The following is a 57671-nucleotide window of genomic DNA, read 5'->3' on the forward strand; positions in this document are numbered from 1 at the left end:
AACTGCCCTTCGATCACCCCATTTACCACTGTTTTTACGATTTTCCCGGCGGGCCTCCGAAGGTACACGAGCACGACGGCAAGCCGCCGCGCGGGCACGCCGTGATTCTGAACGGGCGGGTAGTGCTGTATTTCCTCGTGGAGTCCGATATTGGTGATGGGTGGGAGGATCCGCAGGTACACAACGACCCGCCTGAGAAGCGGACCGAGGCGCTGAAGATGGGACTAAACGTTCTTACATACGCTCTGTTATATTAGTACCGACGCATGTGTTCCTGCCATGGCCGGTGAGCAATAGCACGGGTTTGCAAAGCTGAAGTTTTCTCATGAGGTGAGCGACATGGCTCAAGTCAGATCAACCGCCGAACTGGTCGACCGGCTCCGGTCGATCCTGCGCCGACAGCGGCTCGTCTTTTTTGGTGCCGGTCTGCTGGCCACGATCGCGGCCGGGCTGGCTGCGGGGATAATCCTGTCCCTGCTGGCCAATCTGATGGTGCTCCCGGTCTGGCTCAAGATATCTCTGGTTGTGCTGGCGGCTCTGACGGCGCTGTACGTCTTTGCGCGTTTCGCGCTGGCGCTGCTGTTCCGGGGCGACATAGAACGCGTCGCCGTCCGGCTGGAGGAACGTCACCCGGAATTTAAAGGTCGTCTGATAGCCGCCGTGCAGTTTGCGCGCGCTCGACCATATCGGGCCTACTCGAGTCAACTGGTGGCCCTGACCGAGCAGCAGGCGCTTGAGCGCGCGGCCGCCATAGACTTCGGTGAGGTCGTCTCATTTCACGCCGTGCTGCGCGCCGGGCGCGTCTTTTTCGGATCCGTTCTTGTCGCCGTTGCCCTGCTGGTGCTGTTCCCCGGGCTGTTCACGTACTCGTACGAAGTGTACTCCAACGTGACGACCGAAGTGGCCCCGCCTCTGGCGTACGAGGTGGTGCCGATTCCCGGCTCCACGGAATGGGTGAAGTATCGGGATATCAACATTGGAGCCGCGGTTGTTGGCCGGCGCCTGCCCGAACGCGCCTACATCTACCACCGCCTGGCCGGCGGCAACTGGCAGAAGACACGGGTTGACCTGGGAGCCATTCCGCCGCTGGCGACCGAGCGCGGCGATTCGGTTCAGTTCGGTATCCTGCTGCGGCAGATCAGCAGGTCGTTCGACTACTACGTCGAAGCCGGTCGATTGAGGACCGAGGTGCAATCGGTGGACGTGGTCGACCGCCCCCGCGTCACCGGAATCACGCTGACCATCTTCTACCCGGATTACACGGGCTTGGCGCCGCTGACTATCGACGAGAACAACGGTTCGTTTTCGGCGGTCGTGGGAAGCCGTGTCACCATGAAGTTGACCACGAACCTTTCCGTTGAAACGGCAGCCCTGGTCTTTGAGGATTCCAGCCGGACACCGCTTGCGCTCGACGGCAAGACGGGGACGGTTGCGCTGCAGGTGGACAGGTCGCGCTCGTACTCGGTCGAGCTTGTCGACCGTCTCGGCGAGTACAACCCGGATCCGATTGAGTATTACGTGACGGCGGTGCCCGATGAATTCCCGACGGTCGACGTTGTCCGCCCCGGTTTCGACGCCAATCTCAGCGAGGAGATGATCCTGCCGTTCAAGGTGAGGATTTTCGATGACTACGGTTTTTCGTCGCTGGTGCTGAAGTACACGGTTGTCACGCGGGGCAGGTCGTCGGAAGAGCACGTCGCCGTCATTCACTTCCCGGACTGGATCAAGACCGAGGGAGAGATCGAGTTCAACTGGGACATGGAACCGCTCAACCTGTTTCCGGGTGACTGGGCGGAGTACTACTTCGAAGTCGCCGACAACGACAGGATTTCCGGCCCGAAAATCTCCCGATCCCGCCGGTATATCGCCCGCCTGCCGTCTCTCGATGAGTTGATCGCGCAGACCGAGGCCGAGAGCGAGGGGCGAATCGTCGACACGGAAGAGCTGATCAAGTCCGGCAGGGAAGCGATTCAGCGGCTGCGAAACGTCGCCCGCAAGCTCGACGCTGAGCGCGAAACAAGCCGGCAGGCCGACTGGCAGGAGAAAAAGGAGTTGCAGTCTATCGCCGAGAAGAACGCCGAGATGACTGACCGGATCGAGGAGGTTGCCGAGCAGATGCAGAGCTCTCTGGAGCAGATGCAGAACAGTTCACTGCTGAGCCGACAGATTTTAGAGAGGCTGGCGGAGATACAGAAGCTCTTCGAGGAGGTGGCCACGGAGGAAATGCGGGAAGCCCGCCAGAAGCTCATGGAGGCCCTGCAAAAGATGGATCGCCAGCAGATTCAGGACGCCTTGAAGGATTTTGAGCTTTCTCAGGAGGAACTGCTTCAGCGTCTCGAGAGGACCCTGGCGCTGCTCAAGCGGCTCCAGTTGGAGCAGAAGATGGAGGCCATGATTCGGCAGACGGAGCAGCTTGTCGAACAGCAGAAGAATCTCAACGACGACGCGGCGGCGGCTGAAGAGAAGGCCCTGCCGGGCATGAGTGAAAGCGAGGACGAGATCCGGCAAGGCCTGGACGAGCTGAAAAAGGACGCCGGAGAATTCCGGCAGTGGATGGCCGAGGCGGGCATGGCCGAATCCCCGGAAGCACAGAAGTTCGCCCAGGCCGTTGAGACTACCGATGCCGACCAGAACATGGACAGGATGTCGCAGTCATTAAGGGAGCAACAACGGGCGGAGGCTGTCGAGCAGGGGAAGGAAGCGCACGGCAAGCTGACGGAGATGCTCGGCCAGATGCAGCAGCAGCAACTGGCCATGCAGGGCGGCAGCGCCGAGGAAATTCAGAAAGCCATGCGCAAAGCCATTGACGACGCCAACTACCTGTCACAGCGGCAGGAGGAGCTTATTCGCGAGGCGGCGGCGCTTGACCAGCGTTCTCTGCGCCTGCAGGAGATGGCCAGAGCCCAGCAGGATCTGTCGGCCGCGTGCAACGGACTGAAAAACACGATCGCCGACCTCGGTAAAGAGACGCCCTTCATTGCCGCAGAGCTGCAGAGCCTGGTCAACAATGCCGTCCAGAGCATGGACCTGGCCACCCAGCAGTGTGAGAACCGTGACGGTCCGGCGGCCTGGAATAGTCAGCGAGACGCCATGGTCAACCTGAACCGCGCCGCTATCCGCCTGATGGAATCTCTCGACCAGCAGAGTCAATGCAACAGTGGCAAGGGCTGCAACAACCAGGGGATCGCGAAGCTGGAGTCCCTGTGCAACAAGCAGAACCAACTGAACCAGCAGACGCAAAACCAGTGCAACAACCCTACGCCGGGATCAGGCCGGGAGGCACAGGAGCAACGGGCGGCTCTTCAGCGGCTCGCGGCGGAGCAGGGCTCGATTCGCAAGTCTCTCGAGCAACTGGCCACGGAGTTCGGCGATTCCCGTCAGGTTCTCGGTCGCCTGAGCGATATCGCGCGCGAAATGTCTGACGTGGAGGAAGGGTTGGTGTCAGGAGAGGTCGGTGACCAGGTGACGCAGCGTCAACTCAAGGTACTGTCGCGGATGCTCGAGGCGAGCCGGTCGCTTCAGCGGCGGGACTTCTCCGAACAGCGCAAGGCAACCACCGCCGGCGAGCAGCCGGTCTACCTTCCGCCGGCACTGTCGACCGACCTCCTTAACGACAGAGTTCAACTTGAGGACCGTCTGCGGCAGTTCCTCGGCAGCGGCTATCCTCCGCAGTACGAGGAGCAGATCAAGGCGTATTTTCGGGCCCTTCTGAAGGCGCAGACACAGCTGAACGCGCAGCCGCAATCCGGTGAGGCCCGGCAGCGATGAACAGCCGTGTTGTCCTTGCCCTGCTTGTTCTCCTGGTGAGCGCCGGACCTGCGGTCGGCCAGGACGGTGGCCCGGCCCGGCCGAGCGGCGTGCTCAGGCCGGCTGACCGAGGCTCCCAGGAGACGGAGGTCAAGTTGACGGTGGCGCGACAGCTTCTCCGAGCAAAGAACTACGCGGGGGCATCGGCGATCCTGGAAGGGCTGTACGAATCCGACCCGGCGGACGAAATGGTCCAAAACCTGCTGCTGAACTGCTACCTGCAGATGCAGCTTTACACCAAGGCGGAAACGCTCACGCGGCGGCGGGTTGAGCAGCGGCCCAACAGTTTGGCGCATCGGCTTACCCTGGCCGAAGTGGTGGCCAGGCTGGGCAGGATGCAGGAGGCTTTGGCCGCCTACGACACGGCCATGACGCTGGTTCAGCCGGGCGACACGGGCCGGCATCTGCTCCTGATACGCAGTCTTATCTCCCACAGCTTCGAGAACAGGGCCCTGGAGTTGATCGATTCGGTTCGGGCATGGGCTTTGGATTCGATGGTTTTCGCCCTTGAGCGCGGTTCGATTCTTGAGAGTCAGAAGGAATACGCCCGGGCTGCCGCCGAGTACGTGCCGTTGCTGGCCGCAGATACGGCCGCCGCCGCGCGCGCGGCGGAACGGCGGCTGCTGGCGCTTTTGTCCTTCGCCGAATCATCCCCCGCCGTCGAGCAGGTTCTCCTGGTTGAAGCAGGCAGAACCGATAACGTCCGCACCTTGAGGTTGCTGTCCCTGCACTACCTGAACGGCGGCCGTTTCGAGGATGCGTTCGGGACGGCGCTGCGGCTGGATTCGATGGAGAACCGTGACGGCCTGGCTCTGGTTCAGTACCTGCGGCAGTGCCGGGAGCACAAATCCTGGTCGCAGGTTGTGATGATGGGCGAGTATATAGGGCAGCGATATCCCGAGAGCCCCTTTGTTTCGGAGGTACTTTTCCAGTATGCTGACGGGCTGACCCGCACCGGAAACGTCCGGCAGGCGATTGCGACGTACCGGCGGATCATCGGGTCCTACCCGGATACCGAAAGGGTGACCCAGGCCCTTTACGCCATCGGTGCCATCTACTTCGACTATCTCAACGAATGCGATACGGCGCTGGACTATTTCGACTCAATCGTGGCCGGGCCGGTCCGCGATATCAGCTTCCTGAAGGCGCTGCAGGCAATGCCCCGTTGCCATGTAAGGCTCGGCCGGCTCGACCGGGCAAAGGAGGGATTCGAAGAACTGCTGCGGCTCAACGTCAACGACGACATTTCCGAGGAGGCCGACTACCACCTGGCCCTGATCGGGTTCTACGAGAAGCAATATGATTCGGCCGAGGTGGCCCTTCGCAGGCTGATGGTCGACTACCCGAGGGGTTTCTTCGTGAACGACGCCCTGCACCTGCTGCTGGTGCTGGATGCGGCAGAGGGGTCGGAGGACGTCCTGTACGACTACTCGAACGCGCTGTACTTCGAGGAACGGCTGATGAACGATTCGGCGCGCGTGCGCCTGGAGAGGCTCTCGGGTATGGAAGGCGGGGTCCTGGCGGACCTTGCCCTGTTCCGGCTGGCAGAACTGGACCTCGCCCGGAGCGACACGGCGGTCGCAGTTCAGAACATCGACCTGCTGGCCGAGCGGTTTCCCGACTCGTACTACCTGCCGTACGGGATGAAGATCAAGGCTGACATACTGGCGTTGGATCCTGAAACGCTGGATGAGGCCAGGGCGCTGTACGCGCTCCTGCTGGAAAATTACCCCGACTGTCCGTTCGTGTCCGACGTCCGTCGCCGCCTGCGGGAACTGGACGTCGATCGGAAGATCGGCTAATACTCCGCCAGTTTTTTCTGTCCCTGCTTCAGGGTATTGACTTCCTGCTCCAGGGAGAATATGCGTTTTTCGTAGTTCTCGAACTTCTGTTGCTTCATCTTGGTAGTCGTCCTGATCAGCAAGCCGAGCGAAATCAACATGAACACGACCGAGTTCACCTTGCGGAAGATTTCACCCATGCTGACAAGGGAGTCCACGAAGGCCAGTATTCCCAGGGCCAGCAATACTGCGCACCAGATAAGCATAGGTAGCGCCTCCGTTTTTTTGAGCCGGTGGCACGGCCCGCCGGTAAAATTATCACTGGTCTTGCCGTACCATTTGTTATATCTTCCGCTTCGCTGTCGCGGAAGGTTTATCCAGGGTATCGGAAGGGTGTGGCACTTGCTTTAGGAGGAGACGTTGCCCAACAGTATGCCGGTTGTCAGCAGGAGCTTCGATAGGACGAATGCCGTCCTGGCGGGCCTGGTGTTCGTGGCCGCCTTTGTCGTCTATTCGCTCACCGTGCAGCGGTCCCTCTCGTTCTGGGATTGCGGCGAATTTATAGCGTGTTCCTATACTCTCGGTATCCCTCACCCCCCCGGGACGCCGCTGTACATTCTGCTGGGGCGGGTTTTTTCGCTGATACCGATTGTCGGGGACATATCCTGGCGGGTAAACTACCTGTCGGTGCTCTCGTCGTCGTTCACGGCCATGTTCAGTTACCTGCTGGCAGTGCGATTGACCAGGCATTTCTCTGACCAGCGCGAGGACCACCGGCTTGGCCGGTACATCGCATACATCGGCGGCGTTGCCGGCGGTCTGTTTGTCGCCTTTTCCTACACCAACTGGACCAACTCGGTGGAGGCCGAGCCGCGCGCCGTGGCCGTGGCCTTCGCCGTGGCGATTGTCTGGATGGCGCTCCGCTACTTCGATCAGCGGGGAACCCTGAGGGCCACTCGGACCATGGTGCTGGCCATGTATCTGGCCCTGCTGGCCATCGGCGTGCACATGACCGTCTTTCTGGTGGTGCCGGTGTGCGCGATTTTCTTTGTCCTGAAACGGGAGGCTGAAGGCAAGCACTACCTGGCCATCTGCGGCTTTGCGATTCTGGAACTGTTGATGGTCACGCTGTTTGCCAACGGTCGCGGCGGTTTCCCGGTATTCCTGTCGCTGACGGCCCTGCTGACGGTTGTGCTCCTGGTCCTGCTTTACCGCAAGATCAACTGGGGCATTCTGATCGCCATCGGCTCAGCCTTCCCCATCATGCTGTCGTATAATCAGTACCTGAAACTGGGCCTCCCGCTCGGATTGGCAGCCATGATCGCACTGGCCTTCCTCTGCCGGTGGAAGGGGTGGAAGCTGCAGTGGAAGACGGGCCTGGTTATCATACTGCTCAGCTTTATCGGTCTGTCGGTGCACCTGTATGTCCCCATTCGCTCCGCGCATAATCCCCGTATCGACGAGAACAACCCCTCCCGCGACTTTCGGACCCTGATCGACTTCTTTGACCGTCGGCAGTACGGGCAGCAGTCGATGGCGGAGCGCATGTTCCATCGGCGCGGTGCCTGGGAGAACCAGTTGGGGCGGCACGCCAACATAGGCTTCTGGTCGTATTTTGAGATACAGTATTCGTCGGGTCGATGGGTCTTCGTGCCGTTTTTGCTGCTGGGGTTGATCGGGCTGTACGTGGCAATCAGCAAGCGGCTTGAGCTTGGCATGCCGTACCTGACGTTGTTTCTGCTGGCCTCGCTGGGGCTGGTGCTGTACATGAATTTCGCCGACGGCACCCGCTATGACGTAGCCACCAACGACGCCTACCTGGAGGTTCGCAACCGCGACTACTTCTTTACGCCGGCCTTCGTCTTTTTCGGCGTCGCCATGGGCATGGGCTTGTCGGCAGTGATTCGTTACCTCAGGGACCAGTTGGCGGGCCGGAACAGGAGTCGACAGAGAACGGTGGTGTACGCATGCGCGGTCCTGGCGCTGCTCCCGGCCATATCGCTGGCCAACAACTACCACTCGCGGGACCGGTCGAAAAACTTCATTCCGTACAACTACTCGTTCAACATTTTGAACTCCTGTCCGCCGAACGCGATTCTCTTTACGTCCGGTGACAATGACACTTTTCCCGTTTGGTGCGTCCAGGAGGTGTACAACTACCGCAAAGACGTTCGGGTCGTCAACCTGTCACTGCTGAACACCGACTGGTACGTCGAGCAGATGAAGAACCGGTACAATGTCCCGATGTCGCTGACCGATGAGCAGATCCTGTGGTACCCGGTGACGATCCGCGGCCGGGAGGTCAGCCTGCCCCGCAAGAGGTTCCACGATCGTCCTCGCGGACGGTACACCTACCTGCAGCGAATAGAGGGAGCGCGGGTGCAGGATATGATGGTCGATGAGATCGTCCTCGAGAATAAGTGGAAAGACCCGATCTGTTTCAGTTCTCTGCCCTACGCGGAGTCGCCGCTGAAGCTGAGGGATTATTCCGTGCTGCGCGGGCTGGTCTATATACTCAAACCGCCGCCCGTGGACACGCTGATAGACGCCGAAACGGGCTATGATCTGTACATGAACACGTACCGTTTTGACGGGTACGCGAACTCCGATGTCTATCGTGATGAGAACACGAGCGGTGTGTTCCAGGCGGTGGGTGTCAGCGCCGTGCGCATTCATGACGAGTTGTTGCTGCAGGGTGATACGACTCGCGCCGTCGCCGTTCTTGAACGCATGGTCGACGCCTACCCTGAGTACTGGCAAACGGGCATCACGCTGGCGGATTTCGCCTATGTCACGGGTGACACCGCCCGGGGCGACTCGCTTTTCTGGATGTTGCACGACACGCTGGAAGCGTTCCGGGCATCGAACCGTGAAAGCCTGTTTTACCTTCAGGATCTGGGCCTGGTGAAAGCCGAGCTTGGCCGCCGCAAGGGGGACGAACAGATGGTACAGGACGGGTTGCAACTGATGTGGGAGGCGTTTCGCGGCAATCTCAACAGTGCTATAGCCTTCCGGAAACTGGTTACTGCGCTGTCGCAGAACCGACGCTACGCGGAAATGCAGCAGGCCGCCCGGTTGTTCTCCGAATACAAAATCAACCTGACCGATCCGATATTGCGGCAACTGCTCGGGACAGCCGCGCCTCCGGGCAATCCGCGACCGGGCGGATAAGGGACAAGAGCCGCTCAACTGATTCAGCCCGCTTCACCGCATCCGGTGGGGCGGGTTTTTGCTGTAGCGTGGGTACACGTTCCGCGTGATTGTCGGCACGTCGTTGTAAGGCCGGCTCAGAGTCTTTGGCTTCAGTCGGAGAAGCGGTAGCCGGTGCGCCGGCGATACTTCCCGTCGAGGCGGTCCATCATCTTCTCAAGAACGAATTCCCTGCGCACGGTGCAGACGTCCGCATGGTGCCGGGTGACAATCCGGTTGACCTCGTCCTCGGTATAGACCCGGTTGGGTTCGAATTGCGCGAGAATGTATTCAAGCAGGTATTTGCGTTTGGAACGCTGGGCCGGGAGCCGCTCGACGTGGTCGTTCTTGACAAAGGCCGAAAGAACCTTGTCTTTCTTGCCCGCGGGCCGGGTGTTGGCGTGTTTCTGCAGCCATTGGAATACCGACTGTTCCGGTATCCGCCATTCTTTGCCCAGCTTGTAGGCGGATATCTCACCTGACTGAACCTTTCGGGCAATGACCTGCACGTTCATCTTGAGCTTTTGGGCCAGCTCCGCAGTCGTAAAGAACTCCGTCTCCTTGATCACACCTGCCGTGTATTCCATCCTGGATTCTCCCTGTTGTTACATGGATGACGGTCAATAAGCGGTCATTGGCCGTAGGATCAAGTATTTTTCAGTATTCTGTGGTAGTATGTTCACGGTTTTCGGAGTTCCGGCCTGGTTGCGTTGTTGGTGCCGGCCGGACCGAAGCATTGACACCGGCGCGTCCGTCGCCGTTATTCCCCGGTATGGCTGTCCTGATGTTCATCCTGCTGTGCCTGATCTGGGGTTCCACGTGGCTGGCCATCAAGATCGGTCTGACCGACGCTCCCCCTCTGGCCACGGCGGCGATTCGGTTTCTGGTCGCGCTCTTCATTCTCACCGGGCTGGTGGTGGTCCGAAGGCGGCCCTACCCTCGGCAGATCAGGACTATCGTGAGGCTGGGTTATCCAGGGGTTTACATGTACGGGTGCAGTTATGCGTTCGTGTACCTGGCCGAGCAGCACATAAGTTCGGCCCTGACAGCCGTGCTGTTCGGGTCGTTCCCGTTCTTTGTAGCGTTTCTATCGTGGGTAAGGTACCGGGCGGAACGATTGATTCCTGCGGCCTGGGTGGGGCTGGCCGTTGGCTTAGCGGGCGTAGTGTTGATCTCGTATGATTCGCTGCGGGTGTCCGGTGACCTTTTGCTCGGCACCGTTCTGGCCGTCGGAGGGGCCTTTGCGGCAGCCTACGGCGTGGTGATTCACAAGCGCTATCACGCCGGCCGCGACATCGTCGTGGCGGCTCACATCCAGATGATCTTCGGCGGGGTGCTGCTGATCCTGGCGTCGCTCCTGTTCGAGAACATAGGTGATTTCAGCCCCACACTCGCCACGGTCGGTTCGATTGTCTACCTCGCCGTAATTGGCACGGTGGTGGCCTTTCTGGCGTACTACTGGTTGCTGGCCCGTATCCGCGCCGTGAGCTTGTCGCTCATCGCGTTTGTCTCACCGCTTGTGGCCATCTTGCTGGGGGTTGTAGTCGCCGGTGAGACGCTGTCTCCGGTGATCGTTGTCGGCACCCTGTTCATTCTCTCAGGCATTATTCTGGTCGTGAGGAAATAACCGCAGCCGGCCCGACGGTGCCTGATGACGGTATCCGCCGGGCGGCGTTCAGCGGTCTATGCCGACACCGATTTCGAAGGTGCTGGGGTGGTCGGCGTCGGAAGCCGGACCGATCCAGCGCGTGCGGTTACCGGCATAGGCCTCCCGGTAGGTGTCGTTGCCGCCGCCGTCGACAAAGATACCCATCACGTGCAGGAACCGGCGCGCGCCGGCTGCCGAGGCGTTGGCCCGGCCAAGGGTGACTCCTGCCTGCGTGTTGTATACGTCATCGCCTGCATGATCCAGGAAGAGACCGATGCCGTTGGCGTTGCCGCCGCCGAGCGACAGATTGGGAACCGTGTACGTATCATCGCCCCCGCGCTCATTGAGGCATCCCACGGTGAAATCATGTCCGGCCCCTGCCGCCATGTTGTGAGTGGCCGTGTAAGAGTCGTTACCGCCGAAATCGTCAAGGTAACCCACACCGAAATGGGCGCCGGACCCCTGGACGTACCAGACACCCGAATAGTCGTCGTCGCCGCCCCCGTCAAGGAGCATGCCGACGGCAAACCAGTACGCGCATCCCTGGGCAAACAGCCCGGCGGAGTAACGGTCGTTGCCGGTTCCGTCGCAGAGAATGCCGACGCCGCCCGCCCAGCTGTGGCCGTCGATGTAATCGGCCCTCTTGCCGAACCCGACCCCCTGAGCCAGCGAGGCGTTATGCTCGGCTGTCTGCGGCGAGGGGTTGACAATGTCGGCGTCGTCCGCGACGTATCGGTCATCACCCTCGTAATTCACCAGCAGGCCGCACCCCCTGGTGTAGCCGAAGCCCTGTGACGACGAGAGGCAGAAAAGGGAATCGTTGCCGCTGCTGTCGGCCAGGATACCGATGCCGAACGCCGCCGCGCCCTGGCTGAACGTACGTGCCGCGTAGACGTCGTTGCCCTGAAGGTCCATGACGGCTCCGATACCGAACAGCCCGGCCCCCTGGGCCAGGTTTACCGCCTGGTAGTAATCATCTCCGGACAGATCAATCAGGACGGACATGCCGATGACGGCCCCGCCGATACCGGGTTTTGTGCTGTCGTTCGAGATATAGCGGTCGTTGCCGGCGACGTCGATGATGACCGTCAGCGGGTACTTGTCCGGGTAACCCGCCAGCCGGTAAACGTCGTTACCTCCGCCGTCGAAAATGATCAGCGGCGGGGCAAGGTAGTCGTATGTATCGTCGCCGGAGGTTCCGACCACGATCAGCCCCTTGCGGGTCTTGATCTCCACCTTGAAGGCCGGGAATGAGAGCAGTTCTACCGAATCCACCGCCCGCCGGGCAGCTTCGGCTATATCCTGAGCGCCCGCTATCATCCGGTTGAAATCAATCTTGTCGGCGAGTTCGTAGACGAGATCGTGGTACTCCGGCTCGTCCTCAACGAAGTACTCGTAGAGCCCCTGCCGGTACTTGCCCTTGTCGACCGGTTTCAATCCCCGTTTGAAGAAGGACTCGTCGTCGTCGGCGATCCGGTAGATCAGGTCGATGCGGCGGCGCAAAGCCCGGTACTGTGCGCCGACCAGGACGTTTTTGCTGCCGGTAATCGAGGGAACGGGAACCGAGTCCGGGTAGATAAGGTACGATGACAGTTGGTCCCCGATAAGGGAGCGAGAGATGGGGTGGTCTATCAGTCGGGCGGCGCGGGTAACCAGCGATGTGATATCGGTCACGTCATCGGTGAGCGCCTCGAGGTTGACTTCTCCGTGCCGCAGCAGCTTCAAGGGGTGCCGGTGGAACAGGGTGAAACAGGTAAGCCGCCACCGATCGCCTCCCCAGGTGGCCATCTCGTCCTGGTCGAACCGGATATCCTCGGCCGTTTTCCCTACCTGTTGCAGAGCACTGTCCAACAGGGGCAGGAGTGCATCCGAAGCTGAGGTTGTCGTCAGGTCACCGCTGTGAAGGCTGGCGGCGGCCAGAAGCAGAGCCAGGCCGGTCAATAAACGTCTCATGCCGATTCCCCCGGGTTTGAGTTTGCGGCCGCAAGATAGACGATCGGGCCGTCAGCCGGAAACACTTTTTGCGCACGGGGCGCCGTAACCCCTTGCCTTACCGGCGGGAAGTAGTACATTATGTGAAATCGTTCACTTGTACGTTTCTCCGGTGAGCGGCGGAATCGGCATGGGAGGATGAAATGAAACTGGATACACTTCGCAGGATGGTCAAAGACAGAGAGATCGAGTTTCTGGATCTGAAATTCTGTGACCTGCCCGGCCGCTGGCATCACCTGACGCTGCCGGCTTCGTCGTTAAAGGCCAGCCTGTTCTCGGACGGGGTGGGAGTCGACGGTTCCTCGGTGCCGGGCTGGGCCTCTATTGAGCGCGGCGACATGATTATGCGGCCGGACCCGGCGACCGCGTTCGTCGACCCGTTCTTCGAGCGTCCGACGCTGTCGATGATCGGCAACATCGTGGCCACGGGAAAGAAGATGGAACCCTATTCTCGCGATCCGCGACGAGTGGCAGCCGACGCCGAGAGATTCCTGGCGAAAACGCTGAAGGGAAGCACAATAGTTCTTGGGCCTGAGTTCGAGTTCTACGTTTTTGATCGGGTGAATTTCTTTCAGGGTTCGGCGGCGGGATTCTACGAACTGTACTCAGATGAAGCGCAGTGGCACCCGGGCGAGGACGAAGAGAATCTCGGATACAAGATTCCATACAAGAAAGGATACCACGCGGCTCCACCGAGGGACCGAACGTACAACCTCCGCTCAGAGATCTGTGCCCTTCTGGCCGACGTCGGTATTCCCATAAAATATCACCATCACGAGGTTGGCGGCGGCGGGCAGCATGAGATCGAGGTGGACTTTGACACCCTGCTGAGAATGGCAGACAAGTCGATGCTGGTCAAATACGTGGTGAAGAACTACACCTTCAGCCAGAACCAGTCGGCTACGTTCATGCCCAAACCGCTGTTCGACGAGCCGGGGTCCGGCCTGCACGTTCACCAGTACCTGGCCGGTGCCGGGGGTTCGCTTTTTTACGGGAAAACGGGCCCGGCGCAGCTATCCGAGCTTGGCCGGCACTACATCGGCGGCCTGCTCAAACACGTCGATTCCATGGTGGCGTTCTCAAATCCTTCCACCAATTCCTTCAAACGCCTGATCCCCGGTTTCGAAGCCCCGGTGGCCGGTACGTACTCGGTGGCCAACCGGACCGCCTGTGTTCGTATTCCGGGTTACCAGCGCGACCCTAAAACGATGCGCATCGAGTTTCGGACCGGCGACGGAACGATGAACGCCTACCTGGCCTATGCGGCTATGCTCATGGCCGGTCTGGATGGGATCCGCAACAAGATAGACCCCGGTCTGCCCCTGGACAAGAATCTCGATGCTATGTCTGCTGAAGCGCTGGCCCGGATTCATCACCTGCCCGCTTCACTTGAAGAGGCCCTGGACGCCCTGGAGGCCGACCACGATTACCTGCTAAAGGGAGGCGTGTTTACCGAGGATCTGGTTGAAAGCTGGGTGGCCATCAAGCGACGGGAGATTCTCGACATCAACAAACGGCCCACCCCGTACGAGTTCGAGAGATACTACGACGCCTGATCCGGTCGCCGGTGGACCACCCCGCACGAAGCCTGGGCTTTCGGCAGCACGATCACCTCGGCGATGTTGACGTGCGCGGGGCGACCGGCAACCCATAGTACCGCCTCGGCAATGTCGTCTCCGGACAAGGGAACCAGCCCGTCGTAGACCTTCCCGGCCCGGGCGGCATCACCACGGAACCTGACGAGCGAGAACTCCGTCTCGACCATGCCGGGATCGACGGTTGAAACACGGATGGGGGTATCGACGAGGTCAATCATCATTGCCTTGGTGAGCGCCGTCACCGCGTACTTGGTGGCGCAGTATACGTTGCCGCCGGGGTATACCTCGTGACCGGCGATCGATCCGATGTTGATGACGTGTCCCCTGCCCCTCCTGACCATGCCGGGGATAACGGCCCTGCTGACGTAAAGCAACCCCTTGACGTTGGTGTCAATCATTTCCTCCCAGCTCTCCGGGTTGCCTTCGTGCAGCTTCTCCAGGTCACGTGACAAGCCGGCGTTGTTCACGAGGACGTCGATGGCGGCCCAGGGTTCCGGCAGTTGCGCCACGGTTTTCTCCACCGTCGCCCGGTTCCGGACGTCGAGTTGCACCAGATGACTTTCGGTCGGCAGCCTGGAGGCCAGTGATTCAAGGCGGTCCATGCGCCGTGCCGCCAGAATAAGCCTGGCCCCTGCCTCGGCGAACTTGCGTGCCGTGGCCTCACCGATACCGGACGAAGCGCCTGTGATAAGAATAATCTTGTCGCGCAGTGCGGTCATCGCGTTTCCTTTCCACTTTGAACGTTGGCCGGAATGTATGAGCCGGGCGGCATGATGTCAATTCGCGAGACCGCGGTGATCAGCAAGCCGGCGCTGACGATGCGGACCCGGCTGCGCGCCGGTTAATCATCTGTTCAAACTTTGCACAACCGCCCAGTAGACCCTGCCCCAGTACCTGTAGAGGCGTAACCATATTCTGCACCGGATTTGCGTTTTTGGGTCCGGCGGACGTCGGCGCGTGCTTCGTAACACATTGTGAGAGAACAAAATAAGGTTAGTCAAAGATGCTGTCTACCGGTTCGGGTGACTGGCATACATTCTGCAATATGCAGCTCGGAGAACCTGTAAACATCCGGCCGTTTCTGCCCGATACATAGTCATGACGTCATGACCTTGATCATTGGCTGTCGGGCAACCGGGCCGGGAAAGGGACAGGCAATGACCAAGAGCAGGAAGAAGAAAAACGGGTTGCCCAAGAAGACGTACTGGCACCTGTACAGTCTGCAGGGTGTGGCCTCGGACAAGCTGGTACGAATTGTGAACAAGGTGCTCAGAAGGGAATATATCCTGATAAAGTAGCCGGGCACTTTTTCCTTGACAGTCGGTACGATGAGCCGGTACCATTGGCAACGATAGTCAACCGGTCCTTCAGGGTACCCGATGTTTTTGTCTCTTGGTGCCGCCTGTCGGATATAATAGTATGCGCAGTAAGAAGTTAACATTCATGGTCATCCCGGATTCCTCCGGGACATCCAGAGAACTCCAGGTCCCGGTCGTACTCCTGTACGCCGCCGGAGCCTTTGTCGCGGTTCTCCTCGTGGTGAGTTTCTTCCTGGCGGGCGAGTTTTTCGGAGATCGTGTCACTCAGGAAGAACTGGCCCAGTTGCGTACGGAGAACCGTCAACTGATGACCAAGTACGAACAACTGCGCTGGGATCTGGCCGAAACGGACGCGCGCTATGGCGAACTCGTGGAAAAGGAGATCATGATCAGAACGATGTTCGATCTCCCGGACATCAGCGTCGAGGAGCGGCAGCTGGGTATCGGCGGTCCAACCTCACCATCGTTTGCCGAGATGAGTGAGTCGCAGCAGGAGGCCTACGGCACCGAGGTGGAGGTAGATCGCCTGCTGCGCGTTTCCCGGTTTGAGTTGGAGAAATTCGGCGAAGTGGAGAAAGAACTCAGGGGTCTCAAGGATCGGCTTGACCATACTCCGTCCATTTGGCCCACAAAGGGCTGGAATTCCCGCGGGTACGGGATGAAGTACGACCCGTTCACCGGCTACAAGCAGTTCCACCGAGGTATAGATGTCGCCAACCGTACCGGCACCGCCATCATAGCAGCCGCCGACGGTAAGATTCGAAGCGCCGGCCGGGCGGGCGGCATGGGCAAGATGATTGTGGTCGATCACGGTTACGGTTTCGTGTCGAGGTATGCGCACCTTTCCGAGATCGCGACCCAACGGGGGACCAGAATCAAGCGCGGCGATGTCATCGGGTATATGGGCTCGACCGGATATTCCACCGGCCCCCACCTGCACTACGAGGTCTGGCGTAACGGTAAGGCGCTGAACCCCCGCGACTTCATCCTCAACGACATGTAGACCGCCGACGGTCGGTGGTTACTCTGCAACGCCCGATCGGGCGTTTTTTTTTGCCCCGGGGGCAATAATCGACTTGCCAACGCTCCCGGATATTACTACTTAATAGAGTAGTTTACTCCATTTTGTGTCGCCGGGGCGGACCGTGAGCGGAGGATAAGATTATGACAACGGGAAACGAGGCATTGGGCCGGGCCGAAGAGACGGGGCGGGTCGACGACGAGGTTTGTGTCCGGAGGCTGATCGCGCGCTTCAAGGAAGGTGACAAGGGAGCCTTCGACGAGATTGTCAAGCAGTATCGCAAGCAGGTGGCGGCGCTGGCGTACCGGGTCGTCGGTGATTACGATGAAGCGGCCGACGTCGTGCAGACCGTGTTTGTCAAGATGGCCCGCAATATCTCGCGATATGACGAGAGGAAGAAATTCTACACGTGGCTGTACCGGATCACGGTAAACGCGTCAATTGACCATATGCGTAAGCATCAGCGACATCGACACGAGTCGATCGAGAACCTGCACGACAGCCTGGAGAGCTCTGCGGCGGATCCGGAATGGTCCCATCGCCGCCGTCAGCTGAAGGCCCACATCGAGAGGGCCGCCGGCACTCTCAATGAGAAACAGCTCTCGGCCTTTATGCTCCGCGACGTGGAAGGCTGCACGGTGGACGACGTGGCCAGCATCATGGAAATGCCTGAGGCGACCGTCCGCTGGTATCTGCATCGCGCCAGGGCCAAGATCCGCAAGGAACTGCTGCGCCGCTGCCCCCAGTTGCTCATTCTGATGGGTATCAGATAGGCTGGTCTTTTGCTGAACCGGTTGCGACCGGAAGTGTTATATTGGCAATCATGACCAAGAGCGGTGAAGTGACTCTCAGAATTGAGGGTATGCATTGTGCCGGCTGCGTTCGCAGCATCGAGCACGGAATCTCCCAACTGCCCGGGGTAAGCGAGTGCCGTGTCAATCTGGCTATTGGTTCGGCAGCCGTGGTCTATGACGTCGACCGCTTGGATGAGAAGGCAATCATCGGGCGCGTCGCGGAGCTTGGGTACTCGGCCACCGCCGGCAAATTCGATCTTCTGCGTGCCAATGAGCAGGAGGCGGAATCCGCCCGGCGGAGCTTTGTGCTGGCGGCGGTTTTATCCGCGCCCCTGGTTGTATTGGCGATGTGGCCCATGTTTACCGGCGGGCCGGTTCACTCCCTGCCTGTAGATACGCTGGCCCAGGCGCTTCTGGCAGCCGTCGTTCTGCTGTACGCGGGGCGAGGCATCCTTGCCGACGCCATTCGCCAGGCGATCCGTTTCCGGGTAAACATGAATTCGCTCATTGCCATGGGGACTTTGGCGGCCTACGGGTGGTCGATTTACGCCTTCACACAGGTGTCCGCCGGCAGACCGGCACCGTTGTATTTCGAGTCGGCCGGGATGATCGTAACGCTGATTCTGCTGGGCCGTTACCTGGAAGCCCGGGCCAGGCGGAAAGCCGGTGCGGCAATCCAGTCTTTACTAAGGCTTCGCCCGGCGGCGACTACCGCGATCATTGACGGTGCTGAGGTCCAGATGGCTGCAGCCGACGTTGGGCCGGGCATGGTGCTGCTGGTCAGGCCGGGCGAGCGGCTGCCGGCCGATGGCTCGGTGCTCGAAGGCAATCCATCCGTTGACGAGTCGTTGTTGACCGGGGAATCTATGCCCGTGGAAAAGCGGGCTGGAGATGGAGTCCTTGGGGGAGCGCTTAACGGTAACAGCCCGTTTAAAATGACGGTAACCTCGGTCGGCGAGGACAGTTTCCTGGCGAACGTGATCCAGCTGGTCGCCGAGGCGCAGTCAAAAAAGGCCCCGGTGCAAAAGCTGGCTGACCGGGTGGCGGCGGTATTTGTGTTGGCCGTAATGGGCGTGGCTCTTATTACGCTCGCGCTCTGGCTCTGGCTGGCTCCGGGGCATCCGATGCTGGTGCAGTCGGTAATCTCGGTGCTGATCATCGCCTGTCCCTGCGCTCTCGGTCTGGCCACTCCGACGGCCGTGCTGGCCGGTACCGGCCGTGCCGCCCGCGAGGGAATTATTATCAAAGGCGGCGACGTCCTCGAAAGGCTGACCACGATTGACACCGTTGTGTTTGACAAGACCGGTACTCTCACTGACGGTCGGCCGGACGTCGTGGCGGTACGGACCTTTGGACACCTCTCGGAGCAAAGCATGATACGGGTCGCCGGTTCGCTGGAAGCAGGCTCGGAGCATCCGGTGGGAGCGGCGATTGCAAGGTACATGAGGGGGCGGCAGGTCGAGCCGTGCGTGATCAGGAACGCCTTAGCCAGACCGGGGTACGGCATGACCGGCGAGTTTGACGGACACCGGGTAGTCCTGGGCAGCCGCTCGCTGATGGACGCGGAAGGTGTCAATTTCGGACCATCGCTGCTTCCCGGCACCCGCGAAATGGAACTGGGGCGAACGGTGGTCTACGCTGCGATAGACGGCAACGTGGTGGGCACGATTTCGCTGGCTGACCGGCTCAGGGGGGACGCGCGGGAGCTGATCGCGCACCTCAAGGACGGCCGCAGGCGCGTGAGTATGATCACCGGCGATAACCGCCGGACGGCCGAGGGAATCGCCCGTTCGCTCGGTCTGGAAGAGTATGAGGCAGAGATCAAACCGGACCAGAAAAAGCTGATCGTGCAATCCTACCGCCGGGCCGGGTATCGGGTAGCGATGGTCGGAGACGGCATTAACGACGCTCCGGCCCTGGCCGAAGCCGACGTCGGGGTGGCCATCGGCAGCGGCGCCGACGTGGCCATGGAAACGGCCGACGTGGTTCTGGTAAGGGACGATCTGATGTCGATCCAGAAAATGTTCACCCTGGCCCGGCTGAGCCTTCGAGTAATCAAACAGAATCTGTTCTGGGCCTTCTTTTACAACTCCGTGGCTATCCCGGTGGCGGCGGGAGTGTTTTATCCCCTGATAGGCCTGACGCTCTCGCCGATGATCGCGGCGGCTGCGATGAGCCTGTCGTCGGTCTTTGTCGTCCTGAATTCAGTACGCCTCAACACGGTAGAGTTATGATCCCCGGGGTCGGCAAGCCACGCCCGTCCGACGGTACACTCAATACGCACCCGGGGCCTCCTGCGGAGCGGAATTGCCCCGGCATGGCATCAGCCCGGTTGCGCCGCGCCGCGCTGAATGGTACCATATCCTCGGCAAACTGAAGAAGAGACGTATTTTTTATGCCCTTTAAGTTATCGCCCAAGACGGCCCTCGGTCTGTTCATCGCCATGGTCGTTTTCCTGCTGGCCCAGGCTGTCTGGTGGGTGGTGTTCATGGCCCGCCTGGTCGACGAGAAGGTCCTTCTGGCCGAGGAACTCGGTGCGTCAGGGCAGTTCGTTGACAGCCTGCATCAGGAAGAGATTTCCAGGCAGGTCATGGTAGGCCTGGAGGGGGTTGTCTTTCTGCTTCTGATATTTGCCGGCATCTGGCTGATCTACCGGTCGCTGGTGAAAACCGAGGAGCTGAAGTTCCATCAACAGAATTTTCTCCTGGCCGTAACGCATGAACTGAAGACGCCCCTTTCGTCGATCAAGGTATATCTTGATACTCTCACGTCGCAGAAGATACCGGACGCCAAAAAGCAGGCGGTCATTCCGAAGATGAAAGAGGACGTCAGCCGGCTGGAGAAGCATGTGGAGAAGATTCTTGAGGCAGGACGGTTTGAGCGCGCGGGGTACACGCTCAATCTTGAATACTTCGACTTGACCCGTCTTGTTCAGGAACGCATTGCGGCCCTCGAGCGTATCACCACCCGGGTGCCCATTGCCGTCAAGCCGAACCTGGAAAAAGACGTGACGTTCCATGGTGATGAGATGGCGCTGGGACGCGCGATCGACGCGATTCTTGAAAACTCTCTGAAATACCACGTCGCCGGGGGAATCGAGATCGATGTCAGCCTTTCGGTGCGGGACTCTAGGATCGTGCTTGAAATCGCCGACCGTGGTATCGGGCTGGAAAGAAAAGAGCTGGAAACGATTTTCGAGCGCTTCTACCGCGTAGGCGACGAGCTGACGCGGGGCTCGGAAGGAACAGGGTTGGGGCTGTACCTTTGCCGGGAGATCGTCAGGGCGCTCGGTGGCGACGTCACCGCCCGCTCGGACGGTCCGGGCAAAGGTGCGAGGTTCACCATAACCCTGAAACAGAGCAAAGTACGTGAAAACGATATTGCTGGTTGAAGACGACCTGCACCTGGCCGACGGCCTGACTATGAACCTCGAGGCTGAAGGCTACCAGGTGGTGCACGCGGCCGACGGTCACCTGGTGCTCGAGGAGTTCGACAAGGGCATGTTTGATCTCGTTCTGCTGGACATCATGCTGCCCGGGACCGACGGTCTGACTATCTGCAAGGAGATCCGCAGTCGGGGGGATACTGTGCCGATCCTCTTTCTTACCGCTCGCGATCAGGCGGAGCAGAAGGTGGAGGGCCTTCTGGCCGGAGGGGACGATTACCTCACCAAGCCGTTCGACACGGCCGAATTGCTGGCGCGGATCCAGGGGATTTTTCGCAGGCAGGCCTGGCTGGCGGCCGAGGGATCGGTCGATGACGAGTATGAGTTTGACGGCCGGCGAGTCAATTTCCGTACGTTCGAAGCCGCGGGTCCGCGAGGCGGGTCCAGGCTTACCCGTAAAGAATGCATGGTAATCAAGTACCTGGTGGAACGTGAGGGGGAAGTCGTCAGCCGGGACCAGCTCCTCGATGCCGTTTGGGGGTATCACATCTACCCGACCAACCGGACTATCGACAATTTCGTCCTGAAGATCCGCAAGATATTCGAGGATGACCCGAAGAAACCGAGATATTTCGAGACAATCAGGGGGACCGGCTACCGGTTTTCACTCGACCGCTATGCGCCTGACCAGGAATAGGCGGGGCGGACCATTGCCGGGGCACTGCCGCTGTCGCCGAAATGTTCGGTGTGACTCTGTGCCGGCCGGCCTTACCGCGGTATCCTTGACTTTCCGGGACGAGACGTTACTTTCCGAAGCTTCTGCCCGTAAATGCAGTTGATGGAGCAACGTGATTTCTTTGATTGCAGGCCTGGGCAACCCGGGTGATCGGTACGCCGGTACACGGCATAATATCGGTTTCGAGGTGGTGGACCGGGTATGCCGGGAGTTGAATGCGTCGGCCGGGCCGGACGCTGATCTGTACCAGTGGTCGGTCGCCGAGTTGCCGGCCGGAAAGATCTACCTGGCCAAGCCCGGCACGTCTGTGAATCGCGCCGGGCTGGCCGTGCATCAGCTGCTCGCCGACAGCAGCCTTGAGATAAGCAGGCTGCTGGTTGTGCTCGATGACTTCCAACTGCCGCTGGGGGCGGTTCGCATTCGAGCTTTCGGTTCCGACGGCGGGCATAACGGGCTGGCGTCAATAATCGACGAATTGGGAACCCAGGATTTTGCGAGGCTCCGCCTGGGTATCGGCCCGCCTCAGGATACTTCGCCAGCCACAGACTTCGTCCTGGCGCGGTTTGAGCCGGAGGAAGAAGAAACCGTCGAAGAAATGGTTGCCATAGCGTCTCAGGCGGTTATATTTGCTGCCGGTCATCCCCTCGATGAGGTGATGTCAAAATACAACAAGAGCCCTGCTCCCCCGAACGGCACGAGGCAGTGAGTTTCAGGGGAGCCGTTGAACCTTTAACCAACGTCCGAAGGGAGGTCTGCACGTGAAGACCTACGAGACAACGTTCATTATCAATCCCCAGGTGGATGATGCCACGATTGACCGGCAGGTCAAGGCGGTGCTGGATATCATTACCGGCAACGGAGGCACGATTCTGCGCCAAAACCGGATGGGGACGCGCCGCCTGGCCTACGAGATCAAGGGACTTACCCAGGGCTACTACGCCGACGTCGTTTTTGAAGGCTCCCCCGAGGTCCTGTCGTTGCTGACTCGCCACTACAGGCTTGAAGAACCCTACGTCCGCTACCTGACCATCCTCTTTGAAGGCTCGCTCACGGAAGAGGGGGAGAGGCCGGAAACCGCAGGGGCAACCGAGAGAGAGTCGCGACGCCCGGCTGAGCCGGAAGTGACCGCGAAACCTGTAGAGAAACTCGAGCCAGTCGCCGAGGCCTCGACGACCGAGAGCCCGGCGGAAGAGGCCGTGACTGGTGAGGAAGCTCCGGTCGAGGAGCCGTCTGAGAAGCCGCTCACGCCTGAAGACCAGGCTGAGGCGGAGCCCGCCCCTGAACCGGAGCCGGTCGCTAAGCCGGTTGAGGAGGAGGAAGAGGAGCTTTAGGGCCGTGCCGCAAGGACGGATACCGGCTGATTGGGCCGGTCCGAAAGCGGGTCTCGTGAGGCGGCTGTGCCAGTGGGGTCGTTGCTCGTCATCGATTTGCGGCACTGCCTGCAACAGACGTCGTCAGGTACGGGCACCCTTTATTTCGGCGGACGGGGGGCAGTTAGCGGCTGGCAGGTCCGGCTTATAACGGGAACTCAAGACACAGGAATTATCATGTATCCAGATCGCAAACGCAGCATGTACGGAGGCCGACGGAGGAAAATCTGTCGCTTCTGTGAAAACCGCATCGATTACATTGACTTCAAAGAAGACCGCGTGTTAAGGCGGTTTGTGACGGAGCGCGGCAAGATCGTGCCCCGCCGGATCTCCGGCAACTGCGCCAGGCACCAGCGCAAACTGACCCGGGCCATCAAGCGGAGCCGCCATATGGCAATCACGCCCTATGTGAGCGAGTCGTTCCGCTAAAAGGAATGTCTCGCGGAATCGCAGGGTCCAGTGACTTCGAGGCCGAGCCCGACTGTCTGGCCCGTGCCGGCCGGTATGCTTGTGTATTCCGGGCTGAAGTACGGTGTCGGTGGCATGACGCGGGATCTTCTGCCCTCTGTCCTGGTGCTGGCAGCGGCATACGCGCTGGCCGTGTATCTGTACTACGGCATTGCCAGGCAGGCCCATAACCGACGGTTCTATCTGCTCTGGGCCGGTTTCCTGGGGGCGTTAGCGATCGGCTACTTGCTCTCGGGTCGGGTCGAGGGGTGGGACCTGCTATGTGACTTAGCCATGATTTTCGGTGCCGGGCTTGTGGTCGGAAGGCTTGCGGAGGCCCGGGCCGGGTACCGGACCTGCTATCTTGGCGGTCTTTTCGTGGTGGTTCTTTTCAGTCTTATGTGGATAATCCCACGCTGGCCCCAGATGCACGCGGCCGCTTCTGCGGCGGCCAGGGACGTTATAGCCGGGCTGCAACAGGGGGCGTCTCCGGGCCTGCTCGGCGGCGGCCTGGCCGCGAAGTACGGGGAATCGCTGGAGAGGATATTCAGGACCTTCGTCCGGCTTTTGCCGGCGTCGGTTGTGATGAGTGCCGTGGCTCAGTATTCGATCGGGTTTCTCTGGTTCGCCGAAATTAAGCAGCGCGAGACGGGCGAGGTTTCGTTGCTGAAGTCGTTCGTTCACTGGGGAATGCCGCGGGCACTGACGCTTCTGGTGCTTGCGGGCGTCGGCGCCAGGGTGTTTTTTGGGGGAACCGCACAGCTTGCGGCCGACAACGTCCTGGCGGCCCTTTCGGTTTTTTATTGCCTGGCAGGTCTGGCGGTAGTGGAGTTCTACCTGCGACGATTCAGGATCCATTGGGGCCTGAGACTGGTTATCTACCTGCTGCTTGCCCCGACCGGAGTCGCCGGGTACCTTGTGCTGGCCCTTGTGGGATTCCTGACCGGCCTGCATGACTGGCGGCCCCGGTTTGCCTCGGATTGACTTGGCAACGGGTTAAAATTGTGTATATTGATTGACGCGAGAGGTAACATATGAAAGTGATACTGCGTGAAGACGTGCCGGACGTGGGATCAGCCGGCGAGACGATTGAGGTTAAAGACGGATTTGGGCGCAACTACCTGATCCCGCGCAACCTTGCGATTCCGGCGACGAAGGCAACCCTGCAAGCCATCGCGGAGATCGAAAAGCAACGGCAGATACAGGAAAAGAAAAAGCGCCGGGGGGCGGAGATTATCAAGGACAAGATCGAGAAACTCTCCCTCTCGACCGAAGTCCTGGTCGGGGAGGAGGAGAGAGTGTTTGGCTCGGTGACGAGCCGGGAAATAGCAGGCCTTCTTGAAAAGGAAGGCATCACGATCGACCGGCGGGCGATTGAGCTGGAGCAGCCGATCAAGTCACTGGGTGTGTACACCGTCCCGATTAAGGTGGAGAAAGAAGTCGTCGCACAGTTGAAACTGTGGGTCATCAAGAAATCGTAATCCATGGCCATGATCGAAGTAAAACTCGAGGGGCTGGCTCTGGACATGACCACCAATACACCGGTGGTGATACTGGTCCCGAAAGAGCTGGAGAAGGTGTTGCCGATCTGGATCGGCCACGCGGAGGCCTGGGCCATCGCCATGGAGCTCTCCGGTGTCGGCCCCAAGCGGCCGCTGACTCACGATTTGATCAAGCACGTGATCGAGTCGCTGGGTGCCCAGGTGGATCGGGTTGAGATCACCGAGTTGCGTGAACAGACGTTCTATGCCCTGATCCATGTATCACGTGACGGCGAGTTATACAAGATCGATGCCCGGCCCTCCGACTCGATTGCACTGGCGCTCAAGTCCGGCAGCGCGATTTACGTCAATGAGGACCTGTTTACGATCGACGCCCAGGGGTCTGCCGGAAGCCCCTCGATGCCGACTGATCCGGAATCATTGCGCGAACGGCTGCGGAAGATCAATCCTGAAGATTTCGGAAAATACACGCTCTAGATGCGCCTCGCTACTGCCGCCATAGTGCTGCTGCTGATCTCGGGTAACGCGGCACATGTCGCCGGTGAATCTCTCGACGATGTTCCCGAGGCTGTCTCCCTGTACGCGCAGGGGAAGCGTATGCTTCGCCAGGGCGACTGGCTGCAAGCGGCGAGGATCTTCGAAGAACTGACCGGCAGGTTCCCTCGTTCCAGGAACATCGACCTGTTTCTGTTCAACCGCGCCAAGGCCGAGTACTACTTCGGTGAGTACGATGAAGCCCTGGCCGGCTTCAACAGCTTTGCGCTGCGGTTCATGGGTTCTCCTTACTGTGCCCACGCCCGGTTCTTTGCGGGGAATATATATCATCACCGGGGCAATCTCAGTCGTGCGCTGGCCAGCTACATCGACGCGTTCGGTCTGTCGGGTGACGCCGCCCTGGATGAGCTGGTGATCGGCTCCATTCGCGCGCTCCTGGATCGTGCCGGCACGGTGAGTGTCGGTCCGGCGGACTTTACCGAGCTTCAGGCGGAGAAACGGTGCCGCCTGATCAGGTCGGTGGCCGAGGTGCTGGTGAAGCGCAACGAAGTCTATTCGGCGAAGACGCTGCTTGCGATGTGCGGCGAGAAGCTCGATCCCGCGGTGGTTCAGCAGGCTCGGGACGACGACTTGAGCCGGGAGCTGGAAGTGGCCGTGGTGTTGCCGTTGTCCGGCGAGATGCAGGCGTTCGGAGACGAGATTTACAACGGGGCGGTCATCGCGGCGGAACTGTACCGTCGGGAGACCGGCAAGGCGGTCAAGCTGGTACCTTACGATACCAAGCGCGACCCGATCAACGCGGCTCGGATCATCCGGGAGCTGGCCAACTCGTCCACCGACGCGGTAATCGGCCCGCTGACGTCCGACGAGGCGGCCGTTGTCTCGGCCGTGCTCAGTTGCGAGAACCTTCCGTTGATCGCGCCGGCGGCAACCCAGGCCGGGTTGACGGGACTAAACCGAAGCGCCTTCCAGCTTTCGCCCAACATTGAACTGCAGGCGGTGCAGATGGCCGAGTACGCCGTCATGAATCTGCATGCCGACACGGCGGCGATCATTACTTCCACCTCCACCGATCATCTCCAGATGTCCCGGGCCTTTGCCAAGCGGTTCGCGGAGTCCGGCGGTACGATAATCGCGGTTGAGTACTACCGACCGAGGGACAAGGACTTCGGTCCGTACGTGCAGGACATCAAGACCGCGCTGCTGGGTGTGCCGTCTGATTCCGTGTACTTCGTGGACGTTTCGGGTGACACGCTGGAAGTTGACGGCATCCCGGCGCACGTGGATTGCCTGTATCTCCCGGGGACGGCCAGTCAGCTCAGGCTTCTGCTTCCCCAGATTCATTTTTACAACCTCAGCGCCGTATATCTTGGTTCCGACGGCTGGGGTGATGAGGCGATCTACCGGCTGGGAGACGACATCACCAAAGAGGCGGTATTCCCCTCGCCCTTTCTTCAGACGTCCGCCGGCCGGGAGTACACGAGTTTTTCAACGGCCTACGATACACGCTACGGCAAGCCGCCGCAACGGCTGGCGGCGCTTGGATACGACGCCGTTCGTTGCATCACGCGGGCGGTTCTTGACGGCGGCGTGACGCGCGAAAAGCTGATCGAAAAACTGCGGCAGGTTCGGGGCTACGACGGCGCCGCCGCCCGGGTGACTTTCGGCGAGAACCGTGAGAACATCGAAATGCCCATCTATCGCATCCAGGACGCCGCACCCGTCCAGGTGGGGATCGCGCTGCCCGCTTCAGACGCGCAGGCTCCATAGTGCGAGCGGGCGGACTTTTTCTGCGAGTCTCCTTTCCCGATACACCCCCGTTGCCTATATTGGTGTGGCGCTCAGATTGACTCCAGCAAAGACCGGAGATGGGAGAATGGTTGAAAAGAAAATCGCCCTGAAGATGGTGGTCAACGGCAAGGAGAGGGACATTACGTACGAGGAGCTTGCCCTGTCGAATAACCTTGCACAGGAAGCCTTGGTGCGGTTGTTGATCGAAAAGAAACTGATCGAGCCCGACGAACTCCTGAAAATGATGGAGCGGGTCAAGAAGGAGCGATACCGGCAGCCGGAATGAGTCGGGGCAGGTCGTGGCATACAACGAGACATCGAAACCCGGGCAGACGGACAGCCAGGCAACCGGCGGCGGCGAGTCTCTTCAGTGGACGAGCCATCCGCTCAAGCGGCGACCGGCGGTTTCCGCTGTGGTGAGCGGCTTTATTATCGTCGTGGCAATCCTGATCTACTATTCCACCGCGTCGACGGGTTTTGCCCTGCTCGGCCTGGTAATCCTGTTTGCCTCGCTGGCCAGGTTCTATTTTCCCACGTCATACCGGCTCAGCGACAGGGAAATCATGGTCAAGACGGTAACTCAGACGTTGCATAAGGACTGGTCGCTTTACCGGAGCTGTTACCCGGACGGCAACGGCATTCTCCTGTCTCCCTTCACGGGACCGTCCCGGCTCGAGAACTTCAGGGGTCTGTATATGCTGTTTTCCGACAATCGCGACGAGGTCACGGCCTTTGTTCGGCGGCGTCTGGGGCGGACGGTGCCCGTCGACGCTGAATCAGCGCCGGAGAGACCGCCGGCCGGCAGCGGCCAGAAGGGGAATCGAGAGTGAGTTTTCTCAAGGGCGGCATAAACCTGCCTGAGTCCGAGAAGAACCCGTTTCCTGAAGAGGAGCAGGCGGTTCTGGAGAAGCTGGCGCGGAAAACTATAGAGAAAGGCATGACCGTGCCGGCCATTCTGTTTCTGGAGTCCGTCAAGCCGCTCAACTTCATCGGTTCGCAAATACTGATCTTCTTCGAGCCGATCGTACAGACAATATTCAATTTCAAGGACTACAATACCTTCCGCTCCGCGCTGGAGAAGCGCGAGTCAATCGAGTTCCTGATTACCAGGATCGAGGCCTTCGACGCCGTCGCGGCCAGACGCGACAAAGCCGTCAAGAAGTGGTACAAGCAGGAAAAGAAGAACTGGAAGTGGTACCAGCGGTACATCGGTGTTTTCAGGCCGAAAGTCAGGATACCCGAGGAGATCCTGAATCCTCCGGCGGAAGAGTCCGGCGAGATTCCTTCCGGCCCCGGCCGCAGTGGCGACTGAGTCGGCCTGCACGGCACTTTCGCACGTCAGCCGCGAGCGAGCGTAACCTTCGGAACCGGATATCCCTCAAAGGTCGAGATTTCGGACGTACTGGGCGTTTTGCTGGATAAACTCCCGGCGGGGAGCGGTCTCGGAACCCATGAGAATGGTGAACAGTCGCTCAGTGTCGCCGTCCTCGAACTGTATTTGCGCCAGCGTACGGGTCTCCGGGTTCATGGTGGTGGACCAGAGCTGTTCGGGGTTCATTTCTCCGAGACCCTTGTACCGTTGCACGGAGATACCCGTGTCGGGTAGTTGCTTGAGGATCTGTTCCTTATCTTCCTCCGAGTAGGCATAGCGCATGGCCTTGCCGTGCCGGATGCCGTACAGCGGGGGCTGAGCGATATAGATATAGCCGCGGTCGATCAGGCCGCGCATGTAACGGAAGAAGAAGGTCAACAGGAGCGTGCGGATGTGCGATCCGTCGACGTCCGCGTCGGTCATAATGATGATCTTGTGATAGCGGACCTTGTCAGCGTCAAAATCCTCGCGAATGCCGCAGCCGAGTGCGGTGATCATGGCGCGGACTTCCGTATTCGACAGTATTTTGTCGATGCGGGCTTTCTCGACGTTGAGAATCTTACCCCTCAACGGCAGGATCGCCTGAGAGCGGCGGTCCCGTCCCTGTTTGGCCGAGCCTCCCGCTGAGTCACCCTCGACGATGTACAGTTCGGACAGCTCCGGCTCTTTTGAGCTGCAGTCGGCCAGCTTGCCGGGCAGAGCGGCGCTGTCCAGGGCCGTCTTGCGGCGTGTCAGTTCCTTGACCTTGCGCGCCGCCTCCCTGACCGTTGCGGCGGCGATCAGCTTTTCCACGACCTTCCTGCCGACGGGCGGATTCTCCTCGAAGAAGGCTCCGAGGTACTCGTTGGTAACCGACTCGACGGCCCCCCTGACTTCTGAGTTGCCGAGCTTGGTCTTGGTCTGACCCTCGAACTGAGGCTCTCTCAGTTTGACCGATACGACCGCCGTGAGCCCTTCGCGGCTGTCTTCGCCGACCAGGGTGAGGTTATCCTTCTTTAGGATCTTATTCTTGGCCGCGTAGTTGTTGATCGAGCGCGTCAGGGCGGTTCGGAAGCCGGTCAGGTGGGTTCCGCCCTCCAGCGTGTTGATGTTGTTGGCGTACGAGTAAACCGACTCAGCATATCCGTCGTTGTACTGAATGGCCACCTCGACATCCACGCCGTCCCGGACTTTGCGGAAGTGGATCGGCTTCTTGAAGAGCGGAGATTTCCCCTCGTTGAGGTACTCGGCGAAGGAGGACAGACCACCTCGGGACATGAAATCGATTTCCTTATCGGTGCGGTGATCGATCAGTTTGATGGCCAGGCCCTGGTTGAGGAAGGCCAGTTCGCGCATCCGCGACGCGATGATGTCGAACTTGAACTCCCTCTTGGCGAAGATCTGGGAATCGGGCAGGAAACAGGTTCTGGTGCCGCTCTTCTTGTGCGTGCCGATCTTCTTGACCCGCGCCCGGGCGGTACCGCGCTCGTATTCCTGGCGGTAGAGGTCTCCGTCGCGGCTGACTTCGACCCAGCACCATTCGGAGAGCGCATTGACCACCGAGACGCCGACACCGTGCAGACCGCCGGACACCTTGTAGCTCTCATGGGTAAACTTGCCGCCGGCATGCAGAGTCGTCATGACAACTTCCAGAGCCGACACTTTCTGCGTGGGATGTTTCTCAACGGGAATGCCGCGTCCGTTGTCGGTTACCGTCACCGCACCGTCCTTGCCGATCTCGACGGAGATCTTGTCGCAGAATCCGGCCATGGCCTCATCGACTGAATTGTCGACTACCTCGTAGACCATGTGGTGCAGGCCGCGCTGACTGACGTCACCGATATACATAGCCGGCCGACGGCGCACCGCCTCCAGCCCTTTAAGAACCTGGATGGTGGTGGCGTCGTACTTGTGACCAAGCGGTCTTTCGTCGGCGGATTTTCCTGTCTTGTCGCTGATATCGCTAACCTGAGTAGTCATCGTGTATCTTCCTTCTCTCACCCCTGACGAGCCGTACCTGTTTGACCGCGCGCCCGAACGGATACTTTCGGATAGTCTGCAGGATCTCGCCGATCTGCATCGCCAACTCCTGGCGCCAGACCGCGTCCTTGACGGCGACATAGAGGATACCCTCGGAATACCGCACGGCCTGTGCCCGGGCGGCAATCTGTTCGCCGACTATCTCCGGCCACCGGGTGACAACCTGCCAGCCGTTGTACGTCTGTGACAGGCCCAGCGACCCCATGACTTTATCCACGAGGCCGGAGATGGCCTGGGGCCCTTTGGCCTTGCGGTCGAACCGATTCGTGATCATAATCTTAGTCCAATTATCAGTATAAAATAATAACCATTTCTACATCTGTTCGCAAGCAAAAAACACATGCTATCTCTTTGAAAAATAGAAGGTTAGGATCACATTTCGAGATCAAAAACCAGCGATCATGCATGCCGGCAGCCACCTGCCGGCCGTTCGATCACAGGCCTCTCTCAGGGCAGGCAGAACTCGGGAATATGTGATAACGGGCAGGCCTGTGAACGCCCGCCCGTGTGACTTTACCCGCAATCATCGGCTTTATTCGGTTCGTTCCCCGCTGCAGCGAAGAAGCGATCACCTTTTGTGCCGGATATCCCCCGAGCCGTATACCTTCGTGTGGGCGGGATCAGGATTACCATAATAGTAAATGTCCCCACTGCCGTAGACGCGGGCATCGAGGCTTTCGCCGGCGTACACGTGCACGTCGCCCGATCCCCTGATCGTGACGCAGGCAACCTTGGCAATCAGATCGCGCGCGTCGACGTCGCCGGAGCCGGATACGTTGATCTCCACCTCGTCGACTTCACCCTCTGCTCGGAGGTCGCCTGATCCGGAGACCGAGTAGCTGAAATCGCCGCCCTCGAGGTGCTCGATTGTGACGTCCCCGGAACCCGACACCTTGACGGATTCAAGTATCGGTACGGTTATTTCCACGAGACAGCCGCGGTGCGAGGAGTATGAACCTTCGGAATAGACTTCCAGGGTACGTCCGTGAACCTCGGTGATTATATAGTCGATCAGGTTGTCGTCGAACGCGACCGTTACTTTCTTCCCGGAACCTACGGTTACGAGAAGGTCGCACGAGCCGCTGCTCTTGATGCGCGTGAAGTCGTCGACCCGGCGCTCTTCTTCTACCACCCGGCCTGATCCCCTTTCGCTTCTGTGGCCAAGGGGCCACCAGCCGCCCAGGGCCGGCCCGCTTGTCAACATAATCAGCGCCAGCGCGGCCGCGGCGCACGATACGCGTGATCCTCCCGTCATGATGCCCTCCAGTGAAATATAAACAAGCTATTCCTATAAGAGAATACGGGGGGTCGTCGCTGAAGTTGCACCGGCCATCTCAGCGCAGGCAGACCTCGTCAAGGAACACCGAGAGCGTGTCCGATAGGTCGGCGGCAAAAAGCGATACAGCCGCCAGTGACCGCATATCGAGCCGTCTGCCAACCGGGGCGTACTCGATTTCGTTCAACGAGATCGTTACGACGTTCTCGCCCGGGCTGAGAGACAGGGTTTTGTTGTAACGATCGTGGTACTGGTTGTTGTGCCGGCGGTCGTGGATGCGCAGATCAAGGGTAACTGCCGTGTCCCGGGGGTTGAACAGGGTCATGGCCAGGCTGCGGTAACCCGTCCAGTCGGGGTAGGGTTCCACCAGGGCAACCGTGGAGTAGGGCGCCGGCTTGAAGAGCACGTGAGCGGTCTTTGAGGTCTTCTCGCGCCGCCAGTAAGTCGGTGACGGGGTGATTTCCAGATCGGCGTGCGCGGCGGCCAGGAAACGGTTTTCCCAGAAGGACTCGAACCGGCACAGGCAGGGCAGGTTTGCGCTGCGATACGCATATGAGCCGAGCCACAGGCCGGTGGGAATGAATCCGGCCAGCACGAGCAACACCGCCGCCGCGCGGATGGCCCGGGCCGGTGCACGTCCCCACGGCCGGTCGCCTTCCGACAGGTGACGGTCAAACGTGGCAACGACGGCCAGGAATACCAGTGAGCCGACAGCGTCAAGGGCGAGATCCCAGAGGTCGGCATCACGCGGCCCGAAATACTGGACCAACTCCACCAGCCCGCCCGAGACTATCGAAGCCGCCAGCGCCAGGCGGTAATGGTTCAGTCTGGTGCGAAGTCCGGCACCGAGCAGGCGCCGGGACAGGTTCAGGAAGACCAGGGAAAGAAGGCCGAACAGCGGCAGGTGGCCGAAACTGCCCGCCTCCCTCCACAGGTTGGTATGCTCGGGCAGCTTTACAAGAAAGAGACTCCCCAGGATGATCAGCGCGAGAATGACCGGGGCGGCTAAGGAAATACGGGAATAGGCAGGCATCTCAACCCTGGCCGGTCCGGCCGGCGGCGTTCATGGTGATCATGCCGGTAATGTATGTGGCGGCGGCGAGGACTGCAATCACGTTTGCGCGTGACCCCGCCCGACAACGTCACAGGTAGTTGCGGTGGGTGACGGCCTTGAGCTTTTTCCGGCCGGGGTGTTTGTGTGAGGGGATGAAAAAATCCCGGCCTTCGGGCCTGAGCATCCGAATGGTATAATCCTGACAGCCCTGACAGCGGCGTATCTTGCCCAGCGCCTCGCGCCTGATCCTGCGTCTCCGCGCATGGGTAGGGGCGAACACCGGCTCCTTGATTATCCGGTATCCCTTGAGAGGGTCGTCCTCATCGAGAAACTCGACGCCGGCCGTCACCTTGCGCGTGCCCGGTTCGTAGAGGGTAGCGCCGGGGCATTCGATAAAGACGTACTCGTCCGAATCCGACGGTTCAAAGAACGGCTGGGCGTAGACGCCGGAGTCAGGGTTGCAGTTTTCGCACAACCAGACACCGTCTCTGCTGGCCAGCATATGTCCGCAGTTGATGCAGGTCTTCTTTTCGTGCATTAGAGTTGTTTTTGTTTCGCGTGTTTCTTCCCCGGTAAGAGCAAGGGGACTGCCGACGGCTCCGGCGGCATGTATGTCCGCCAAGCACAACCCGTTGCGGTGTTTCAGCGCAGAGTTGCGTTTTGAAAGAACGCCCGCCGGAAATGGGAGGCGCCCGACTGGTGTGGGATTCTATCCCCTGAACAGCAGAAACAACGAGCAGAAGGTCACCGTGACCGGCAAGGCCACCAGGAATGAACAATGAAGAAACAGGGTGGCCAGAAAAGCCAGGGCCAGGGCCGGAACCACCAGGTACTTGAGCGTCGAGAAGGTGAGCTTGGCCACCTTGGACAGGAGCAGGACGGCCACGATGAACAGGACGGCGTAAGTGGCAATCAGCCCGTTCTGGCCGAAGTGCTCGACAATGAACGCCTTGATCGAGCTGACGACGCCCGAGTATTCTTCGGCCTTGAGGGAGGCCTGATCAGCCGCCTGCTTGATCTGGCTGAGTAGCTCAATATTCGACATCATGGGCCTCTTCGAGTGGTTCGATGGTCAGCGAGGACTCCCCAACCCGGGTCAATCCGAGCATCCTGTTGGTGAGGAAGTTCTGGGTGGTAATCCACTTGTGGGAAACCTCCATAATCTCCTCCTGGTCGACTTCGCTGACCCAGTCGAGAACAATCTGGTCAATCCGCTTCTCTTCGACCGTGACGTCATCCATCGTCAGTACGAACTTTACTTTCATACCAGCGTGCCCTGCGGTTGTGTTGTTCGTTCCGGAGGCACAGACTGCAACGGCAGTGCCGCGTGGATGGGAGGGATTGCCGGGCCGCCTTAACACATTGCCTACCAATGAGTTAGTCTGTATTTTGTCGGCGTGTTGAACAACCGGGAAGTGTTTTCCGGGCGGTTTTTGGCCGGAGAGTATGGGGAGTTGCCCACTGGTTGTGGGTCAAGCAAAAGCCTGGCAGCCGGTTAGGCTGCCAGGCCGGTCGTATTGCGAAGTCTGCACCGGCGTCCAAAGGCACCGGTACTTCTCTTCCGGATCAGCGGTTTCTGCCGGGCGCCGTGCCCGCGAATAAGGCCGCGGGCTGATCTTGTCAGCCGGCCTGATCGACCGGAGGCGCCTCGTCCCTGAATGAATCCAAACCTACCCGGAAGAGGGCAAAGGATGCTCTCCTTTGCGTTGAGGTTTCTGCAAGTGGTTCTTTCCCGGTCATTCGCCGCCGACCCGTGCATCCGGGCAACAGAGTACCGGCGGACGACCGACTATCATACACGTTCCTCCACGTTAGTGTTTTCCCTCAGACGATGGAGGTGCGAGACGGGCTTTTTGCTACTGACCTTACTTAAGAAAAGATCAGCGCATGTGAGGTTTGCGCCGATTGATTACGAGGAAGTCGCCACTACCATTCCTCGTTAACAGTATAACCCCGGAACCCATCCGCGTCAAGACAAAATGGCTCCAATGTGACCCGGAGCGTTCCTCGTCGGGCGCAATTCGTGCGATTACGCGAGCGTCTGACGACAGGTCGGTCCGTTCGGACGTTTCGCAGTTCGGAGTCGGACGCTGCTCAGAACGCCAGTCCGGCGTTGAAGTGGAAACGGTCGGTGTCGCGGTTGACCACACCGTAACCGAATTCAAAGGGGCCGATCGGCGTGCTCAGCGCGACCGCGAAACCGTATCCGTGGCGAAGGTTGCGCAGTTTCATCTGGTCGGCGCTGCCGTAGACCTCGCCTATGTCGTACCGGGCGAACAGGTACAACCGCAGCGGCAGTCTGAGACGCACTTCCTGGTTAAGCAGCAACATCTTGTCGCCCGAAAGCTGGTCGCTGCGAAAACCCGAAAAGGAATCAGCGCCGCCGACATAGAACTTCTCCGAAGCGGGCAAGCCGGTACGGGAGATGCCCACTGACAACCGGGGGTGATAGTTCAGGCGCGAGCCGAGGGGCAGGTAGACCTCCAGAGATGAGAAGAGCCGTGTGAATTCGATGTCGCCGCCGAGCGCCTTACCGGCCATTCGTACCTCCAGGAGATGTTTGTTGCCGGTTTCGGGGAACGGTATTCGATTGAATGTCTCGAGGACCGACTGCAGACTGAGAGTGCGCAGTCCGAATCGGTTCCGGTTGCCGGTACGTTGGTCGGTGAGCCTGATCTCCTCGAATGACAGGGTGCCCGTCACGGTGCCGAGCCGGGCGATCTGCTGCCCCAGCCCTGCGGCGGCCCCGAACCGCTCCTCATTGCGGGTGCCGATCTCATCGTTGCCGCCGTCGAAGACAACACGGTCCCTTTGGTCGTAGTGCAGTCTCAGGTGAGTCGTCAGGTAGGTGGAGAAGATGCGGTGGGCCTGCAGTTCGGTAAAGTACCGTTGTCGTTCGTTGCCGTACTGAGCGTGGTTGAGGAATTCCATTCCGATTCCAAGGACGTTGTCGTCCAGCAGTTCGACAAACTGCTCGGAGTCGTATTCGTCGTGCCAGTGCCAGCCCAGACGGACCTGCGTATATTTCTTTTCCACCACGCCGATCCTGAGGATGACCCCGTCGTCCGTGGGTTCGAGGTGCAACGTCACCCGCTCGAACAGGTCGGTGGCGTAAACGTTGTCAATACCCCTGGAGGCCTTTTGCGTGGAGTACGGGTCGCCTCGTTGCAACGGGAAGTACGATCTGACGAGCCAGTCCTTGGTGCGCTCGTTCAGGTCGACGTCGGTACGCCGGATCCGCGCTTCGTCGATGACGATAGTGAAGTTGCTGCATTCCGGATCGATGCGGACGTCGCGGATGCGGGCCAGGTCGTAGCCTGCCGAGGCGTATACGTCGACGATCCGATTGAGGCCTTCCCTGAGTTCGTGCGCGGTGACGACCGAATCGGTAAAGCTCAGTTGCGCGGCGAGCGTGGAGTCATCGAATATGCTGTCTCCCTCGAAGCGGAATACCACGTCGGCGAGCCTGCACGCTTCACGCGGTATTACCGTGAGGGAGACCGGCCCCTCGGTGAGCTTTATGTCCGTTTCTTCGTCACTGGTCGGCCCGATGTCGACCACCGTCTCAAAGAGGTTGAGGTCAAGGCTAAGGCGTTTGAGTTCGTCGAGCAACTGGCGGCGGGTGAAGCGGCGGCCGAGCAGGCCGGCGGTGATCCGATCGGCCAGCCGGCGGTCGGCGGTCGCGACCTGGACCTCGTCTATCCGTCGCGACAGCGTGTCGCGGCGGCGGTGCAGCAGGATTGCAATGCTGTCCGCGGCCTCGAGGCCGGCCCGATACCCAAGCTCGATGAGGGAATCCCGATGCTTGAAGTCCATGGTCGTGAACTCGTCGGGGCAGGGCTCGATGACGATATCAGCGCGACTGAGCTGGTCGGCCAGTTTATCGGCGGTCATGATCGTCGTCACCTGGCCGGCGATATCGACCGGGGTCACGAGTTCTTCCCTGGCCACCAGCGGAGTGGTCGTGTTCACGGCCACGACCAGCGCCGATGTGTCACCCATGCGGCGGACGATGTCAACCGGCACCGGTGTCACCATGCCCCCATCCATCAGGAGACGCGGTCCCTGCTCGACGCCGGTGAAGGCCAGGGGAAACGCCATGGTGGCCCGCATCGCATTGATGACGGACCCGCTGTCCAGGACTACCTCCTGGCCGCTGACAACGTCGGTGGCAATCGTTTTAAAGGGTATGGGGAAGCGGCCGAAGTCATTCCCGGCCACGTAACTCGCTCTGTTGGTCAACGAGGTCAGCAGGGTGGTGACTTCCTGCCCCGTTGTCAGGCCTCTGGGGATGTACGGGGTAAAACCGTCAAAGCGCACGGCCAGGATATGGTGCTCCCGGCCCTGACGCTTGGTGAGAAACATGGACGTACGATTGGGTTCGTTGCTGAGCAGCGACCCGAAATCGATCTTGCCGATTTCCTCGGTGAGCGCGGCCGAACTGTAGCCACAGGCGTACAGGCCGCCGACAATGCCGCCAATGGATGTCCCGGCTATGGCGGTTATGCAGATGTTGCGCTGCTCGAAGGCTCGCAGTATACCGACGGCCGCGAGCCCGCGAGCCCCGCCGCCCGAGAGAGCCAGTTTGATGCTCAAAGGTTCGCTGTCAGAATGGAGATCGGTACCGTGCAGACCGCCGATGACGATCCGCTCGGCGGCGGCGGGTCCGCAAACCGCAAGCAGTAAGACTAAAAGGAGCCTGCCAGCGACAGATTTCACTTGCCAAATCAGCCTGACCGTAAATTCATTGTGCTCGTCGTCACGCACGGGAAATAAAACGTGTCCATCACGCGAGCGGAATTAAAAAATCTGAAATCGCTCGGCACCAGGAAGGGACGGGCCGAAAACCGACTGTTTGCCGCCGACGGGGTCAGGCTGCTGGAAGAGGCGTTGCGGCACCGGTTCCGGCCGCGGACACTGTACTATGCTCCCGCTCTGCTCTCCGAGAGAGCAAGGCGGCTGGTCGACGATTTCGCTTCGGTGGGCGTGCCCACCGTGATACTGTCCGCCCGGGAGATGCAATCGGCTGCGGCGACGCGGGCCCCACAGGGTGTTCTCGGCGTTTTTGATCTGCCTGAGCAAGGATACGCACAACTTCAGAGGCCGTATCCTCGTAGGATTCTACTGGTCGAAGGCCTGTCCGACCCTGGCAACCTCGGCACCCTGATGCGTTCAGCCCTGGCTTTCAAGTTCGAGTTGTTGCTTCTGGCCGGGGCCTCGGCTGAAGCGTACGCTCCGAAGGTGGTACGGGCTTCGGCGGGCGCGATTTTTGGCCTTCCCGTGATGCGCCTTTCGCCGGACGAGGTGTGGGCGCTGATGCGAGCGGGGCGGTTTACGTTGATAGGCACGGCACAACAGGGTTGTGGGGAGTTCAAAAAGTTGGAATCGGCGGTGAAACATCGCAGGTTCATTGTCGCTGTCGGGTCGGAAGCCGAGGGTTTGTCAGCGGATACCCTGGGGCATTCCGACCTGTTGTGGCGCGTCAGCCATTCGACGGCGGTGGAATCGTTAAACGCGGCCGTGGCCGGGTCGATAGTAATGAAGCAGGTGTATGATGTCTGGCAGTGAGACAGCAGTGCGTATTGCAGGAATCTTCAGCCTTGTCGCTTTGATCGGGCTGTTGGCGGCCGACCGGGGGGCGGCCCAGGAAGTCGTCGAGAAAAGCAAGGGGCTTTATGCTACGAGAGAGTTAACGACGCGGGCGCCGATGGGGCCGGATGACCGGCTGCTGGTGCGATCGGCGGTGCATTTGAGCGGCTCGATTGTCCTTAAGGCGGCGGAGCAGGACGAGGTTGTCATCAGGTATACGATACAGGCTAAAACGGATACCCGCTCCAAGGCCATGGACTACATTGATCTCATCTCGGTCTCGCTTGACCAGTTACCGAATCAAATCCGGCTGGATATGCGGTCACCCAACCCGGCGCCGTGGCACCCCCAGTATGAGTCGGGCATCGTAGAGATGGAGGTCGCCCTGCCGAAGCGCTGTTTCGTCGAGGTGGAGGCTAGCTACTTCGACATCACGGCGCGGGGCCCGTTCAAAGGTTTCGTGGTGCTGTCATCTCTGGGGAGGATGGATATCTCCGACGTGACGGAACGGTTGGAGTTGTCCACCGCCAACCGTCGCGTAAACGTCGAGCGCATCACCGGCTTTGTAAGTGTGGCCACAACCAACTCCCTGCTCCAGGCGAACGATATCGTGGGGGAAGGGGCACAGGCGAAATTCCGCAACGACGGCGGGGACATCAAGATCGTCGGCTTCAGGGGGTCGATCAACGTCAGGAACCGGTACGGCCGCATCAGCGTCTCTGACTTCCAGCCTCGCGGCACGGGTAACTTCATACGCGGATCTTCAGGCCCCATTATCCTCGACATTGTCGACATGCCCTCCGGCCAGCTCGTTGTCAACAATCGTCATGAAGACATCGAGATTACGATACCGGATACGCTCCAGGCCTTTCTTTCGCTCGCCGTTGGTGAAGACGGTGTGATTGAGGCCACCAGCTTTCCCTTCACCACTGACCTGGTACAGCGCAATCGGCTTAACCTGCTCTCGGGCGACGGCCGGGTTGAAATCAGCAGTTCGATACGGGGACAGGGTAACATTTACATCAGAGGCGTCAAGGGAGAGTAGGCATGCACATGCTGGCGGGAGCGGCGGTTCAGGTGCTGACGTCGCTGGTTTTGCTGGCGACGGCACCATTGCCGCCGGAAAAAGTCGATCGCATAATGGCCCTGGACGGTGTGTTCTATTACCAGCCGGCGGCGTCGGTGTTCGGTGCGGAAGCGGCGTGGGTGAATCCAGGGGCTTTGGGCCGGTACCGTTCCTCCAGCCTGCTGCTGATGGCCGACTACCACGAAGGCCGCTACGGCCGGAGTTGGGGGACATGTCTCAGCCGTGACGGACTGGCGGTCGCCTACCGCACCGTCTACAACCCTTCGGGCAGCGACGTCAGGGAGTGGATCTTCTCCGGCGGTGTGCCCATCGGCCAGCGCGTGCATCTGGGGGTCTCGTACCGGTACTTCACGGGTGGTCCCGACTATTACAACAACCGGCATCTGTGGAACGTCGGCGTTGTTGGCCTGGCGCGGGGGCCGTTTGCCTTTGGCGCGGTCCTTTCCAACCTCAACCGGGGCAGAGTGGCCGGATCGCGCACCGAGATCGAGCAGCGGTACTCAGTTGCGTATCGGCCGTTCGGCCCCAAGCTGACGGCTGCGGTCGACCTTACGCTCTCGACCGGAACGCGCCTGGGCAACGCCGATTACGTGTATCACGCCGAGTACACGCCGATCCCGGGACTGTACCTCAACGCCGCGGCGGATTCCGACAGGAACTTCCAGTTCGGGTTTCGGGCCAATCTGCTCAAGTATTTTGTGGCTCAGAGGAGCCGTTTTGACAATCGCGGCCACGGCGGTCGCACCACGGCCATCCTCGGGCTGGTCCAGCATCGCCAGCCGTCGCTGATTCCGGAACCCCGGCGACGGCTTTTCCTGGGCGTGGCCGGTCGGCCCGCCGAGAACCCCCCTCGGCCCGTCTTTGGACGGAAGGAAATCGCCTTCGCACAACTGATCACGACCATATACCGGGCGGCTGACGACCCGTCCGTCGGCGAGTTCGTCATCGCCCTCCGCGGCCTGGCAGTCGGCTTTGGTCAGGCGCAGGAGCTCCGCCGCGCGCTGTCGTTCTTCAGGTCGAGGGGCAAGCGCGTAGTCTGCCATGTAACCTCACCGAACAACATCGGGTACTACGTGGCCTCGGCGGCGAATCAGATACTCATCCCGCCGGTGAGCCGGCTGCATCTGGTCGGTCTCAGGGCGGAGTTGACTTTTTATGCCGGCACCCTGGACAAGCTTGGCGTTTCCGTCGAGTTGCTGAAAGTGGGTGAATACAAGACAGCCGCTGAACGGTACGCTGGTTCGGCCTCGAGCCCGGAGAACCGTCAGCAGGTCAACCGCCTGCTGGATGATCTGTACGAGCAGTTGGTTGAGGCCATCGCCCTCGGTCGCGGCCTGACTCCCGATTCGGTGAGACGGATCATAGACAACGGACCGTTTACATCGGCTGAGGCGCTGCAGTACGGCCTGGTGGACGGGCTGAGCTACCGGGAGGACCTGGCGGCGAACTACCTGCATCCCGTGCCGGCTGTCTCGTTTCGAGGTTACGTGGCCGACACGGTGATGAACGACGGCTGGGAGCCGGTTCCGGTTCTGGCACTGGTGGTGGCGGAGGGTGAGATTTCCTCGGATGCCGGTGATACTTCCCCGCTGGGAGTGCCCCGGGACATAACCCCGGCAAAGATGAAGAAGGCCTTCACGAGTGCCCGTGGCAACCGTGACGCTAGGGCCATCGTCTTTCGCCTGAACTCGCCGGGCGGCTCGGCCCTGGCCAGTGATGCTATCCTGTTTGAGGCCGGGCGTGCGGCAGAGGACAAGCCGCTGTTCGTGTCCATGAGCAACGTTGGTGCGTCCGGCGCCTATTATGCCAGCATGTCAGCCGACCGCATTTTCGCCAACCCCGCGACCATCACCGGTTCGATCGGTATCTATGGCGGCAAGGCGGACTTCAGCCGGTTGTACGAGAAGATCGCCCTTGGCCGGGAACTGTATACAAGGGGGAAATTCGCCGGGATGCTGAGCACGACACGCCCGTTTACGGAAGAAGAGCGAGTCAGGTTTCGTTCGCACCTGAGTGCGTTCTACGATCATTTCCTGGAGTTGGTCGCAGAGAACCGTCGCCTGGCCATTGACTCGGCGGACGTCATCGCTCGCGGCCTGGTCTGGACCGGTCGGGAGGCGCTGGCCAACGGGTTGGTCGACGAACTTGGCGGCCTGCATGAGTCTCTGGAGTATGCCGCCGAGAGGCTCGGCCTGTCCGACTACCGGATAGCCATTTACCCGCGGATACGGCCGCTGTTCACCCTGCCCGGCGGCTCTTTGCTCAGGAGACTGGTCGAGTTCTTCGGCCTGCGTTCACCCGCAGAGACATTGACGAGAGACCTGGAGATGGTCTCCGGCGGCGAGTACCTTCTGGCCAGGATGCCGTTTGACATTGAGATAGAGTGACCGGCCGTATAGCGGGCAAAAAAAACCCGCCGTTTCCGGCGGGTTTCTGAATCCTCAACCGTCGAAGCCGACATATTTCTGCTGCCAGCCGGTGCGTTGGAACACTCTCACGGCCGGAGTTTCCGGCGGCATATTGGCCGGGTTGTCAAGGTCGGTGTCGTAGCTCCAGTTACGGATCGGTGGTGAGTAGTAGGTGCCGTTCCAGAGGCCGTCGGCCTGTGCCGACGTCCACAGGTTGACCATTGATCCCGACCAGTTGAAGGCCGTGCCCGTCCAGGTTTCCAGAAAGCGCGGAAGGTTCTCGAAACCGCCGCTGTAGTCGGAGGCCGTGGTTTCCACGTTCCCCGTCATGATCGAGGCGTTGACGGTTGTACTCACCGCCACTCGGGCGTCCTTTGAGCCTGTGCTCAGGCCATCCGCCCACGACCCGGAGAGAAACGTAACGGCATCGCCCATAATAGCCGCGGGTTGCTTGCTGACCGAGTTGAAATCCCCCTCCGTGTAGACGGGATTCTCCGAGGCAATCGTCAGGCCGGCGCCCAGTTGCGACCCGTTCTGAATCCGCAGGGCGGGGAAGTCGTTGGTGCCGGTGATCTTCTCCGAGCAATAGATGACACCGTTGGCCGGAGCGTAACCCTCGGCGTACAGCTTCTGTATGTCCAGTTCGGTGGCGTCGACCCACGAGGCCTCGCGCTGGTCATAAAAGGCGTCACTGGTGAACGTGATAATCCCCTTGGAGGTCATGTCAGCCGTCACGTCCACCCAGAGGCCGGCAAGGTACTGAAAGGCTTTGTTGTCAATAACTTTCAGGCTTGCCTTGTGCTCGTACGAGTCCGGGTTGCTGCCGCCCGGTTCGATGATCTTATGCGGGTCACCGCCGGTGGTGCTCAACGGAAGGTTCAGGTCGGTCTGCCCATGGGCCGCGTCCTGAACCCGGCCCTGCCAGCGGGCCACGGAAGAGTCGTACCAGTGTGCGTCGCTCGATTCCAGCCAGCCCGCTCCCTCCTGCATGGAAACGTAGTTACCGTAGGCATCCTTGACCTGTACGTCGCCGGTGCCCACTGCGCCCGGTCCTTTTCGACCGTGGAGTATATTCCCCGATGCGGTAACGTAGCTGTCCATCCGGAGAAGCGAGTTGGCCTGAAGATACATGTCTCCGTTGCAATGCACGCGGCCGATCAGCGACATGTCGGGTCCGGGAGCGATCTCCAGGTCATTGCCGTAGAAGACGGCGAACTGAAAGATGGGCACGAGGGCCGTTTCGAACGACTGGGTCATGATGAGCTTGGCGCGCTCGATGGCGCTGCTGGCGACCGAGTTGACGGTAAAGGACTTGACGAGGGCGTGCAGGCCGGCCAGGGAGCCCGTCCCGAGCCTTCGCTGGGCGGCGGGTCCGTCGTCCACCGTCATATAAGTCACTCGGCAGTGGTTTACCGAGTCCGTTCCGGACGGCATGGTCGTCGGCGGAACCCCGGTGGTTTCATACTGAGACTGCAGGTTGGCGGCGGCGCACTCCAGGCCGGTCTCGGCCGCGTAGAACGCGCGCATCTCCTGCATTTCGTTGCTGGCGACCTGTACCTCGTCATCGGACGTCGACAGGGCCGCGAGCCCGATCAGAGTCAGCATGCCTACCATGATCAGCGCAATCAGAGTGGCAAACCCACGCTGCGAACACAAACGAGTCGATTTCATTGTCTTCACCTGCCTTTATACCCCGACGTTTCGAAGGTTGACGGACGAGGTGTAGGTTCTGGTCCGGTAGGGGTCTTGAGCGTTATCCTGGTTAGGCTGATCGGATCGGGCCGTAACTGAAATGATGACCTCGCGGATGTGTTTTGACAGCAGCGGTGTCATCACGACCACTCCGTTGCTCAGCCGGTATGTAAACTGCAAATCGGCGATATTCTCGGCATACACCTGAGGGCTCTGGTTCCCGTGCTGAATCATCAGGTCGGGGTGGTCCGGATCCGTAGTCTGGTCGACGAAGAACTTCACTTCATTCATGTCCAGGACGACGGAGTTGGCCCCGTACGCCCTGGAAAGCACCATGGTGTTGTGCTGAAGGTGCAGTGATCCGGTCTGTACCTCGGTCAGCTGGAACCATTCACCGCCTCCGAAATCGGGGTCGAACATATACACCCACTGGCCGTCGAAGAAGCAGGAGACGTCCCCGGCGCACTTCAGTTCGGAGGACGGCTGCGGCATGGCCTCGGACAGGCGGGTGGCACAGCCGGAGGCGACGTAGCGGACGGTAATGGTGTCCGGGTTGGAATTGGCCGCGACGACGGATTCCAGGCTTGCCGGCATGCCGTGGCCGGCCATGCGGATATGGCGCGTCAGTTCGTCGATTGAGGCCCGGGCGTTCTGCTGTATGGTAGTAATGTTGTCCTGCACGAGATAGTTCTCGTGCTGCGTCAAATACAGCTTCATGATGGCCATGGTGACGATTCCGGTTATGGCCAGGGCGATCAGCGCCTCGAGCAGCGTCGCGCCCCTCATGCCGTTGTGATTGTTCACTTCTGCCTTCATAGTATCTCTCGCGCCGGGTCAGTTGCCTCCGGCTGCACTGTCCGGTGTTACACTCCGAGGTTTCTCAGGCTCACGGACGAAGTATACAGCCTCGTTCGATACGGGTCGCCCGGCTTATCCGGGTCCGGATCATCAGACCTGGCCGTTACGGTGATAATGACCTCATGTATATCGTTGACCAGTATCGGCTCATCGACGAGCATGCCGTTGGCCAGCCGATACCTGAACTGCAGGTCGACGACGTCCTCGGCGTACACCTGCGGGTTATGCCCGATCGGCTGCACCATCAGGCACGGGTGATCGGGATCGGTGGTGTTGTCAATGAAGAATTTCATCTGCGTGAGCGCCAGCAGGATGGCGTTGGCATCGTAAGCCCTGGAGAGGGCCATCGTATTATGCTGAATATGGTATGCCGGGCCCTGGACTTCGGTAATTTCGAACCATTCGCCGCCGCCGGAGTCGGGGTCATAGATGTAGACCCACTGGCCGTCGTGAAAACACGTTATGTCAAGACCGACGGCGGTCTTGAGCTCGGCGGACGGCAGCGGCATCGCGGAGGCGAGATAGGTGTCGCAGTTGCCGGCCTTGTACGAGATCGTGATCGTGTCGGGGTTGGTGTTGGCCGCCGTGATAGCTTTCAGCCCGGCCGGTAGCTCATTGCCGGCCATGCGGATCTGCCGTGTCAGTTCGTCGATCGAGGCCCGTGCGTTTTGCTGGATCGTGGTGATGTCATCCTGGGTCAGGTAATTCTCGTGCTGTGTCAGGTACAGCTTCATAATGGCCATCGTGACAACGCCCGTGATGGCCAGAGCGATGAGCATCTCGAGGAGCGCCGCCCCCCGTCGCTCGAGCGGGATTCTGTACAATCTTTTCATGGCGTCACCTATACCGAGTCGGTTCTGATTTTCGTCGTCATGGAGTTGACGTGCTGCTGCGCCCGGATGTCTTCCCAGTGGATCTGCACGCGTACTTCTCTAAGGTGGGTTCCGGCGTTGCTGACCGTCCAGTTGCGAACGAAGCCCTGCGCCGTGTCACTGCCGTCGGTCAGGCTACTGTCCTTGATGCTGCGCAGTTGTTCGAGTTTCTCCTGGAGCAACTGGGTGGCTATGGTGGTTTTGTTGGACCAGTCGTTGCCGTCCAGAGCGACCATGGCCATGTTCAGAAGCAGCAGTAGCGCAAAGCTCAGGATTATCATGGCAATGAGAACTTCGAGCAAAGTAACGCCGCGCTGACTTTTAAGGACCGTCGTTTTCATAGGCTCATATCCTCTTTTCCGGGCTGGATGAATGTAAACGGTCTGCCGTGCCGCAGAAAATCGGCAGGATTGGTAGACAATAGTGATAACCGGCTGTGCGGCAGGAAGTTAGGCTCGATCGCCGACCACCGCGGAGAAGCCCTCAGCGGCGGCTGGCCAGCCCCGCCGAAAGGTTAGGGCCGCTCTTTCATCGACCGTTCGCTACACCTGTGGGGAAGCCCCCATATGTCGACGGGTTCCGGCGGGTCCGGGGAAGGCGTCGGATCGCCGTGCGACCGGTCCCTTTTCCCTTGGTCCGACCGGGGCTCCATTGTATTATCGCACTGGGTCGTCGTTTAGCGACCAACCGACCTTATCAAGTGGAAACAGCTGCCCGGTGGACTACACGGAGAACGTAAAAACTGACCGAGCGACTCGGATCGCTGGTCTGTCCGATATAGCACGTTCATACTTCGGAGTTAGATGATGGCAAAGCACTATAAGATGTACCTGGGCGGCAGGTGGGTAGACCGCAAGAACCGAATCACGGTCATCAATCCGTACGACAACTCGCCTGTGGGTACCGTTGCGGCCGCATCCAAAGCGGATTATACGAAGGCAATCGGTATTGCGCACGAGACTTTTGCTCTTACCCGCGAGTTGCCGGCATACAAGCGTGAGGAGGCGCTTCTCGGCATCGCCGCCGGGCTGGAGAAGAACGTCGACAAGTTCGCCGCGATGATGTGCCGGGAGCTTGGCAAGGCCTATCGTGATTCGCGCGGCGAGGTAATGCGTTCGGTCGGCGTCTTCCGCGCTTCGGCCGAGGAGGCCAAGCGTATCGGCGGCGATATCATGGATCTGGACTGGTCGCCGGGTTCCGAGACGCGCCTGGGCCTGGTGCGGCGGTTTCCACGAGGGGTCATCGCCGGCATATCGCCGTTCAACTTTCCGCTGAACCTGGTAGCCCACAAGGTCGGACCGGCCATTGCCTCGGGCAATACGATCGTCATCAAGCCGGCCTCGGCAACGCCGATCGTGGCGCTCATGCTGGCCGAACTTATCGACCGGACCGATCTGCCCAAGGGGGCGGTGTCGATTCTGCCCGGCTCCGCGAGTGAATCGTCACCCCTTCTGGAAGACGACCGCGTCAAGCTCATCACCTTTACCGGCTCGATGGATGTAGGCTGGTGGATCAAGGCCCGCAGCGGCAAGAAGCCGGTGGTGCTGGAACTCGGCGGGAACGCCGGGGTGGTCGTGGCCGACGACGCCGACCTGGAGTACGCCGCCACGCGCATTCTTTACGGCGCGTTTGCTTCGGCGGGGCAATCCTGCATATCCGTGCAGCGGATTTTCCTGCACGAGGACGTTTACGACAGGTTCGTCAAGACCTTTGTGACCAGGCTCAGGAAGCTCAAGGTGGGCGATCCTCTTGATCCCGAGACCGACATCGGCACCATGATCGACGCCAAAGCGGTGCAAAACACCCTGGCCATGATAGACGAGGCGGTCGCCCAGGGAGCGACCGTGCTGGCCGGCGGCAAGGCCAAAGGCAGCAGCATGCAGCCGACTTTGCTCGGAAACGTCAGACCCGACATGGGGGTGTGCTCGAAAGAGGTGTTCGCACCGCTGGCGGTGCTGCTGAAGTACCGGGATTTCAAGGCCGTTATCGACGAAGTGAACAATTCGTCTTACGGCCTGCAGGCGGGGATTTTTACCAACCGCCTCAAAGACGCCTTTTACGCCTTCAAGTACACGGAGGTCGGGGGGGTGGTCATCAATGATATCCCCACCTTCCGAGCCGATCACCAGCCTTACGGGGGCGTCAAGGATTCCGGCCTGGGCCGCGAGGGCATCCGGTACACCATTGAGGACATGACGGAGCTAAAGATCCTGTCACTGAATCTCAAGTAGCAACCGAACCGGGCGGACGACTCGTCGGCGGGCCGGGGACGCTGCCACATCGCTATTCGGGACGTGGAAGTACGAGAACTCGCGTGCTGATTTCTCCTTTGTGCTCGGCGGGGGACCGGGTTATTATGACGAGGGTAGCCACGAATTCAAATCTGACAGAGGTACCATGCAGTTCGGAGCACATGAATCGATAGAGGGGGGCGTGTTCAACGCCATCGTGCGGGGGCGGCAAGCCACCTGTGACACGATTCAGATGTTCAACAAGTCCAACAACCAGTGGCGGGCCAGGAAACTGGGAAAAGAAGAGCTGGATGAGTACTTCCGGCTGATCGAGGAGACCGGGGTTACCGTTTCAGTCTCGCATACCAGCTACCTGATAAACATCGCCTCGCCGGACAAAGCCCTGAACGAGAAATCGTACCTGTCCCTCAGGGAAGAGTTGGAACGCTGCGAGGTGCTCAAAATTCCGAACCTGGTCATGCACCCGGGTTCGCACGTCGGGTCCGGTGAGCAGGCCGGGCTTGACCAGATCGCCCGGAACGTCAACCGGCTCTTCGATGACCTTCCGCAGAACACTTGCACGCTGCTGATGGAGACGACGGCCGGGCAGGGCAGCAATCTCGGGTACACCTTCGAGCAACTGGCCTACCTGATCGACAAGACGGAAGACAAGGACCGCATCGGCGTTTGTCTGGACACGTGCCACATCTTTTCCGCCGGGTATCCGATCACGACGGTGAAGGATTACCGTCAGACCATGAAGACGTTCGACGAGGTGATCGGCCTGGATCGGCTGCGCATCATTCACGCCAACGACAGTCTGAGGAAGTTCGGCGACCGCAAGGACCGTCACGAGGATATCGGCAAGGGGCATATCGGGCTGGACGGCTTCGCCAACTTCGTCAACGACAAGCGCCTGAAGGACGTGCCCATGATTCTCGAAACCCCGAAGGGGGAGGACCTGGCAGAGGATATTGAGAACCTGAAGGTGCTCAGGGGTCTGGTCACGAAGTAGGCGGCATCCGGGGGCCGACGGGGCATGGTCCTCAACGGAGGAGCGTATCGGCGGTTACTACGACGAGAAGCTGGCGGCGATGCAGCTGAAACGCTGCTACGAGATCGCCCCGCCACGGGTCCGGCAATACCTTGAAGCCGAAGTACAGCACGTGCTGGGTTACCTCCGCGAGGATCATCTGGTACTGGAGACGGGGTGCGGTTACGGGCGCATCCTGCCGGCCCTGGCGTCCCGGGCGGCCACGGTGGTCGGCATCGACACCTCGCTCTCCAGCCTGCTTCTCGGCAGGGAGATGCTTGCCGACCTGCCCGATTGTCACCTGGCCTGCATGGATGCGGCCCGGATGGCTTTTCGCGACGACGTCTTTGATTGCGTGGTCTGCATTCAGAACGGTATCTCAGCTTTTCACGTGGACCGGGAAACGCTCATCCGCGAGTGCGTTCGCGTCACCCGGCCCGGGGGGATGGTCCTTTTCTCCAGTTATGCGGACAGCTTTTGGGCCGATCGCCTGGCCTGGTTTGAGCTTCAGGCCGAGGCGGGGCTGCTGGGCGAGATTGACCGGGAGCGAACGGGTGATGGCCAGATCGTCTGCAAGGACGGGTTCACGGCGACAACCGTGCGGCCGGCCCGGTTCAGGTCACTGGCCGGGCAGCTCGGCCTGCGGGCGCAGATTGTCGAAGTGGACGGCTCCAGCCTGTTCTTCGAGATTATGGTTGGTTGATCCGGCCTTTGTGACGCCTGCCGGATACGGGTCCGGCCAACATCGTCCTTGCGACGGCCGGGGAATTCCCCTATCTATTAAGTGGATATGAAACTCGGGATTATCGGCAAGCCGCAGTCCGGCAAGACGACCGTCTTTAACGCCGCGTCAGGGCAGCAGGCGACGGTGGGAGACTATTCACAGGCCGTACACCGGGCAGTGATCAAGGTGCCCGACGAGCGTCTGGGCAAACTGGCCGAGATCGTCCAGCCACAGAGAGTTACGCCCGCCGAAATCGAGTTTCTGGATGCCGCCGGTTTCACCGGCAAAGGCAAGCAGGCGACCGACCTGGAGATCACCCAGGACCTTCGCCAGATGGAAGCCTTTGTCATGGTGGTGGACGCCTTCTCCCCGGACGCCAATCCGGAAACGGACATCCGGAATCTGATCGATGAAATGATCCTGCTCGATCAGGCCCTGGTCGAAGGCATCATCGCCAAGCACGAGCGCAAGGCCAAACTTACGGGTGACAAGTCTGAAGCTCGTCACGTGGAACTGCTCCACCGATGCCTGGCCGCGCTTGAGGAAGAACGGCTTCTGATCGAGATGGATTTCGCTGATAATGAGGACAGGATACTGCGGGGATATCAGTTCCTCACCCGTAAACCGGTACTGATAGTGTTGAACATAGTCGAACAATCCTTGCCCGAGACCGAGCGAGTACTCGAGCAGTATCGCCATTTCGCCGCTGCGGGCAGGCGTGACCTGGCCGTGCTGTGCGGCGAGATTGAGATGGAGCTGGCGGCCCTCGAGAATGCCGAACGGCAGGCCTTCCTAAATGATCTGGGGATTGCGACACCGGCCGTACAGCAGGTAATTCAGAAATCATACTCGCTGCTGGGGCTTATCTCGTTTTTGACGGTGGACGGTCCCGAGGTGCGTGCCTGGCCGGTCAGGAAGGGGACTATCGCTCACCGGGCGGCTGGTGTGGTTCACTCGGACATGGAACGCGGTTTTATTCGCGCCGAGGTGGTGCCGTTCGAAGATTTTGTGCAGTACAAGACGCCGCAGACGCTCAAGGCGGCCGGTAAAATGCGCCTGGAGGGTAAGGAATACGTGGTTCAGGACGGCGATGTAATTTTCTTTCGTTTTAACGTGTGAACGGCGCGCAACTCCGGGGGCCGACACGCGTTAGATCGAGTGGCGGCATGTGTGTGCGACCACACCCTGCCGGTGGTCAAATTTTGAGCAGATCAGCCGATAGATACTGCAAAAGCGATTGTCACGTAACGAGGGTGTTTTGACTGATATTCTTGAGAAATCGGGAGTAGACGAAACCGTCGAGACCCGTGTGCTGCCGGTTCTCCCGCTCCGGGGAGCCGTGGTCTATCCGTTCCTGGTCGTGCCCCTGATGATTCAGGAGGCGCAACAGGCTCGCCTGGTGGATGAAGCCCTGATGCGCGGTTCCCGGATCGGAATGTTCCTGCAGAAGGATGCCTCGGTGGAAACGCCCGGTCCGGAGGACCTGAACCTGGTCGGCACCGCCGGTAACATCCTGAAAATGCTCCGTTTTCCGGACGGTACGGTACGCTTCCTGATTCAGGGACTGGAGCGTATACGGATAGTGCGATTCATCACGGATGCGCCTCACCTGATGGCTGAGGTCGAGCCGCTGGAGGAGGTCGGCGGCCACAGTCTGCGCACCGAGGCGCTTCAGCGGAACCTGCTCGATCACGTCAAGCAACTGGTTGAACTGGCTCCGTACCTGAACGAGGAGTTCCACGTTTCGGCGGTCAACCAGGACACACCCTCCAAGCTGGCCGACCTGGTGGCGTCCAATCTGAATATCTCCATCGAGAAGAAACAGGAGATTCTCGAACAGCTTGACGTATCCGGTCGGCTGGAGAGCCTGTACCATGCGGTCAAGAAAGAGATCGAGGTTCTCGAGCTGTCGCAGAAGATTCAGTCCCGGGCGGCCAGCGAACTGGGCAAGTCGCAGCGCGACTATATCCTGCGCGAGCAACTCAAGGCGATCAGGCGGGAACTGGGCGACACCGACGAGTCCTCGGAGATCGAGGAGTTCGAACGCCGCATCAAGCAGGCCAAGATGCCCGAGGTGGCTGAGCAGGCGGCCTATCGGGAGGTTGACCGCCTCTCACACATGTCGCCTTCGTCGGCCGAGTATACGGTCGCCCGCACCTACCTGGACTGGCTGGTGAACCTGCCGTGGTCCGTTTCGACAAACGACATTCTCGATCTCGACAAGGCCAAGAAGGTGCTTGACGAGGATCACTATAATCTTACCCGGGTCAAGGAGCGCATTCTCGAACACCTGGCCGTGCGAAAGCTCAAATCAGACATCAAGGGGCCGATCCTGTGCTTTGTCGGTCCTCCCGGGGTAGGCAAGACGTCGCTCGGGAAATCAATCGCACGCGCCATGGGGCGCAAATTCGCACGCGTGTCGCTGGGCGGTATGCGCGACGAGGCCGAGATTCGTGGTCACCGCCGGACGTACATCGGCTCCATGCCGGGCCGGATCATCCAGTCCATCAAACGCTGCGGGTCGAACAATCCCGTCATTATGCTCGACGAGGTCGACAAGATCGGGTCGGACTTTCGGGGCGACCCGGCCTCGGCCCTCCTGGAGGTGCTCGATCCCGAGCAGAACGATTCCTTCAGTGACCTCTATCTCGACCTGCCGTTTGACCTGTCCCGGGTGATGTTTATTACGACCGCCAACTGGACGGAACCGATATCACACGTCCTGCGCGACCGCATGGAGTTGATCAGGCTGCCCGGCTACACCGACATGGAAAAACTGGCCATCGCCAAGAAATTCCTGGTCCCCAAACAGCTTGAGAACCACGGGCTGACGAAAAGCAATCTGTTTTTCGGGGAGACGGCCCTTAAGGCGCTGATCGAGGATTACACGCGGGAGGCCGGGCTGAGAAACCTGGAACGGGAAATCGCGTCCGTGACGCGGAAAGTGGCCCGCAAGGTGGCCGGCGGCCGTCGCCAGAGGGTTAAGGTCGAAGCCCGGGACCTTGCGAGGATGCTGGGGCCGAAGCGGTTTACGCGCGAAACTCTCAGCCGCCAGCCGCGAGTCGGCGTCGTCCCCGGGCTGGCCTACACCTCGGCCGGAGGCGAGTTGCTGTTTGTCGAGGTGACCTCGATGCCCGGCAAGGATCGCCTGACGCTGACCGGGCAGCTCGGCGACGTCATGAAGGAATCGGCACAGGCGGCCCTGTCGTTCGTCCGATCCAACAGCAGCGAACTGAAAATCCCCGGCTCGGTGTTCGAGCAAAGAGACATCCATATACACGTCCCGATGGGAGCCACGCCGAAGGACGGGCCTTCTGCAGGAATCACCATAGCCGTTGCCCTGGCCTCGCTTCTGACCGGGTGTCCGGTGAAATCCTGCATGGCCATGACCGGTGAGATCACCCTGCGCGGCGAGATGCTGCCGGTCGGCGGATTGAAGGAGAAGCTGCTCTCGGCGGTGCGTCTCGGCGTCAAGACCGTTGTCCTGCCGGCTGACAACCGTAAGGACATCACCGAGGTCCCGCCGGAAGTCAGGAAGAAGATCAAGTTTAAGTTCTTTACGGACGTTATTTCCGCCATTAGATTTGCTCTCGAAAAGCCCGTGAAAGACGGTCGCCGCAGGAGCGCGGCGCCGGCCGAGAAATGCAAGGCATAACTGGCAGGTTTCCTTCATGAAGCTGGTCACATCGGCCCAGATGCGGCAGGTTGACCGCGAGAGCATCGACAACCGCAAGATCCCCGGCGAGCAACTAATGGAGAACGCCGGCCGGGGCATCGCTATCGCCATCCTCGACGAAGTCATCACCAGCCCCTCGCAGAGCAGCGTCGCGGTTCTGTGCGGCAAAGGGAACAACGGCGGGGACGGCTTCGTGGTGGCGCGCTACCTGCACCAGGCCGGCGTGCACGCTGACGTCTACTTCATCGGGCCGATTCAAAGTCTTTCCGAGGATGCCCGGCTGAACTTCGACCGCGCCGCCGGTGCCGATGTCGACCTCCACGAACTGAGGACGGCCGGTGATCTGCCGGAGGATACGGCCTGCGACTTCGTCATCGATGCCGTTTTCGGCACCGGTTTCACCGGGGAACCGCAAGGGCTGGCCGCCGATATCATTGAGTATATCAACCGGCAGGACGCCCAAATAATTGCCGTCGACCTCCCCTCGGGTCTGAACGCCGATACCGGCCGGTACGAGGGAGCGGTGGTTCAGGCCGATTATACCTTCACGCTGGCCCTGCCCAAGTACGGCCTGTACGTCTCGCCCGGGCGAGAACTGGCCGGTCGAGTGAAGGTGATACCGATCGGGGTTCCCGACGACGTTATCGACGGCTTTGACTTGAACAACGAGTTGATCACCGAGGAATGGGTCACGGAGCGGTTGCCGGTGCGCAAGCCCGACGGCCACAAGGGGGATTTCGGGCGGTTGCTGGTCCTGGCCGGATCGACCGGCATGACCGGAGCGGCTTCCATGGCGGCGCTGAGCGCCCTGAGAGCCGGATGCGGCCTGGTCAAAGTCGGCTGCCCGCAGAGTGTCCAGCCGGTCCTGGCCGTCAAGCTCACCGAGGCGATGACGCATCCGCTGCCCGACGTTGCCCGCCGCGGGAAACTCGCCCTGCGCGGACTCGGCGAGATACGCAAGCTGCTCGATGAGAACGACGCCGTGGTCATCGGTCCGGGCATCGGCCGGAACCACCAGACGTTTGAACTTATCCGGCGCCTCGTGGCCAAGCTCGACAAACCGGCCATAATCGACGCTGATGGGCTGAACGCACTGGCGGGTCACACCGAAGCGATCAAAGAGTGCCCGTCCATGCCCGTGCTGACGCCGCATCCGGGCGAGTTCGCGCGGCTTGTCGGAAGCACTGTGCCTGAGGATATCCAGGAGCGGGCCGAGCTTGTGCGCACGGTGGCGACGGAACTGGACGTCGTGCTCGTGCTGAAAGGTTCACCCACGCTGGTCGCGGCACCGGGCGAGTGCTGCTACCTGAATCCGACCGGAAACCACGGCATGGCCAGCGGCGGGTCGGGTGACGTGCTCTCAGGGATAATCGGTTCGTTTCTGGCGCAGGGTATGGACCCGCTGGATGCGGCCGTGGCCGGGGTTTACGTGCACGGCCTGGCCGGTGATTTCGCTGCGGATATAGTCACGCCCCGCTCAATGATCCCCGGCGACATGATCGAGACGCTTCCGGAAGTGTTTGAAGTGCTGGAATAGAGGGCTGCTGCTTTTTCCGCCAACGTCCGTTCTACGTTTCCTTCCCATGGCATTTTTTGTATTTCTTGCCGGAGCCGCAGGGGCAGGGGTCGTTTCGGCCGACCTTGGCGCTGGCGCGTCTGACTGTCCGGATCTGGCGGCCGGCCTGTGAGGCCTCGGCCATCGGGTTCGGTCCCGCCGCCTGGGGCATTCCCTCGGGCGCCTGAACGGCCGACTGGATGCCCATGCCGGTGGTGTCGGCGTGCGAGGCCACCATGTCGCCTTCACGGCGCCGCTCGGCGCGGGAAGGTTCCGGGACGTTTACCTGGAGTTTGAAGACGAGATTGACGATCTCTTTGTCGATGGTCGCGACCATCGACTGAAACATGCCGAAGGCCTCGCGCTTGTAGATGTCGATCGGTTTGCCCATGGCGCCGTGGTAGGCGCGCAGGCCGATGCCGGCGCGCAGCTCATCCATCTCGGCCAGGTGGTCGCGCCAGTGACGGTCGATGGTGGAGAGAACGGCGTAGCGCTCGAGCTGGCGCATGATCTCGTCACCGTAAGCGGTCTCCTTCTGCGTGTAGATCATCATGACGGCCTGCCTGACGTTTTCGCGCAGCTTGTCGACCTTCAGGCCGGGGACGTCTTCTTCCCGGAAGCGCAGGTTCAGCAGGAAGACCTTGCGGAGTTCGTCGGTGAACCCGTTGAGGTTCCAGTTTTCCGGGTACTCGCTTTCGGCGCAGAACTCGTCGATCAGCCGGTCCAGGACCTCGTCGATCAACTCGAGCACCTCGTCCTTGATGGACTCGCGCTCCAGGGCGGAGAGCCGCCGCTCGTAGATCCACCTGCGCTGGACGTTCATCACGTCGTCGTAGTCAAGGGTGTGTTTGCGGATGGCGAAGTTCTGCAGTTCGACTTTTTTCTGCGCCCGTTCGATAGCCCGTGTTACCATGCGGTGGGTGATGACTTCACCGTCCTGGACGCCGAGTCTGTCCATGATCCTGCCGAGCCGTTCGCCGCCGAACAGGCGCATGAGGTCGTCCTCGAGGGAGAGGAAGAAGATCGACGAGCCGGGGTCGCCCTGTCGTCCGGAGCGGCCGCGCAACTGCCGGTCGATGCGGCGGGACTCGTGGCGTTCGGTGCCGACGATGTGGAGGCCGCCGACGTCGATGACGCCGGCTCCGAGCTTGATGTCGGTGCCTCGCCCGGCCATGTTGGTGGCGATGGTCACGGCGCCGGGTTCGCCGGCGTAGGCCACGATTTCCGCCTCGCCCTGATGCTGTTTGGCGTTGAGCACGTTGTGGTTGATGCCGGTGCGCTTGAGCATGCGCGAAAGCGTCTCGGAAACCTCGACTGAGACCGTGCCGACGAGCACGGGCCTGCCGCGGCGATAATTCTCGACGATTTCATTGATAATGGCGTTGTATTTTTCACGCCGGGTGCGGTAGATCTGATCCTCCACGTCCGTCCGGACCACCGGCACGTTGGTCGGGATCACCATGACGTCGAGCTTGTAGATATCCCAGAATTCCGAGGCTTCGGTCTCGGCCGTGCCGGTCATGCCGGCCAGCTTCTCGTACATGCGGAAGTAGTTCTGCAGCGTGATGGTGGCCAGGGTCTGGCTTTCGGCCTCGATGCGGACGCCTTCCTTGGCCTCGATGGCCTGGTGGAGCCCGTCGGAGTACCGCCGACCGGCCAGAATGCGCCCCGTGAACTCGTCGACAATCATCACCTTGCCGTCCTGAAGAACGTACTCGACGTCCTTCTCGTAGAGCGAATAGGCCCGCAGCAGCTGGTTGATGGCGTGCACCTTTTCAGATCTCTCGGCGTGGACCCGGTAGATCTCGTCCGTTTGGCGCTGCCGGTCCTCGGCGGTCAGGGATTCATCCCCTTCCAGTTCCGAGAGCATGGTGGCCAGGTCGGGGATTTCGAACAGCTTCTGTTCTTCCTTGGAGAACTGGGAGCTGCCCAGGTCGGTAAGGGCGATGGTGTGTTCGCGTTCGTCGATGAAGTAGTAAAGGCGGTCGTCGATCTGGTGCAACTTCTTGTCGCGCATGTAGGCCGACTCAACGTCGGTCATCAGCCGCTTCATGCCCGTCTCTTTGAGCGTTTTCAGGAGCCGCTTGTTCTTGGGGGCGCCCCGGTTGACCGCCAGCAGCAATGACCCGGCCTCGAATTCGTCCTCGGACCGGCCGCCTTCCAGCAGTTGCTCAACCTTCGTCATCATGTCGCTGACAAGCGTCACCTGCTTGCGCACGAGAGTCTCGACGATGGGCCGCATTTCGCGATAGCGGTCGTGCGTGCTGGACTCGACCTGGCCGGAGATGATAAGGGGGGTGCGCGCCTCGTCTACGAGAATCGAATCCACCTCGTCGATAATAGCGTAGAAGAAATTGCGGTGCACGCGGTCCTCGGCGCGCTGGGCCATGTTGTCGCGCAGGTAGTCGAAGCCGAACTCGTTGGCGGTTCCGAAGGCGATGTCACACTCGTACATTTCGCGGCGTTCGGCGTTCGTCATCTGGTTCTGGATGACCCCCACCGTCAGGCCGAGAAACTCGTAAATCCTGCCCATCCACTCGCGGTCACGGCGGGCAAGGTAATCGTTGACCGTGACCAGGTGCACGCCTTTGCCGGCAAGCGCGTTGAGGTAGGTCGGCATAGTCGCCACCAGCGTTTTGCCTTCACCGGTGGCCATTTCCGCGATCTTTCCCTGGTGCAGGGCGATGGCGCCGAGCAACTGGACGTCAAACGGCACCATGTTCCACTCGGTGGGGATGCCGACCACGTCCCACGTGCTGCCCAACAGACGGCGGCAGGTATCCTTGACGACGGCGAAGGCCTCGGGCATGATGTCGTCGAGCGTCTCGCCGGCGGCCAGGCGCTGCTTGAATTCGTCGCTCTTGCCTTTCAGCTCGTCGTCGCTAAGTTTCTGGTACTCCTCGAAATAACGGTTTATCTCCCCGATATACGGGGTGAGCCGTTTGGCGTCGCGTTCGTGTTTGGTCCCAAATACCGTGGTCAGCAGGTTTTTCATAGCCGGATTATACCCTGTTTTCGCATCAACCTTGCAAAATACACAATCGGACTCTCAAAGGCAATTTAAGTCTTGAACCCAGCGCCGGCCCCGTGAGCGTTCCGCCGCGACGCCTTTGCATATCGAGCTTGGATGTGCCCGCGCGTCTCCGTACATTGCTCGCGTGACGGAGTCGGAACGCGGAATAGTGGTAGCCAGTCGCGCTCGGCGGTTCGAGGTTAGGACTGCCGACGGCGCCCGCCTCCAGTGCGAGGTGCGCCGCAAAGTCAAAAGTGAGGCCGACAACGCGACGCCGGTGGCGGTGGGCGATGACGTCCTTTTGACGCGCTCGCGCGGCAATGTGGGTGCCATCGAA

At 60.3% G+C, this 57671-nt stretch carries 49 protein-coding genes (2 of these 49 cut by a window edge); 32 read left to right on the top strand and 17 right to left on the bottom strand.

The annotated features are described in order from the left end of the window. The 3 genes from VMY05_06680 to VMY05_06690 all read left to right on the top strand — a co-directional run. A protein-coding gene (locus tag VMY05_06680) for a DUF4159 domain-containing protein (protein ID HUV30752.1) crosses the window boundary here: on the top strand, positions 1–257 show its 3' portion. Its footprint begins 481 nt before the window's first position; only the last 257 of its 738 coding nucleotides appear in the window; the start codon falls outside the window, past its left edge; the stop codon is at positions 255–257. An 82-nt stretch (positions 258–339) separates the two neighbouring features. After that, a complete protein-coding gene (locus VMY05_06685; GenBank protein HUV30753.1) occupies positions 340–3768 on the top strand; it encodes a DUF4175 family protein in 3429 nt (1142 codons plus the stop codon). Then, complete coding sequence (locus tag VMY05_06690; protein ID HUV30754.1) at positions 3765–5609, top strand: tetratricopeptide repeat protein; 1845 nt, start codon at positions 3765–3767, stop codon at positions 5607–5609. Before VMY05_06685 ends, VMY05_06690 begins: the two co-directional genes overlap by 4 nt. Here VMY05_06690 and VMY05_06695 read toward each other — a convergent pair. Then, positions 5606–5854 carry a hypothetical protein gene (locus tag VMY05_06695; protein ID HUV30755.1) on the bottom strand — a complete coding sequence of 83 codons (249 nt, stop codon included), beginning with the start codon at positions 5852–5854 and terminating at the stop codon, positions 5606–5608. The two genes, VMY05_06690 and VMY05_06695, sit on opposite strands and share 4 nt — an antisense overlap. A gap of 154 nt (positions 5855–6008) precedes the next feature. Between VMY05_06695 and VMY05_06700 the strand changes: the two genes are divergently transcribed. Further along, positions 6009–8759, top strand: a complete 2751-nt coding sequence (locus tag VMY05_06700) for a DUF2723 domain-containing protein (protein ID HUV30756.1) — start codon at positions 6009–6011, stop codon at positions 8757–8759. Between the two features lie 131 nt (positions 8760–8890). On the opposite strand, the gene VMY05_06705 is transcribed toward VMY05_06700, so the two are convergent. Further along, positions 8891–9364 carry a DUF2087 domain-containing protein gene (locus tag VMY05_06705; GenBank protein HUV30757.1) on the bottom strand — a complete coding sequence of 158 codons (474 nt, stop codon included), beginning with the start codon at positions 9362–9364 and terminating at the stop codon, positions 8891–8893. 185 nt (positions 9365–9549) lie between these two features. Between VMY05_06705 and VMY05_06710 the strand changes: the two genes are divergently transcribed. Continuing rightward, a complete protein-coding gene (locus tag VMY05_06710; protein ID HUV30758.1) occupies positions 9550–10404 on the top strand; it encodes an EamA family transporter in 855 nt (284 codons plus the stop codon). Between the two features lie 48 nt (positions 10405–10452). Here the strand turns inward: VMY05_06710 and VMY05_06715 are convergent, their stop codons facing one another. Beyond that, complete coding sequence (locus VMY05_06715) at positions 10453–12378, bottom strand: hypothetical protein (GenBank protein ID HUV30759.1); 1926 nt, start codon at positions 12376–12378, stop codon at positions 10453–10455. Between the two features lie 182 nt (positions 12379–12560). Here VMY05_06715 and glnA point away from each other — a divergent pair, with 182 nt between their 5' ends. Continuing rightward, positions 12561–13973, top strand: coding sequence for a type I glutamate--ammonia ligase (gene glnA, locus VMY05_06720; GenBank protein HUV30760.1), 1413 nt, complete (start codon positions 12561–12563; stop codon positions 13971–13973). Here the strand turns inward: glnA and VMY05_06725 are convergent. Then, positions 13961–14734: an SDR family oxidoreductase gene (locus tag VMY05_06725; GenBank protein HUV30761.1), complete on the bottom strand. Its 774-nt coding sequence runs from the start codon at positions 14732–14734 to the stop codon at positions 13961–13963. The genes glnA and VMY05_06725 overlap by 13 nt on opposite strands. 438 nt (positions 14735–15172) lie before the next feature. On the opposite strand from VMY05_06725, the gene VMY05_06730 reads away from it, so the two are divergent. The 16 genes from VMY05_06730 (at position 15173) to VMY05_06805 (ending at position 28187) form a co-directional block, all read left to right on the top strand. Further along, the gene (locus tag VMY05_06730; GenBank protein ID HUV30762.1) at positions 15173–15313 is read left to right on the top strand and encodes a hypothetical protein; all 141 of its coding nucleotides are present in this window, start codon (positions 15173–15175) and stop codon (positions 15311–15313) included. Positions 15314–15434: 121 nt separating this feature from the next. Further along, a complete protein-coding gene (locus VMY05_06735; GenBank protein HUV30763.1) occupies positions 15435–16337 on the top strand; it encodes a peptidoglycan DD-metalloendopeptidase family protein in 903 nt (300 codons plus the stop codon). A gap of 161 nt (positions 16338–16498) precedes the next feature. After that, a complete protein-coding gene (locus VMY05_06740; GenBank protein HUV30764.1) occupies positions 16499–17128 on the top strand; it encodes an RNA polymerase sigma factor in 630 nt (209 codons plus the stop codon). A 68-nt stretch (positions 17129–17196) separates the two neighbouring features. Then, positions 17197–19383 carry a heavy metal translocating P-type ATPase gene (locus VMY05_06745; protein HUV30765.1) on the top strand — a complete coding sequence of 729 codons (2187 nt, stop codon included), beginning with the start codon at positions 17197–17199 and terminating at the stop codon, positions 19381–19383. A gap of 161 nt (positions 19384–19544) precedes the next feature. After that, positions 19545–20540 carry a HAMP domain-containing sensor histidine kinase gene (locus VMY05_06750; protein HUV30766.1) on the top strand — a complete coding sequence of 332 codons (996 nt, stop codon included), beginning with the start codon at positions 19545–19547 and terminating at the stop codon, positions 20538–20540. Continuing rightward, entirely contained in the window at positions 20518–21231 is a 714-nt protein-coding gene (locus VMY05_06755) for a response regulator transcription factor (GenBank protein HUV30767.1), read from the top strand. Before VMY05_06750 ends, VMY05_06755 begins: the two co-directional genes overlap by 23 nt. A gap of 160 nt (positions 21232–21391) precedes the next feature. Beyond that, positions 21392–21976: an aminoacyl-tRNA hydrolase gene (gene pth, locus VMY05_06760; GenBank protein ID HUV30768.1), complete on the top strand. Its 585-nt coding sequence runs from the start codon at positions 21392–21394 to the stop codon at positions 21974–21976. Between the two features lie 52 nt (positions 21977–22028). Then, positions 22029–22601, top strand: coding sequence for a 30S ribosomal protein S6 (rpsF, locus tag VMY05_06765; GenBank protein HUV30769.1), 573 nt, complete (start codon positions 22029–22031; stop codon positions 22599–22601). Positions 22602–22817: 216 nt separating this feature from the next. Beyond that, positions 22818–23069, top strand: coding sequence for a 30S ribosomal protein S18 (rpsR, locus tag VMY05_06770; protein ID HUV30770.1), 252 nt, complete (start codon positions 22818–22820; stop codon positions 23067–23069). A 75-nt stretch (positions 23070–23144) separates the two neighbouring features. Continuing rightward, positions 23145–24071 (top strand): DUF2232 domain-containing protein, encoded by a 927-nt coding sequence (locus tag VMY05_06775; protein HUV30771.1) that lies wholly within the window; start codon positions 23145–23147, stop codon positions 24069–24071. 50 nt (positions 24072–24121) lie between these two features. Continuing rightward, entirely contained in the window at positions 24122–24568 is a 447-nt protein-coding gene (gene rplI, locus VMY05_06780; GenBank protein HUV30772.1) for a 50S ribosomal protein L9, read from the top strand. Positions 24569–24571: 3 nt separating this feature from the next. Continuing rightward, a complete protein-coding gene (locus VMY05_06785) occupies positions 24572–25066 on the top strand; it encodes a bifunctional nuclease family protein (protein HUV30773.1) in 495 nt (164 codons plus the stop codon). Then, complete coding sequence (locus VMY05_06790; protein ID HUV30774.1) at positions 25067–26854, top strand: penicillin-binding protein activator; 1788 nt, start codon at positions 25067–25069, stop codon at positions 26852–26854. It abuts the gene before it with no gap. 106 nt (positions 26855–26960) lie between these two features. After that, positions 26961–27161, top strand: a complete 201-nt coding sequence (locus VMY05_06795) for a hypothetical protein (protein HUV30775.1) — start codon at positions 26961–26963, stop codon at positions 27159–27161. A gap of 13 nt (positions 27162–27174) precedes the next feature. Continuing rightward, positions 27175–27705 (top strand): hypothetical protein, encoded by a 531-nt coding sequence (locus VMY05_06800; GenBank protein ID HUV30776.1) that lies wholly within the window; start codon positions 27175–27177, stop codon positions 27703–27705. Continuing rightward, positions 27702–28187, top strand: coding sequence for a hypothetical protein (locus VMY05_06805; GenBank protein HUV30777.1), 486 nt, complete (start codon positions 27702–27704; stop codon positions 28185–28187). Before VMY05_06800 ends, VMY05_06805 begins: the two co-directional genes overlap by 4 nt. Positions 28188–28253: 66 nt before the next feature. Here the strand turns inward: VMY05_06805 and gyrB are convergent, their stop codons facing one another. The 8 genes from gyrB to VMY05_06845 all read right to left on the bottom strand — a co-directional run bounded on the left by gyrB (position 28254) and on the right by VMY05_06845 (position 37315). Continuing rightward, on the bottom strand, positions 28254–30206 hold the full coding sequence (gene gyrB, locus VMY05_06810) for a DNA topoisomerase (ATP-hydrolyzing) subunit B (GenBank protein ID HUV30778.1): 1953 nt from the start codon (positions 30204–30206) through the stop codon (positions 28254–28256). After that, positions 30190–30540: a DUF721 domain-containing protein gene (locus VMY05_06815; protein HUV30779.1), complete on the bottom strand. Its 351-nt coding sequence runs from the start codon at positions 30538–30540 to the stop codon at positions 30190–30192. The genes gyrB and VMY05_06815 overlap by 17 nt, the downstream gene beginning before the upstream one ends. 294 nt (positions 30541–30834) lie before the next feature. Beyond that, positions 30835–31521, bottom strand: a complete 687-nt coding sequence (locus VMY05_06820; protein ID HUV30780.1) for a head GIN domain-containing protein — start codon at positions 31519–31521, stop codon at positions 30835–30837. 79 nt (positions 31522–31600) lie between these two features. After that, positions 31601–32575, bottom strand: coding sequence for a hypothetical protein (locus tag VMY05_06825; protein HUV30781.1), 975 nt, complete (start codon positions 32573–32575; stop codon positions 31601–31603). 109 nt (positions 32576–32684) lie between these two features. Next, complete coding sequence (locus VMY05_06830) at positions 32685–33098, bottom strand: hypothetical protein (GenBank protein ID HUV30782.1); 414 nt, start codon at positions 33096–33098, stop codon at positions 32685–32687. 207 nt (positions 33099–33305) lie between these two features. After that, positions 33306–33644, bottom strand: a complete 339-nt coding sequence (locus VMY05_06835; GenBank protein ID HUV30783.1) for a hypothetical protein — start codon at positions 33642–33644, stop codon at positions 33306–33308. Next, positions 33628–33861 carry a hypothetical protein gene (locus tag VMY05_06840; GenBank protein ID HUV30784.1) on the bottom strand — a complete coding sequence of 78 codons (234 nt, stop codon included), beginning with the start codon at positions 33859–33861 and terminating at the stop codon, positions 33628–33630. The genes VMY05_06835 and VMY05_06840 overlap by 17 nt, the downstream gene beginning before the upstream one ends. 829 nt (positions 33862–34690) lie before the next feature. Next, entirely contained in the window at positions 34691–37315 is a 2625-nt protein-coding gene (locus VMY05_06845) for a BamA/TamA family outer membrane protein (protein ID HUV30785.1), read from the bottom strand. 60 nt (positions 37316–37375) lie between these two features. On the opposite strand from VMY05_06845, the gene VMY05_06850 reads away from it, so the two are divergent. Genes VMY05_06850 through VMY05_06860 form a run of 3 tightly spaced genes read left to right on the top strand, consistent with a single transcriptional unit; the run spans position 37376 to position 41659 of the window. Next, positions 37376–38164, top strand: a complete 789-nt coding sequence (locus tag VMY05_06850; protein ID HUV30786.1) for an RNA methyltransferase — start codon at positions 37376–37378, stop codon at positions 38162–38164. A 7-nt stretch (positions 38165–38171) separates the two neighbouring features. Continuing rightward, positions 38172–39230 (top strand): hypothetical protein, encoded by a 1059-nt coding sequence (locus tag VMY05_06855; GenBank protein ID HUV30787.1) that lies wholly within the window; start codon positions 38172–38174, stop codon positions 39228–39230. Between the two features lie 2 nt (positions 39231–39232). Beyond that, positions 39233–41659 (top strand): S49 family peptidase, encoded by a 2427-nt coding sequence (locus tag VMY05_06860; protein HUV30788.1) that lies wholly within the window; start codon positions 39233–39235, stop codon positions 41657–41659. A gap of 54 nt (positions 41660–41713) precedes the next feature. Here VMY05_06860 and VMY05_06865 read toward each other — a convergent pair whose 3' ends face one another. The 4 genes from VMY05_06865 to VMY05_06880 are packed head-to-tail and all read right to left on the bottom strand — an operon-like array spanning position 41714 to position 45443. Beyond that, a complete protein-coding gene (locus VMY05_06865) occupies positions 41714–43351 on the bottom strand; it encodes a PilX N-terminal domain-containing pilus assembly protein (protein ID HUV30789.1) in 1638 nt (545 codons plus the stop codon). Between the two features lie 15 nt (positions 43352–43366). After that, a complete protein-coding gene (locus VMY05_06870) occupies positions 43367–44188 on the bottom strand; it encodes a prepilin-type N-terminal cleavage/methylation domain-containing protein (protein ID HUV30790.1) in 822 nt (273 codons plus the stop codon). Between the two features lie 47 nt (positions 44189–44235). Then, on the bottom strand, positions 44236–45063 hold the full coding sequence (locus VMY05_06875) for a hypothetical protein (GenBank protein ID HUV30791.1): 828 nt from the start codon (positions 45061–45063) through the stop codon (positions 44236–44238). Positions 45064–45071: 8 nt separating this feature from the next. Beyond that, a complete protein-coding gene (locus VMY05_06880) occupies positions 45072–45443 on the bottom strand; it encodes a prepilin-type N-terminal cleavage/methylation domain-containing protein (GenBank protein HUV30792.1) in 372 nt (123 codons plus the stop codon). Between the two features lie 465 nt (positions 45444–45908). Here VMY05_06880 and VMY05_06885 point away from each other — a divergent pair, with 465 nt between their 5' ends. The 6 genes from VMY05_06885 (at position 45909) to VMY05_06910 (ending at position 54303) form a co-directional block, all read left to right on the top strand. Beyond that, complete coding sequence (locus tag VMY05_06885) at positions 45909–47333, top strand: aldehyde dehydrogenase family protein (protein ID HUV30793.1); 1425 nt, start codon at positions 45909–45911, stop codon at positions 47331–47333. Between the two features lie 166 nt (positions 47334–47499). After that, positions 47500–48348 (top strand): deoxyribonuclease IV, encoded by an 849-nt coding sequence (locus tag VMY05_06890; GenBank protein HUV30794.1) that lies wholly within the window; start codon positions 47500–47502, stop codon positions 48346–48348. A 79-nt stretch (positions 48349–48427) separates the two neighbouring features. Beyond that, on the top strand, positions 48428–49069 hold the full coding sequence (locus tag VMY05_06895; protein ID HUV30795.1) for a class I SAM-dependent methyltransferase: 642 nt from the start codon (positions 48428–48430) through the stop codon (positions 49067–49069). Positions 49070–49156: 87 nt separating this feature from the next. Next, positions 49157–50209 carry a DUF933 domain-containing protein gene (locus tag VMY05_06900; protein HUV30796.1) on the top strand — a complete coding sequence of 351 codons (1053 nt, stop codon included), beginning with the start codon at positions 49157–49159 and terminating at the stop codon, positions 50207–50209. A gap of 139 nt (positions 50210–50348) precedes the next feature. Further along, entirely contained in the window at positions 50349–52745 is a 2397-nt protein-coding gene (gene lon / locus VMY05_06905; GenBank protein ID HUV30797.1) for an endopeptidase La, read from the top strand. A gap of 16 nt (positions 52746–52761) precedes the next feature. Continuing rightward, positions 52762–54303 (top strand): NAD(P)H-hydrate dehydratase, encoded by a 1542-nt coding sequence (locus VMY05_06910; GenBank protein HUV30798.1) that lies wholly within the window; start codon positions 52762–52764, stop codon positions 54301–54303. A gap of 31 nt (positions 54304–54334) precedes the next feature. Here VMY05_06910 and secA read toward each other — a convergent pair whose 3' ends face one another. Further along, positions 54335–57316, bottom strand: coding sequence for a preprotein translocase subunit SecA (secA, locus tag VMY05_06915; GenBank protein ID HUV30799.1), 2982 nt, complete (start codon positions 57314–57316; stop codon positions 54335–54337). A gap of 163 nt (positions 57317–57479) precedes the next feature. Here secA and rsgA point away from each other — a divergent pair, with 163 nt between their 5' ends. Beyond that, positions 57480–57671: the 5' end (the start) of a ribosome small subunit-dependent GTPase A gene (gene rsgA, locus VMY05_06920; protein HUV30800.1), read on the top strand. The gene runs 717 nt beyond the window's last position; only the first 192 of its 909 coding nucleotides appear in the window; it begins with the start codon at positions 57480–57482; its stop codon lies beyond the right edge, outside the window.

This window comes from Acidobacteriota bacterium, from assembly GCA_035529075.1.
In the GTDB taxonomy this organism is placed as follows: domain Bacteria; phylum Zixibacteria; class MSB-5A5; order GN15; family FEB-12; genus DATKXK01.

What these genes read in the sequence shown, in the direction of transcription:
- VMY05_06895 (HUV30795.1), top strand. Translation starts at nt 48,428, where the DNA reads ATGCAGCTGAAACGCTGCTACGAGATCGCCCCGCCACGGGTCCGGCAA.
- secA (HUV30799.1), bottom strand. Translation starts at nt 57,316, where the DNA reads ATGAAAAACCTGCTGACCACGGTATTTGGGACCAAACACGAACGCGAC.
- VMY05_06910 (HUV30798.1), top strand. Translation starts at nt 52,762, where the DNA reads ATGAAGCTGGTCACATCGGCCCAGATGCGGCAGGTTGACCGCGAGAGC.
- VMY05_06900 (HUV30796.1), top strand. Translation starts at nt 49,157, where the DNA reads ATGAAACTCGGGATTATCGGCAAGCCGCAGTCCGGCAAGACGACCGTC.
- VMY05_06820 (HUV30780.1), bottom strand. Translation starts at nt 31,521, where the DNA reads ATGACGGGAGGATCACGCGTATCGTGCGCCGCGGCCGCGCTGGCGCTG.
- VMY05_06715 (HUV30759.1), bottom strand. Translation starts at nt 12,378, where the DNA reads ATGAGACGTTTATTGACCGGCCTGGCTCTGCTTCTGGCCGCCGCCAGC.
- VMY05_06790 (HUV30774.1), top strand. Translation starts at nt 25,067, where the DNA reads ATGCGCCTCGCTACTGCCGCCATAGTGCTGCTGCTGATCTCGGGTAAC.
- VMY05_06815 (HUV30779.1), bottom strand. Translation starts at nt 30,540, where the DNA reads ATGATCACGAATCGGTTCGACCGCAAGGCCAAAGGGCCCCAGGCCATC.
- VMY05_06750 (HUV30766.1), top strand. Translation starts at nt 19,545, where the DNA reads ATGCCCTTTAAGTTATCGCCCAAGACGGCCCTCGGTCTGTTCATCGCC.
- VMY05_06730 (HUV30762.1), top strand. Translation starts at nt 15,173, where the DNA reads ATGACCAAGAGCAGGAAGAAGAAAAACGGGTTGCCCAAGAAGACGTAC.
- VMY05_06775 (HUV30771.1), top strand. Translation starts at nt 23,145, where the DNA reads ATGCTTGTGTATTCCGGGCTGAAGTACGGTGTCGGTGGCATGACGCGG.
- VMY05_06705 (HUV30757.1), bottom strand. Translation starts at nt 9,364, where the DNA reads ATGGAATACACGGCAGGTGTGATCAAGGAGACGGAGTTCTTTACGACT.
- VMY05_06785 (HUV30773.1), top strand. Translation starts at nt 24,572, where the DNA reads ATGGCCATGATCGAAGTAAAACTCGAGGGGCTGGCTCTGGACATGACC.
- VMY05_06880 (HUV30792.1), bottom strand. Translation starts at nt 45,443, where the DNA reads ATGAAAACGACGGTCCTTAAAAGTCAGCGCGGCGTTACTTTGCTCGAA.
- VMY05_06735 (HUV30763.1), top strand. Translation starts at nt 15,435, where the DNA reads ATGCGCAGTAAGAAGTTAACATTCATGGTCATCCCGGATTCCTCCGGG.
- VMY05_06825 (HUV30781.1), bottom strand. Translation starts at nt 32,575, where the DNA reads ATGCCTGCCTATTCCCGTATTTCCTTAGCCGCCCCGGTCATTCTCGCG.
- VMY05_06690 (HUV30754.1), top strand. Translation starts at nt 3,765, where the DNA reads ATGAACAGCCGTGTTGTCCTTGCCCTGCTTGTTCTCCTGGTGAGCGCC.
- glnA (HUV30760.1), top strand. Translation starts at nt 12,561, where the DNA reads ATGAAACTGGATACACTTCGCAGGATGGTCAAAGACAGAGAGATCGAG.
- VMY05_06860 (HUV30788.1), top strand. Translation starts at nt 39,233, where the DNA reads ATGCACATGCTGGCGGGAGCGGCGGTTCAGGTGCTGACGTCGCTGGTT.
- VMY05_06710 (HUV30758.1), top strand. Translation starts at nt 9,550, where the DNA reads ATGGCTGTCCTGATGTTCATCCTGCTGTGCCTGATCTGGGGTTCCACG.
- VMY05_06835 (HUV30783.1), bottom strand. Translation starts at nt 33,644, where the DNA reads ATGATGTCGAATATTGAGCTACTCAGCCAGATCAAGCAGGCGGCTGAT.
- VMY05_06695 (HUV30755.1), bottom strand. Translation starts at nt 5,854, where the DNA reads ATGCTTATCTGGTGCGCAGTATTGCTGGCCCTGGGAATACTGGCCTTC.
- VMY05_06865 (HUV30789.1), bottom strand. Translation starts at nt 43,351, where the DNA reads ATGAAATCGACTCGTTTGTGTTCGCAGCGTGGGTTTGCCACTCTGATT.
- VMY05_06830 (HUV30782.1), bottom strand. Translation starts at nt 33,098, where the DNA reads ATGCTGGCCAGCAGAGACGGTGTCTGGTTGTGCGAAAACTGCAACCCT.
- VMY05_06870 (HUV30790.1), bottom strand. Translation starts at nt 44,188, where the DNA reads ATGAAGGCAGAAGTGAACAATCACAACGGCATGAGGGGCGCGACGCTG.
- rplI (HUV30772.1), top strand. Translation starts at nt 24,122, where the DNA reads ATGAAAGTGATACTGCGTGAAGACGTGCCGGACGTGGGATCAGCCGGC.
- VMY05_06795 (HUV30775.1), top strand. Translation starts at nt 26,961, where the DNA reads ATGGTTGAAAAGAAAATCGCCCTGAAGATGGTGGTCAACGGCAAGGAG.
- VMY05_06890 (HUV30794.1), top strand. Translation starts at nt 47,500, where the DNA reads ATGCAGTTCGGAGCACATGAATCGATAGAGGGGGGCGTGTTCAACGCC.
- rpsR (HUV30770.1), top strand. Translation starts at nt 22,818, where the DNA reads ATGTATCCAGATCGCAAACGCAGCATGTACGGAGGCCGACGGAGGAAA.
- VMY05_06885 (HUV30793.1), top strand. Translation starts at nt 45,909, where the DNA reads ATGGCAAAGCACTATAAGATGTACCTGGGCGGCAGGTGGGTAGACCGC.
- VMY05_06740 (HUV30764.1), top strand. Translation starts at nt 16,499, where the DNA reads ATGACAACGGGAAACGAGGCATTGGGCCGGGCCGAAGAGACGGGGCGG.
- VMY05_06685 (HUV30753.1), top strand. Translation starts at nt 340, where the DNA reads ATGGCTCAAGTCAGATCAACCGCCGAACTGGTCGACCGGCTCCGGTCG.
- VMY05_06725 (HUV30761.1), bottom strand. Translation starts at nt 14,734, where the DNA reads ATGACCGCACTGCGCGACAAGATTATTCTTATCACAGGCGCTTCGTCC.
- VMY05_06875 (HUV30791.1), bottom strand. Translation starts at nt 45,063, where the DNA reads ATGAAAAGATTGTACAGAATCCCGCTCGAGCGACGGGGGGCGGCGCTC.
- gyrB (HUV30778.1), bottom strand. Translation starts at nt 30,206, where the DNA reads ATGACTACTCAGGTTAGCGATATCAGCGACAAGACAGGAAAATCCGCC.
- VMY05_06840 (HUV30784.1), bottom strand. Translation starts at nt 33,861, where the DNA reads ATGAAAGTAAAGTTCGTACTGACGATGGATGACGTCACGGTCGAAGAG.